This window comes from Aquimarina sp. (assembly GCF_977115655.1).
In genome coordinates this window covers 57,672-115,342 of the sequence record NZ_CDSBKO010000008.1, presented here as the reverse complement: position 1 = coordinate 115,342, position 57,671 = coordinate 57,672, and the positions used below count along the sequence as shown (strand labels likewise).

The 57,671-nt window shown below is 33.8% G+C and carries 48 protein-coding genes (1 of these 48 only partly in view); 26 read left to right on the top strand and 22 right to left on the bottom strand.

The window, feature by feature from the left end:
- Positions 1-30: 30 nt before the first annotated feature.
- The 13 genes from ACZIYX_RS05250 to ACZIYX_RS05190 all read right to left on the bottom strand — a co-directional run bounded on the left by ACZIYX_RS05250 (position 31) and on the right by ACZIYX_RS05190 (position 22,445).
- On the bottom strand, positions 31-1,185 hold the full coding sequence (locus tag ACZIYX_RS05250) for an SCO family protein (protein WP_462681153.1): 1,155 nt from the start codon (positions 1,183-1,185) through the stop codon (positions 31-33).
- A gap of 35 nt (positions 1,186-1,220) precedes the next feature.
- The gene (locus ACZIYX_RS05245; RefSeq protein ID WP_462681152.1) at positions 1,221-3,137 is read right to left on the bottom strand and encodes a YncE family protein; all 1,917 of its coding nucleotides are present in this window, start codon (positions 3,135-3,137) and stop codon (positions 1,221-1,223) included.
- 23 nt (positions 3,138-3,160) lie between these two features.
- Positions 3,161-8,707, bottom strand: coding sequence for a hypothetical protein (locus ACZIYX_RS05240; protein ID WP_462681151.1), 5,547 nt, complete (start codon positions 8,705-8,707; stop codon positions 3,161-3,163).
- 648 nt (positions 8,708-9,355) lie between these two features.
- On the bottom strand, positions 9,356-10,459 hold the full coding sequence (locus ACZIYX_RS05235) for a TFIIB-type zinc ribbon-containing protein (RefSeq protein WP_462681150.1): 1,104 nt from the start codon (positions 10,457-10,459) through the stop codon (positions 9,356-9,358).
- A gap of 274 nt (positions 10,460-10,733) precedes the next feature.
- A complete protein-coding gene (locus tag ACZIYX_RS05230; RefSeq protein ID WP_462681149.1) occupies positions 10,734-11,870 on the bottom strand; it encodes an SPFH domain-containing protein in 1,137 nt (378 codons plus the stop codon).
- Positions 11,871-12,065: 195 nt separating this feature from the next.
- Positions 12,066-13,610 (bottom strand): hypothetical protein, encoded by a 1,545-nt coding sequence (locus ACZIYX_RS05225; RefSeq protein ID WP_462681148.1) that lies wholly within the window; start codon positions 13,608-13,610, stop codon positions 12,066-12,068.
- Positions 13,611-13,797: 187 nt separating this feature from the next.
- Positions 13,798-15,387 carry an alpha/beta fold hydrolase gene (locus ACZIYX_RS05220; RefSeq protein ID WP_462681147.1) on the bottom strand — a complete coding sequence of 530 codons (1,590 nt, stop codon included), beginning with the start codon at positions 15,385-15,387 and terminating at the stop codon, positions 13,798-13,800.
- Between the two features lie 315 nt (positions 15,388-15,702).
- The gene (locus tag ACZIYX_RS05215; protein WP_462681146.1) at positions 15,703-16,539 is read right to left on the bottom strand and encodes a hypothetical protein; all 837 of its coding nucleotides are present in this window, start codon (positions 16,537-16,539) and stop codon (positions 15,703-15,705) included.
- 260 nt (positions 16,540-16,799) lie between these two features.
- Positions 16,800-17,552, bottom strand: a complete 753-nt coding sequence (locus tag ACZIYX_RS05210) for a LytR/AlgR family response regulator transcription factor (protein ID WP_462681145.1) — start codon at positions 17,550-17,552, stop codon at positions 16,800-16,802.
- Positions 17,553-17,564: 12 nt separating this feature from the next.
- Positions 17,565-19,412 (bottom strand): sensor histidine kinase, encoded by a 1,848-nt coding sequence (locus tag ACZIYX_RS05205; RefSeq protein WP_462681144.1) that lies wholly within the window; start codon positions 19,410-19,412, stop codon positions 17,565-17,567.
- 231 nt (positions 19,413-19,643) lie between these two features.
- Positions 19,644-20,372 (bottom strand): metallophosphoesterase, encoded by a 729-nt coding sequence (locus ACZIYX_RS05200; protein WP_462681143.1) that lies wholly within the window; start codon positions 20,370-20,372, stop codon positions 19,644-19,646.
- A 96-nt stretch (positions 20,373-20,468) separates the two neighbouring features.
- Positions 20,469-21,605, bottom strand: coding sequence for a DUF5929 domain-containing protein (locus ACZIYX_RS05195; RefSeq protein WP_462681142.1), 1,137 nt, complete (start codon positions 21,603-21,605; stop codon positions 20,469-20,471).
- Between the two features lie 87 nt (positions 21,606-21,692).
- Entirely contained in the window at positions 21,693-22,445 is a 753-nt protein-coding gene (locus ACZIYX_RS05190; protein WP_462681141.1) for an SDR family NAD(P)-dependent oxidoreductase, read from the bottom strand.
- Between the two features lie 335 nt (positions 22,446-22,780).
- Here ACZIYX_RS05190 and ACZIYX_RS05185 point away from each other — a divergent pair, with 335 nt between their 5' ends.
- From ACZIYX_RS05185 to ACZIYX_RS05135, 11 genes are all read left to right on the top strand, one after another.
- Entirely contained in the window at positions 22,781-23,782 is a 1,002-nt protein-coding gene (locus ACZIYX_RS05185; protein ID WP_462681140.1) for an AAA family ATPase, read from the top strand.
- Positions 23,783-23,890: 108 nt separating this feature from the next.
- On the top strand, positions 23,891-24,757 hold the full coding sequence (locus ACZIYX_RS05180; protein ID WP_462681139.1) for a DUF58 domain-containing protein: 867 nt from the start codon (positions 23,891-23,893) through the stop codon (positions 24,755-24,757).
- A gap of 71 nt (positions 24,758-24,828) precedes the next feature.
- The gene (locus ACZIYX_RS05175) at positions 24,829-26,418 is read left to right on the top strand and encodes a DUF4381 domain-containing protein (protein ID WP_462681138.1); all 1,590 of its coding nucleotides are present in this window, start codon (positions 24,829-24,831) and stop codon (positions 26,416-26,418) included.
- A gap of 2 nt (positions 26,419-26,420) precedes the next feature.
- Positions 26,421-27,425: a vWA domain-containing protein gene (locus ACZIYX_RS05170; RefSeq protein WP_462681137.1), complete on the top strand. Its 1,005-nt coding sequence runs from the start codon at positions 26,421-26,423 to the stop codon at positions 27,423-27,425.
- A gap of 44 nt (positions 27,426-27,469) precedes the next feature.
- Positions 27,470-28,504 carry a vWA domain-containing protein gene (locus ACZIYX_RS05165; RefSeq protein WP_462681136.1) on the top strand — a complete coding sequence of 345 codons (1,035 nt, stop codon included), beginning with the start codon at positions 27,470-27,472 and terminating at the stop codon, positions 28,502-28,504.
- Positions 28,505-28,565: 61 nt separating this feature from the next.
- The gene (locus tag ACZIYX_RS05160) at positions 28,566-29,453 is read left to right on the top strand and encodes a tetratricopeptide repeat protein (protein WP_462681135.1); all 888 of its coding nucleotides are present in this window, start codon (positions 28,566-28,568) and stop codon (positions 29,451-29,453) included.
- A 60-nt stretch (positions 29,454-29,513) separates the two neighbouring features.
- Positions 29,514-31,280 (top strand): BatD family protein, encoded by a 1,767-nt coding sequence (locus ACZIYX_RS05155; RefSeq protein WP_462681134.1) that lies wholly within the window; start codon positions 29,514-29,516, stop codon positions 31,278-31,280.
- A 6-nt stretch (positions 31,281-31,286) separates the two neighbouring features.
- Positions 31,287-32,036 carry a tetratricopeptide repeat protein gene (locus tag ACZIYX_RS05150; protein ID WP_462681133.1) on the top strand — a complete coding sequence of 250 codons (750 nt, stop codon included), beginning with the start codon at positions 31,287-31,289 and terminating at the stop codon, positions 32,034-32,036.
- Between the two features lie 19 nt (positions 32,037-32,055).
- Entirely contained in the window at positions 32,056-32,427 is a 372-nt protein-coding gene (locus ACZIYX_RS05145; protein WP_462681132.1) for a hypothetical protein, read from the top strand.
- 167 nt (positions 32,428-32,594) lie between these two features.
- Complete coding sequence (locus ACZIYX_RS05140) at positions 32,595-33,221, top strand: carbonic anhydrase (RefSeq protein ID WP_462681131.1); 627 nt, start codon at positions 32,595-32,597, stop codon at positions 33,219-33,221.
- Positions 33,222-33,340: 119 nt separating this feature from the next.
- Positions 33,341-35,218 carry a SulP family inorganic anion transporter gene (locus tag ACZIYX_RS05135; protein ID WP_462681130.1) on the top strand — a complete coding sequence of 626 codons (1,878 nt, stop codon included), beginning with the start codon at positions 33,341-33,343 and terminating at the stop codon, positions 35,216-35,218.
- Positions 35,219-35,279: 61 nt separating this feature from the next.
- Here the strand turns inward: ACZIYX_RS05135 and ACZIYX_RS05130 are convergent, their stop codons facing one another.
- Positions 35,280-35,801: a CvpA family protein gene (locus tag ACZIYX_RS05130; protein ID WP_462681129.1), complete on the bottom strand. Its 522-nt coding sequence runs from the start codon at positions 35,799-35,801 to the stop codon at positions 35,280-35,282.
- A gap of 156 nt (positions 35,802-35,957) precedes the next feature.
- Here ACZIYX_RS05130 and ACZIYX_RS05125 point away from each other — a divergent pair, with 156 nt between their 5' ends.
- From ACZIYX_RS05125 to ACZIYX_RS05095, 7 genes are all read left to right on the top strand, one after another.
- Complete coding sequence (locus tag ACZIYX_RS05125; RefSeq protein ID WP_462681128.1) at positions 35,958-36,833, top strand: hypothetical protein; 876 nt, start codon at positions 35,958-35,960, stop codon at positions 36,831-36,833.
- 1 nt (position 36,834) lies between these two features.
- Positions 36,835-37,167: a hypothetical protein gene (locus ACZIYX_RS05120; RefSeq protein ID WP_462681127.1), complete on the top strand. Its 333-nt coding sequence runs from the start codon at positions 36,835-36,837 to the stop codon at positions 37,165-37,167.
- Positions 37,164-37,418, top strand: a complete 255-nt coding sequence (locus tag ACZIYX_RS05115) for a hypothetical protein (protein WP_462681126.1) — start codon at positions 37,164-37,166, stop codon at positions 37,416-37,418. The genes ACZIYX_RS05120 and ACZIYX_RS05115 overlap by 4 nt, the downstream gene beginning before the upstream one ends.
- A 113-nt stretch (positions 37,419-37,531) precedes the next feature.
- A complete protein-coding gene (locus tag ACZIYX_RS05110) occupies positions 37,532-37,888 on the top strand; it encodes a hypothetical protein (protein WP_462681125.1) in 357 nt (118 codons plus the stop codon).
- A gap of 103 nt (positions 37,889-37,991) precedes the next feature.
- Complete coding sequence (gene pheS, locus ACZIYX_RS05105) at positions 37,992-39,011, top strand: phenylalanine--tRNA ligase subunit alpha (protein ID WP_462681124.1); 1,020 nt, start codon at positions 37,992-37,994, stop codon at positions 39,009-39,011.
- A 125-nt stretch (positions 39,012-39,136) separates the two neighbouring features.
- The gene (locus ACZIYX_RS05100; RefSeq protein ID WP_462681123.1) at positions 39,137-39,532 is read left to right on the top strand and encodes a hypothetical protein; all 396 of its coding nucleotides are present in this window, start codon (positions 39,137-39,139) and stop codon (positions 39,530-39,532) included.
- Between the two features lie 257 nt (positions 39,533-39,789).
- Positions 39,790-40,419 (top strand): hypothetical protein, encoded by a 630-nt coding sequence (locus ACZIYX_RS05095; protein WP_462681122.1) that lies wholly within the window; start codon positions 39,790-39,792, stop codon positions 40,417-40,419.
- A gap of 3 nt (positions 40,420-40,422) precedes the next feature.
- On the opposite strand, the gene nadD is transcribed toward ACZIYX_RS05095, so the two are convergent.
- The 7 genes from nadD to ACZIYX_RS05060 all read right to left on the bottom strand — a co-directional run bounded on the left by nadD (position 40,423) and on the right by ACZIYX_RS05060 (position 45,100).
- Complete coding sequence (gene nadD, locus ACZIYX_RS05090; protein WP_462681121.1) at positions 40,423-41,004, bottom strand: nicotinate (nicotinamide) nucleotide adenylyltransferase; 582 nt, start codon at positions 41,002-41,004, stop codon at positions 40,423-40,425.
- Positions 41,005-41,178: 174 nt separating this feature from the next.
- The gene (gene gmk / locus ACZIYX_RS05085; RefSeq protein ID WP_462681120.1) at positions 41,179-41,751 is read right to left on the bottom strand and encodes a guanylate kinase; all 573 of its coding nucleotides are present in this window, start codon (positions 41,749-41,751) and stop codon (positions 41,179-41,181) included.
- The gene (locus tag ACZIYX_RS05080) at positions 41,752-42,609 is read right to left on the bottom strand and encodes a YicC/YloC family endoribonuclease (protein WP_462681119.1); all 858 of its coding nucleotides are present in this window, start codon (positions 42,607-42,609) and stop codon (positions 41,752-41,754) included.
- Positions 42,610-42,956: 347 nt separating this feature from the next.
- Positions 42,957-43,505: an N-acetyltransferase family protein gene (locus ACZIYX_RS05075; RefSeq protein ID WP_462681118.1), complete on the bottom strand. Its 549-nt coding sequence runs from the start codon at positions 43,503-43,505 to the stop codon at positions 42,957-42,959.
- 6 nt (positions 43,506-43,511) lie between these two features.
- Positions 43,512-44,063 (bottom strand): CopD family protein, encoded by a 552-nt coding sequence (locus ACZIYX_RS05070; RefSeq protein ID WP_462681117.1) that lies wholly within the window; start codon positions 44,061-44,063, stop codon positions 43,512-43,514.
- A 212-nt stretch (positions 44,064-44,275) separates the two neighbouring features.
- Positions 44,276-44,872 (bottom strand): hypothetical protein, encoded by a 597-nt coding sequence (locus ACZIYX_RS05065; RefSeq protein ID WP_462681116.1) that lies wholly within the window; start codon positions 44,870-44,872, stop codon positions 44,276-44,278.
- A gap of 3 nt (positions 44,873-44,875) precedes the next feature.
- Entirely contained in the window at positions 44,876-45,100 is a 225-nt protein-coding gene (locus tag ACZIYX_RS05060) for a hypothetical protein (protein WP_462681115.1), read from the bottom strand.
- Positions 45,101-45,772: 672 nt separating this feature from the next.
- Here ACZIYX_RS05060 and ACZIYX_RS05055 point away from each other — a divergent pair.
- Genes ACZIYX_RS05055 through ACZIYX_RS05045 form a run of 3 tightly spaced genes read left to right on the top strand, consistent with a single transcriptional unit; the run spans position 45,773 to position 46,927 of the window.
- Complete coding sequence (locus tag ACZIYX_RS05055; protein WP_462681114.1) at positions 45,773-45,928, top strand: hypothetical protein; 156 nt, start codon at positions 45,773-45,775, stop codon at positions 45,926-45,928.
- The gene (locus ACZIYX_RS05050; RefSeq protein ID WP_462681113.1) at positions 45,894-46,691 is read left to right on the top strand and encodes a hypothetical protein; all 798 of its coding nucleotides are present in this window, start codon (positions 45,894-45,896) and stop codon (positions 46,689-46,691) included. Before ACZIYX_RS05055 ends, ACZIYX_RS05050 begins: the two co-directional genes overlap by 35 nt.
- Positions 46,688-46,927 (top strand): hypothetical protein, encoded by a 240-nt coding sequence (locus tag ACZIYX_RS05045; RefSeq protein WP_462681112.1) that lies wholly within the window; start codon positions 46,688-46,690, stop codon positions 46,925-46,927. The genes ACZIYX_RS05050 and ACZIYX_RS05045 overlap by 4 nt, the downstream gene beginning before the upstream one ends.
- Here ACZIYX_RS05045 and ACZIYX_RS05040 read toward each other — a convergent pair.
- On the bottom strand, positions 46,924-47,328 hold the full coding sequence (locus ACZIYX_RS05040; protein ID WP_462681111.1) for a helix-turn-helix transcriptional regulator: 405 nt from the start codon (positions 47,326-47,328) through the stop codon (positions 46,924-46,926). The genes ACZIYX_RS05045 and ACZIYX_RS05040 overlap by 4 nt on opposite strands.
- Before the next feature lie 408 nt (positions 47,329-47,736).
- Here ACZIYX_RS05040 and ACZIYX_RS05035 point away from each other — a divergent pair, with 408 nt between their 5' ends.
- The 5 genes from ACZIYX_RS05035 to ACZIYX_RS05015 all read left to right on the top strand — a co-directional run.
- On the top strand, positions 47,737-48,054 hold the full coding sequence (locus tag ACZIYX_RS05035) for a hypothetical protein (RefSeq protein WP_462681110.1): 318 nt from the start codon (positions 47,737-47,739) through the stop codon (positions 48,052-48,054).
- A gap of 721 nt (positions 48,055-48,775) precedes the next feature.
- Complete coding sequence (locus ACZIYX_RS05030) at positions 48,776-49,249, top strand: hypothetical protein (RefSeq protein ID WP_462681109.1); 474 nt, start codon at positions 48,776-48,778, stop codon at positions 49,247-49,249.
- 590 nt (positions 49,250-49,839) lie between these two features.
- Positions 49,840-54,642 (top strand): hypothetical protein, encoded by a 4,803-nt coding sequence (locus tag ACZIYX_RS05025; RefSeq protein ID WP_462681108.1) that lies wholly within the window; start codon positions 49,840-49,842, stop codon positions 54,640-54,642.
- Positions 54,642-56,723 carry a hypothetical protein gene (locus ACZIYX_RS05020; RefSeq protein ID WP_462681107.1) on the top strand — a complete coding sequence of 694 codons (2,082 nt, stop codon included), beginning with the start codon at positions 54,642-54,644 and terminating at the stop codon, positions 56,721-56,723. The genes ACZIYX_RS05025 and ACZIYX_RS05020 overlap by 1 nt, the downstream gene beginning before the upstream one ends.
- A 2-nt stretch (positions 56,724-56,725) precedes the next feature.
- Positions 56,726-57,671 carry the beginning of a T9SS type A sorting domain-containing protein gene (locus tag ACZIYX_RS05015; protein WP_462681106.1) on the top strand. 2,291 nt of this gene lie beyond the right edge of the window, so 946 of the gene's 3,237 nt are visible here — the first part of the coding sequence; its start codon is at positions 56,726-56,728; its stop codon lies beyond the right edge, outside the window.

The following is a 57,671-nucleotide window of genomic DNA, read 5'->3' as shown; positions in this document are numbered from 1 at the left end:
TTTTCTAACGTTGGTTTAGCCTCTACAAAATCAATCAAGTTGATCGTTAAGCACACTATCCACTTGGGCTATAATATCACCTACTGCAGCTAATCCATTTACTTTTTTCCAAAGTTTGGTAGTAAGGTTACCAATTAAGAAAATAGCATCATGACCTTCTCTATTTGTAACACTTTTTCCAAGTTTTTTTAGTGCTAGTTCGATGTTTTGTTTTTCTCCCGTTACAAAATACCAACCATCGCGAGCATTGTAGGCTTCTGCATAGGTTTTCAGAATTTCTCCCTGATCTGTTTCATAATCTACAGTCATCGATATGATATGTACATCATTTCCTAATCGATCTCCAAGATGTTCTTGTATTTTCTCGAGATTACTACTCATCACAGGGCAAACACCTTTGCATTCAGAAAAGAAAGGATTAATAATTACTACCTTATCTTTTAATAGATCTGCATATAGCCTCATGGTATCTCCATGTTGGTTAATCAGTTTTACATTGGTAAAATAATTTTCGTCTTTATTTTGAGTTTCTTCGTTACTTTTTTTTGTAGTTGTATGCCCTAATGTCGGGGAGTCAAAAAAAGAGTTTAAGGTTTTTGCCAATTCTTTAGGTTCTGCTAAACCATTTGCCCGAACCCAATTATTTTTACCTTCTTTTCCTAATAGTATAATTGGAGCGTGTTCTTCTTTTAGGGCAGTGTATACTTCCAGTTCTTTTAATATTGTATTGATATCTTTCTTTTCTCCTGTGAGTAAGGTCCATCCGGGTCCTGCCCCGAATTTCTCACTCCACTCCAACAATCTTTCCGGAGTATCTGTAACCGGATCAATACTTATGGTAAGCATTACCAATTCTGAGCTTTCTACTCGTTTATTCATCATTTTTTTGAGATGCGCAAAATTAGCTCCCATGGGAGGACAAATAGTTTTACAGCTCGTAAAAATAAAATTAAGGGCAACTACTTTTCCTTTAATTAAATCATGAAAATTTACTGATTTTCCATATTGATTCAATAAAGGTACATTAGGTATGGCAGATACCATTTCATCGCAATGTGTACTCATTTTTCCCTTATCGGACATGGTGCAACATGTGGCTTTTTTAGCTCCCTTGCTTGCTTGTGAAATTATTGTTTGCGACAGCAGAGTCATCAAAACGATTATACTTATTTTTAAATTTTTCATAATGGATGATGATTTGTTTTAGTGATCGTATGATATTATTTGTAAGCGTATAGCGACAAGAATTGAGGGTTGTTATAGGTTAATCCTCGTGATAAACACTCAACATATAAGTAATGTAGTCCTTCTTCTTCAAGTTTTAGGTTTGCCTTATAGACACCTTTTGTTTCTGACTCTTCTACTATTAGCGCATGATGACCTCTGCCGGCACTATTCATAGTCATTATCCTAACGTCTTTTAAACTGGATACCGGAGTATGGGTGTTAAGGTCAAGTAACTCAAACGTTACGGATATTTCCTGATCTACTTTTGCATAATTACCAGTTGGGAAGTAACTAATAGATAGTGGACCTAAAACGTTTTTTAAGCGTTCTTTTTCTTTTGTTTCATCTGGCAATACGGTTACCGGAAAACATTCCATAAAGGAAGGAACATCCATAAAAAGACTAACTTCATAATCCCCCGGGGTTCGTAATTGCACTGTTGTTTCATAGGTTCCGGGAGCAACTTCTTCGATACTTTTATCAATAGCCAATACGGCCTTTGGTCTTTTTCCGTAGGTACTAAAATGCCCACTGGGAGCTGCCATTCCTTCAGAATAATAATAGATAGACTTATCCAAATAATTAGATATTAGTACTGCATTAGCTCCTGGTGCTTGTACAATACCCGGAGCACCATTTGGAGCGGCTCCCAATGCTGGTGGATTTTGCCCCCCACTAAAATCGATGAGGGGAACTTCGGTTCCTTCTGTCCCTATAACATCCAATGGTATCATCCAAACTGTTTCACTTCCTAAATGCCTTACATAGGCAAGCTCATCAGAAAAACTTACTTCATCGGGTTGCTCATCAACATCGGCAGACTGTACAATTCTATTGGTAGCGGCATCAATAATATCTATCGTATGCTTTTTGGGATTTAATACAAAACCCAGTCTGCCATCTGGGGTAAAAACTATATTGTTAATTCCGGGTGAAGCCTGTATTTCTTCAATAACCTGATGTGTTTTACCATCAATGACACTAATGACTGCATTTGTTTTATGAACGGCGTACAGTGCATTTGCTTTTTTAGAATAAGCCAGCGATATGGGAACATCGGATATAGAAATATCTTTTATCTTTTTGAGGGATTGGATATCAATTATAGAAATGGTTCCATTACTTTGATTAGATACATATAGATACTCATTAGTACCTCCTATTACAATATCATGTTTTCCAGTACCCGTTTCAATAGTTTTTACAAGCACTTTTTTATCTGTGTCAATTACCGCAACACCAGATGTTGTTTCAAACCTTCCGGGGATGTCATAAGTTACCCATAGATGCTGTTCATCATCCTGTAAAACAATATCTTTTGGTTGTCCCGGGATTTCGACATTGTATGTATTCTTCATGTCTGATGTATTGATAAATGCGACCTGATTAGCATCTGGCATGGATACATAGACCATTGTTTGATCCTCTTTAGCGACCCAATCGTATCCTGTACCCGGAATTTGTATTTGCGTTAGTAATTGTGATCCCCCAAAACTGAATAGGGGATCTACCACATTGATGGTGTTATCATCATTAAGTGTTAATACATAATAGACATTAAGATCCAGTTCTGGTCTGGATAGCAACCCTCCTTCTATATAGGAAACGATTTTTCTACCACAATCTACAGGTCTGCTCTTATTGGTTTTATCCATCCAGGCAGCGGGAAAAGATCCTGAAAGTGGTTTTCCAGAGATAGTATCAGAAATTTTAAACCGGAACAATACGTGGTCACCTTCCCGAAACTCTCCAACCGCCTTATCTTCGGAAAGATGCGATAGTGAAAAATCTACTTTAATGCCTTCTTTTACAACCGATTTATGATAGGACTCTTGCGCTATAGAAAACTGTATGCATAGAAGGCAACATAAAACGATTTTCCAGCAAGCTTGATTTATTTTGAAACTCATAATACGTATTTTATTTATTTCAATTAATTCATTTTTACTTTCTTACTTTCAATACGATCAGGTTTAACTCCTGCCTCTTGGAGCAACGGATGAATTTTTTTATTTGTAACTTTTGAAATTGCTTTTTTGTACGCCTTTATGTGTTCTAGTAAACTTTTATTGCCTTTTAGAACTGCTCCTTCAGAAGAACTAACTTCAAAGCCTTTATTTAATTCATTTTTATTAAGACCTTTAAACTCCCAGGTTCCATCTGATTTAACAGGTTCTTTGGTAATTTGATTTCCATTCAATTTAAGAGAAACATGTTCAGGTAATTTTCCGGTTTCCGGATCTACAGTAGCAACTCCGTGGAGTGTGGTTTTCTTGTCGTTTGTGTCTGTATTATCTACATAGATATGATCAGAACCATCTGTAACCGTCATAATACCCCAAATACCACCATTAAAACTTTGATTAAGCATACTGTTGTATAAATAATCCCCGGGTACTCTATTGTCACCTCCGGCACTATTGATTAATAAGTCGAAACTGTTTAAGGGACCTACCTGATCTCTAAAACCAAACCATTGTGATTTGTCATTATGTCCTAGCCGGGTAGAATTATCGGTATAAGGTTCTTCTTGCCATACATGCCCGTGTAAATTAAAGGTTTCCGTTTTTCCGTTACCTCCGGGATGCAACAAACGAATACGTAGTGGATCTCCTTGTTTAGCTACAAAATGTGGAGTCGCAGGATAATAGCCATTACCAGAATAATCATTAGAGGTAATACCAGCCAAATCATTTTGATTCAAATTATTACTTTTCGGATCAGGTAATCTACTCGCCATAGGTTCTGATCTGTAATTGATGGCATAATTTACTGTTGCAAAACCAGCAGAAGAGGAATCTGTAGCTACAGTAATATTATCTTGAAATTGCATTACAAATTCTCGAAATAGTAAATTATTATTGCTATCATAAATATTAGCTGAGTGTGATGAAGTAACATCCTCAACCCATCTAGAACCAGCGGGTTCTATAATGAGTGCCCCAAAAAGACCTTTTACATATTGTTCTAAAGGATCAGGAGCAGAAAGTACTACAGATCCAAATTCGACAGGAACCGGTGTATTTCCTTGCCATTTTCCTGCATACCACTGGTATGTTCTGTTCTTTCCAATCGCTACGGTTTGAGGAGCATTAAGACCGATATTGGCACCATCATCCGTACCTACATCATAAGATAATAGTTCGGCGTGTAAACCAACATCAGAAGAAGCTACCAAACTTGTGGTGATACCTTTTCCACTTTTACTTTGATAGCTATAAGTTCCAGGATTAGTAGCGAATCCTTTAGTTATTTTATTAGTAAGATTTACTACAACACATTCTCCCGCATTAGCTCTTAATACCAGAGGTTCTTGTTTCCAGGTTCCAGAAGCAAGCTCCTCATTTTTCACAAACACAATAGCATCATCTTCTTTGTTTCCAAAACGTTCATTATATATCAGGTTCCCTCCTAATTGATCTATAGAAACAGCAGTTACATTATACGTTCTCTTAGCTGCCCCGGTAGGACAACCGCAGTTTTTGGGTAATGATTTTATAGGGTCCTTTTTAACATTATTGTTTGGTAATGGAACAATGTTTTCTTGTGCAGTATCATAGGCCCGCATTAAACCCCAAAGCCCCCCTTGTCTACCAGATGCATCTGCACTAGCTTCGTATAGGTAGTCTGTAAATTCATTAGCGTTATCAGATGTCTTATTTGTTACAGGAAATTGAAAATTCATTTCAAAATGTTCAGATAAACCCATATTCTGTGTAGAACGTAGGCCAGAATTTTTATTAGATGGTTCAAACAGCCAGTTAACTCCATGAACATTAAAGAAGTGAGAGGTTACGTGTGCTCCTACTAATGTTCTAATTTGGATTTTGTCATTTTCATAGGCTCTAAATAAAGGAGTGTATGGGTCACCATCCTGCATATCAGGTCCTATAGGGTTTACAGGATACCTAAATGTGTTGCTGCCAGGAATAAGAGAACCTCCTACAGGTTGTGTATTAAAGGCAGGATCTGCCCTGTTGGTTGTAGAACGATATACATCTGCCAGATTACCAGCAGGATTAGAAGCCTGGGTATAATTACCACTTACATCAGGTTTAGATGCGCGTAGTGGTAGTGGTTCATTTCTGTAATTCATAGAATAGGTGCCTCTAAAACCAAAGGATACTAATTCTGGATAACCTTGATTTTTTATTGCTTTATCGGGATCCATCCATCCTGTATATGCATTTACCGAATCGATGAATTGTACTTTCGCTTCTCCAGAATAGTCTTTGGGGAAAACGGGATATACATCTGCAGTTTCTCTACTATCAGGCAGATATGCTTGTTGATTATCCTGAAACTCTAACATAAACTCACGATAACTATCGTTTATATTCTCAGTTACAATATTGGCTTGCCAACTAGTTGGTCCTCCATCGCTTACTTCTCTTTGTACTTCATTGACTGTAACGGGACGCTTCACTCCATTATTGGCGATTCCTAAAGGTTTTCCTGTAACTGGATTTATCCATTTTGATTTATAAGGTTCTATCAATAATCCTGCATATAATCCTATTTGCTGATGCGTGGATGGGCCAAAATGGTCATGAGTAAATACAGTTCTGAGTGTTCGGTCTTCGCCTCTGTTATTTAGTAAAGGATCAGAGTACCATCTTTGTATCGTAGTTTGCGCTCCTCTCCAATCTTGTCCTTCAGGGGCATTCCCCCATATTGGATTAGGTTCATGAGGGGTTAATACATTTTTATTGACCGAGTAGGAGGCTACATCTGTGATTGGTTTTCCTGGTTGATATGCGTATGTATATCTTTTTCCTCCATTATTGATTGCATCAATACGATGTGTAACCATATCGGGAGCAAGTGTTCCATCTTCATAATTCCATCCGTTTGCTGCGCCGTCAGAAGAGGTTACATCAAATTTTACCAGGTGAATATGCTGTCCTATAATGTCTGTTGGGGTACGTACTTGATAATCATCCAGTTCATAATATTCAGGAATTAAATTAGTATGCCAGAACTCTATATATTCTCTAGAGTTCGCTCTGAAATAGAATGGTTCTGGTGGTTTCTGCCCCTGGATATTAGAAGATACATCTCCCCATAATGAAATAATTCGTTGCTGTGGATAATGCCAGCCTTTTTTATTAAGTACTACATCCAGTTGAATGTTTGCTGCTTTGTAAGTTCTTTTTGTTCCTACTTTATTACCATTAAGATCTACTGCCGGATCAGCAAATGGCGCTCCTGAAACAGGGGGCAAGCCATTTAAAATAAAGACTCCTTTGTCACCTTCAGGAGTCATTGTAGGGTGATTACGTATTGCATGGGTAGCCATAGCTACTTTTTCTACTTCTGTACCGTCCTCGGGTAATTCAATAATCTCGATATCTTCTATAATTTTGGTCCAATCATAAGGAGTATGATTTTCAAAAGGAACGGAGGCTTGATAAATTACATTTCTGGGAAGCCCTCCGTTAAGTGGTCCATACCCAATAGAGTCTCCAACAGCGTTATATATTGCACCTTTTGCAAAATCCATTGGTGGATGTGGAGGTCTGCTTCCGGAAACTCCTGGAATAAAAAATGGAAATCCCGGGTTTCTTGAAAGATCATCTATAACAATTTCTCCGTCAACAATATGAATTTTAGAAGGCACTGGTGCCATCGCTCTTTTTGGAATCGGAACAAGCCCCGGAATGGGTGTTCCGGTAGTTATTTCTCCATCAGGCAATGCTCTGGAATTTGATGCAGCAATTCCATTAGCATCTAATTTAGTTCCTAGTTCCAGTACATCATGTACTCTCCACATAGCCCACATACCTTGTGCAAAATGTGGATAGAAGTGACAATGAAAAATTTGATCCCCTACGGTTTTATTTAGATTTCCACTTCCGTTATATACCATTTCTAGGGTATAAGATGATCCGGGATTTATCGTTTGACTATCTAAATAATGACCCTCATCGCTATTAGGAGAATGTAGCCATTGATGTGCATGTTGATGGTGTACATGAGTAAGACCTGCTCCTGCATGGGTAATTCTAAATTTGACATGGTCGTTCATATAACTGTGATACACATTTGATGGATCATCTGGATACAACACTTTTTTGGCTTTTGGTATTTTAAGAGGCGCTAATTGAATAGAATCTGCGGGATTAGAATTCATTAAAAACTGATTCTGTTGTGTAACATTCTGAGCAGTTATAGATGCAGAATTAGCTGGGGTGTCAACAATTGTAGAAGGATCTCCTACAGACCAGGAACTTAAAAAGAACTCTTCATAAGCACAATCATCACAATCTGCCATGGGACCTACACCAATTCTATTAGCGTAAATTTCTGCCGCGATACCTCCGGATCCATAATTAATCGAGAAATTATCTTTTCCGGTTGCCAAGGTATTTTTAAGAGAAAGACTGTCTCCTCCAAACTTGTTGGCAATATTGTTATTTTGATAAAATATAGGAAATGCTTGCACGGTCCAGGGAGATTCATGGTAATGAATACCAAATTCCCGATACGGTCTTCTTCTGTCTGGAGAGGCAGGAACTTTAAAAAATGAAGGACTGTCTCCTGTAAAATTACCTGCATTGGGACCTGTAATTATAGCAGTTAGATCTGTATGTACTAAAGTTCTGGTTACGCTTCCGTTAGCATGTTTTTTTTCTGTATACATTTTTAAGATGGGCTTCCCATTCGAGTCCTTCTTATTATAATCTATAATTGGAAATGTTCTTTCCATATCGTAAATATCCGATACATCGCTTTTATTTACACGGATATTTGGCGTATTGGCATATTCTGGAAGTTGTTCATAATGTGTAATAGTTTTGTCTAAATCTGCTTCGGTGACCTGACTTCTATACCATTCTGCTCCTTCAGGTTGCACATTTAGAGTTCCAAAAAGACCATTGGTTAGTTGTCCTCCTGCTTGTCCTCCGGGAGCAACGGTTGCTCCGGTACTGTAAAGCATAAACGTACCTTCTTCAGGTACTCTCAATATATACTCTTTGGTTTCCCCGGGATTTGCCAGACTGGATGGGTTTGCTCCTGACCAACTACCATCAGAACTTATATTGTTTACCATTTCTGTTCCCAGAATGTGAACTCCCGCTGCTCTGGTCATAGGATAAATTCCTGATGCCTGACTTTGATCTACAGTACCAGGTTGCGAAGTTCCATAAGCATCCACGACTTCAGTCCCATTATAAGGAGCCAATAAATTGGTGAACTTTATCTTCAGGATATTTCCTTTATTAGCCCTTAATACAATTGGACGTGGACGCTTATCCGATTTAAGACGTACTTTACCAAGAATGTTGTCAGGAACGGGATAGGCGATGTTTGTGTCAAGATCACTTATTAGTGCAAAGATCATTCCCGTTGGTTGAGCTGCTCCCAGTCTATTGTACATAAACGGTTGGTTGATTGCTGCCATTTCTACATACACTGTATCTTGTACTGGTAACTGTATTTGTGCACTTGTTAAGTTGGTGATACTTATTAAGAGCATTACCATTAGAAATTTTATAAAACAGGAGGGTTTTAGAATAGAAACTACCATAACTTTTGATTTGTGTATTTGATTAGTTATATTACCATCAATAGAAGAAATAGAAAGACTTTATTAATGGTTGAATTATAATTTTAATTCCTTTTTTAGGATCTAATTTCCAGAGGTTTGCCTCGAAAAAAAATATACTTTCGGAAGCATGCCCCGAGGTTAATGATTATCTCTTAATGATATTCTTTATTATAAATACGACACCTTCAAACAGCATTGAACTTTTGTTATTATTAATGATCGAGCTATAATCAATTCAGTACTTAAATAGTTTTATGAAACAAGTATGATATTGAATACAAAAAAATTAATATGATAAAAGGGGTAAATCTTTATGGTTTTTTTCTTAAAATGAAATTAATAGTCAGTATATAACGATTTGTCTTTTTTTAATAGGATGAAATTACAAAGAAGGGACAGGAAATAATATTTCACTCTATTGCACTGTTAAAACCATAAAAAAATAAAGGTATAATTGTAATAATGAATATGAATAAGGAATGGAATTACCTGTTGAAATCATTTCTTTTAAAGAATCCATAAAAAAACAGGCAGTTTATTAAAAATAAACTGCCTGTTTTTTTATAAATAGAATTGCTATTTTTTTGAAAATAAATAGAATACAGATAAAACAACAAGTATAAACACTACAAAGAAAAATATTTTCCAAAAAGAGTATGGTCTGTTACCAGAGATGGCTCCTGTTTGCCCATTAATAAAGAAGTTATATTTTTTGCCACTATATCGATAGGCACTAATATATACAGGTAGTAAAATATGCTTAAAAGTTTCGTTGCTTAAACTCATATCTACATGGTGTACTCTTTGGGTGTCTCCTCCAATATCTCGTTTTGCCCAGGACACAGCTATTTTTTCTGCTTCTTTGGTAGAGGATAGATGCCCATCTTTTAGCGGTATTGTATATTTTTCGGTTACAAAACCAGCTAAAAAACTAGTATTAAATGGCTCCAGCGCATTCAGGTTCCAGTTTGCTATTTTTTGCGGAATGGGGTTTTTATTTTGGTGGGAGGCTTTAATCAATGTATCATCTACAAAACCAGATACATTTCCTCTGGCGGGCAACCACCTTGTTCTTCGTTCTTGTCGTGTTCTGGATACTGTTTTGCCATTTACGGTTTCGGTATAAGGAACATTTACATAATAATAGTCTCCACGCTCCCCGGTATAGTTTGCGTATAATTGCGCATCAAAAGTCCAATAGGGCAAGTATAGTCCTTTGGTATTTTCTGGATCTAAGGTTGCTTTTTTAAGGTTATTTGGTGCAAACCATAATCCTTTTACCCATTTAGAAAATATTTGATGTGATTTTTTTTGGTCAAATTGAAAAGGAAGAACAGCTCCCGGCAGTATCCAGTCTTCTTTATATGCATCTTCTATAATTAAAGGCATGGTACAATATACACAATGTAAGGATTTATAGTTTTCCTCAATATGTTGATTTGCACCACAGTTTTTGCAATGTAACATCAGGATTTCTTCAGAATGTGACAGAGAACCCATTTCTTGCAGATAGGGTTTAAGTTCTAATTCCTGAAATCCATTTTGATTTGGTGCAATCGTTTCGTTATGACCACAATATTCACAAGTTATGGTTGAGGTGCCAGGTTTATATTTTAATTCTGCACCACAATTAGAACAGGATTTTTTATGTTCCGAAACTGCTTTTTTTTCTTCTTCCATATATAAATATCATGAGGATATCTAAAAAGCTAAAAATAGTATAAATTGTCGGCTTAAGCTTATCGAATATCAGTAAAAATTATGTTTTCGATTACATTTCGACAAGCTCAATAGGATACCCGAATACCATTTTGTTTTAACGTAATGGCATTGGTCTGAACTTGTCAAAAATCAATTTATAATCTATTGGATAAAAACTTTGACAGCCTTATTATTTTTAGTTCTCCTCTTTCTTTAAACATTCATAAATCTCACGAATGTAAACGAAATAAAATTATACTCCTGGTAATGGTGGTGGAGTGTTTCCGCCCAAAAATGACTTTAACTCTTCAATATCTTTAAGAGCTGTCCAATTACTCATTCCTTGTTTCCAGATTAAAGAATCTTTATTTATGGTTCTGTTGGCAAATAATACTTTTAATTGATCAAATGATGCCGGACCTGCTTGTTGGCTATTTTGCGCATAAAAGTATTGTACTTGTACTGGCATTGGAGGTGGAGCAACGGGTGTAGTTTGTTGCGGTTGTATTGTTTGTTGTCCTGTCATAGGATTCATCATGCCACCCATTTGCTGTGCAAGAACAAATCCCATTCCCATTCCCATTCCTGCACCTGCAGTTCCTCCTTCGTTTGCAGCAGCAGCTTCGATAGCTTTTGCAGTTTTAAATTTGGTTAGCTTATCCAGATCTAATTTATCAATCCTGCTATATTCAAATATTTCTTTTTTCAGCTCCTCTGGCATAGAAACATTCTCGATAAAGAATTTTTCGAGAGAAATACCTACAGAGTTAAATTCGTGTTGCATTACTTCCAGACAAGTATCAGATAGTTCTGAGGTGTTGGCAGCGTATAACTCAATAGGTAAATTAGCTTCGCCTATAGTATCTGTAAATCGTGTAGAAATTAAGCTTTTAAGATGCTCATTAATTTCAAAATTGGTAAAATTAGCATCTGTTCCTACAATATCTACTACAAATTTACCAGCATCGTTAATCTTAAAAGCATACGTACCAAAAGCACGAATTTCTACTAGTCCAAAACGATCATCATTTAAAGTAATAGGGTTTTTGGTTCCCCATTTTTCATTGGTAAATAAGCGGGTGTTCACAAAATACACTTCTGCTTTAAAAGGACTGTTAAAACCATATTTCCAACCTTTTAGAGTGGTAAGAACAGGTAGGTTTTGTGTGTTTAAAGTATAGGTTCCTGGAGTAAACACATCTGCCAATTGTCCTTCGTTTATAAAAACGGCTGTTTGTCCTTCTCTTACGATAAGCTTTGCCTCGTTTTTAATCTCATTTTGATATCTTTCAAATCTATGAACAATGGTGTCGTTTGTATAGTCTAACCATTCTATAATATCTATAAACTCGTGGCTAAGTTTTTTCTTTATTTCGTCAAAAATTCCCATGAATGAATTGGTTTTTAATTTGTGTTTTAAAACTACGAAAATAGAATGATCGAAGAAAAATTTTTTTCATCCAATCTGAAGTAGACAGAACATAAACAGGAACCTGAATTTTTAATTCTTAAAACAATGTTTTTGTAGTACGGTTGTTACCCAGATATTGTTTGAAAAATTCACTAGATTAAACGTTAGGAAATATCATTTAAGGAAGCTATCCATCAATATTGTAAAGTTGCTTCTGGAAGGAATGTTAGTAATTGCATCAATAGTTGTATTAAGTGTTGCTGTTCCTTCAATATCATCCAATTGAAAAACTCTTGCATCATTTCCGATACCTATTTGAAGCTCTTCAATATCAGTAATATAAAAGTATGCAGTATTAATATGACCGTTAATGGATATGTACTGCAACGTCATCGTTTTTTGCCCATCTGGACCAGGAGGTGCAGTGATGTAATATCTTGCAGTTTCATCATGAACTGTTGGTTCGTCAATTACAGTTTCATAATTATGGCCTATCATTACAAGTAGCGTACCTTGTTCTACATCTCCTGGTGAAGTAACGATTTTGGTATTAGAAGGGATTCCCAGTACTAAACGATCAACACCAGTATCAGACCATAGTGCATTTCCCCATGCTCCTCCTCCAAAAAAATTAGGACCAAGCCAAGTATTTGGCTGTTGATTTACTTCATCTATATGCCAGACAAAAAGATCCCCGCCATTTCCGCCAAAGATTCTGAAATCACGTGCATTTCCTCCTATAACAACAATATCTGTCCCATCATAAATGTCCAGTGTATCTGTTCTTCCATCATTTCCATTTCCGGCATCTATTGCTGCTCTTTCCCAGTTGTTTACAAAAATTAGATCGTTTCCCGGACCTGTATGAATACTAGTGGTTATAATATCATAAACCCCTGGATTTAGTACTTCTGCGCTTCCAATAATTACTAAATCATTATCATGTTGGTGACCTGTTACACTAGAACCTGTTCTTACTGCTGCAGAATGGCTGCGACGAAACCTTAGCATATCTGGACCGTCGCCAAAATTTACAGGATCTCCATAAATAGGATTACCAGCTGAACTAAAAGAACCTTGCAATCCTAAATCAATAATATCAGTACCTGGTGAACCGTGAAACAGTTCTAGGTGCGAAGTCACATCAACTCCAGTAATTATGTTGCGATTGAGTCTCCAACCAAATTCTTGATCAGAAACATCAACCAGCAGGTCAAAGTTTCCTACAGAGTTTGAAAACCCTCGCCAATTTGCCAATAATGAGGTTGTGTTCCAATCCCATTTTCCAGGAGGCAAAATAGGAGAAGTTTCCCCTTCCACATTATGTCCATCAAAATAAATCTTGTCGTAAAGGCCATCGATAGGGAAATCATCAGAGGTAGGATCCCAGGAACCATCCCAAGAATATGCATTGTGTTTCAATGGCCAATTTGTACTGAAATTATCAATAATACCCGAATCAGGAATCTCGTCTATTAAAAAAGACTCATCTGTACAACTTCCTGTAAATATGAGCATAAGAAGATAGAAATATTTAATACTATTTTGCATTGCATAAAACTTCTTTAAAGCAGGTTTTGCGTAGTTAAATTTAATCTTCAAATTGTCTAATTTTACCCTGTTCTGAATTGTATAAAGAAAGTTTTTTGGTAAAAGAAGTTTTAAACCTTTAGGGTGGCGATAATCAATTCGGGAAAAAGTGCCTGTAAAGTATTTCATTGTTTTAATCATATTGATTTATATAATTTTATTAAAACATTATAAGTAACACTCTCTAATTTTTGATTGAATTAGAGAGTGCGGGGATATTCAGTAACCCAGATGGGAGTTTAAAAAACTTGGAAAACATTTAAAATGGCATAGTAATATTAAATTCAAAAAATAGACTACACAAACTACTCCTGAGTTACTTATAAAATTCTAAATTATCAATCATAATAGCACCTTTTTCATGCCCCGGAACATTAAATAACAGGATTACTTCTTTTATATTTGAAAGGTTAATATGATTCCCAAATGCTTTTAATGGGATTAGTGTACTGACCATAGCGCTTTTTGTAAGATTAGAAATAGGTGTTTGTAAAGGTAATATGGTATTGCCACTGTGTTTTATTGGATAGGGGATCATACCAAAATCACTAAGCTTTACTTTTTTTGAGTATGTGCCTTGTTTATCCTTAAGACTAATGTAAAAATCCTGGGCTTTATTTGTTGTGTTATTGATGTTATTATAAATTTGAGATGCCCTGATGCTTAGAAACGAGTAGGATGACAAATTATAAGAAGAAGGGTAGTTAAATTTCACAAAAGAGCTTCCTACATTTCTTTTGGTCCATGTTATTCTCATAGCTTTAGTATGATGAGGTGAGTAAGAGTGCAGTTTCCAACTGTCTCCTACTTTCAAGGTAGTAATCCCAGTAGAAGATTTAACAATAGCTCCGCCTTGATAATTTTGGGTAGCCGAATTGTTTTCGAAGTTGGCAAGTACACTTTTTTTGGCATCGGTATGTTGTTGATAAAACTCAGATACATCATTTACTGGCATATTTATTGGTTTTCTTTGGTATTTAAAAAACTGGTCGTATTGTAGATGATTTTCAAGGTGCAATTTCAGGTGCGCCAAAATATAGGCATTGATAACTTTATTTTGATTAATACCACTGTATTGATAATTAATAGGTTCCTGAGACCTGTCGGTATACATAATATGACGTCCATCTTTAAAAAAGATCATATCTTTTGCAGGAAATGTGTTACTAAAAGTTTGTGCTTCTGTAGAACACTCATCATAAAATTTAAAACCGCTTTGTTCTCTTCCGTCAAAACTTTTTACCCCATATCTATCTTCATCATTTCCAGAGTATATGACCAGTAATCCTTTTATAGTATTAATCAGGTTATGTTTAACATTCATATCATGTTGAAGTGCGGGAGCCAGTGATATTACAGATTTTATATCCTTACCAGTAGTTGTTTCAAGATCATCGGCAAATCTTACTACGGCTCCACCACCCATGCTATGTCCTATGAGTGCTATGGAATTGATTAGTTGTGGATATTGATTAAATAACCAGTTTATATGCTTTGTCATTTCTGTATTTACACTTAGATCATGTTTAGCAGAATTCCATTGTATACTAGCACTGGCAATACCATGTTTGGCCAAATGTCTTTGCAAAACGCTATATTCGTTGTAATTAAATCCGTGTCCGTGCATGATCAATGCAAAAGGATAATTAGAAGGACCACCGACAGGCATATAATATTTACCTTTATGCTCTTCTTGGTTTTGCATAAAGGAATATTTTTTAACTTTATAGTTATAGGGTCCATCAGATATAATTGGAGGAAGTGGAACTTCAAAAACCAATTCTTTATTTTCGACTAAGTTCTCATTTTCTAATACTATATCCTCTTCGTAGTTACACGAATAGAATAAAAAGAAATGGAGTATTGTTACAACTCCTGCTAAATTGAGTTTGATTTTGTTTTTCATGATTTGTGTTTTTAAGAGAATGTGATCAAACATAAGATCAATAAGAAACAATATTGATATAGAATTGATGGTTGTGTGTTTTCAATACATGATTATAGCTTTTCAGTTGATTATTGAACATATTGGCTGGTATTATCAGCAATCACAATTATAAGACGTTAGTTATAAAATAAAAATTCCCCGTAATCATTAATTAATGATTACGGGGAATTTTTATTTTACTTAACTACACAAACTGGGTATTAAAAAGCTTTATCGATATTAAATGAGTATCGGGGGATACTATTTTATGCTACCAAATAGATACATAATTATTTATTTCTTACTTAATACCCATGATAAATTGTCTTTGTATCTTGAAAAACGTACTACTCCCCCGAATCGATGTCCGTTCACACTAACAATTTGTATTATTCTCTTGGCTTTTGTAAAGAATGATTTTGAGTAATATCTATGTTTACGTGGAGGAATATCGATAATGGTATATGTTTTTGAGGGGCCCCCATTATTAGGCGTATAATTATGATAAACCCTTAATTCTTTATTATAATCGCAATTGGATAAACCAAACTCTACTCTGCGACATTTTTTTAGTGTAGAATGAAGCTCACTTCCGGTAAAAACATATCCATTATAATTTTTGTAGGTTTCTTCATATGAATCAGAAGACTGATTTTCGAAATCTTCTTTCGGTCCACTACAGTAATAATGGACTTTTGGGGATTTGATATGATTTGAAAATGATTTTGAAATAGGAATATTTGTACTGTGTTTTTCTATAGTGCCTCTTTGCAATGCTTTTTCTTTGATTTTTTGATCTTCTTCTAATTCGATAAGATCTGCAGGTACGGCAATACTTTCGTCGGTTAAGGTTAAAAAACGATCTAACAGGCTTAAATCATTTAACCCATCTAACTCGCCAAAATTATCAGAATCTCCTATAGCTTCAAAGACAATACCGTCGGTTTCTGTTTTAAAAGTAATTGTAGTGTTACTTGGTAAACTTATTGTTGCCAAAGTTTTAGTTGTTACTGCTTCTGTAATTTCTGGTATTGTATCTTCTTCAGAAGTACAAGAATAAAACAAGAATAGGGAAAATACAGCACATAGGATTAAAATTCTGTTAAAGTTAATTTTGATTTTGTTTTTCATAATGATTTTGATTTCTAAATTTAAAATGATGTGATTAATAATTATACTATTGTATATCAGAGGTATGTATATTATACTTTAACCCTGTATATCAGTATTTCGGTAAATTTAGAGTATGCGGTCAGGAGTGCTAAGGAGAAATTTACAAAAGATGTATTTTAGCTAATGGATTTATGGTTTTAATTGATAAGACAATAAATTAATCAAAATATGAATTTATTTTTTGATGTATAAAAGCAAGAATACTTTTTGTTGTACTATTACAACAGATGGTTCATGGCATTAAGAAACTTTTCTTTTTTACTTTTTGAAATGTTAATGATATCATCATTATTCATTATGATATAACCCCCGTCTGACTTCACAAATTTTTTCACTTCTTTCAGATTGATCAAAAAACTGTTATGTATTCTCATAAATTGCTGTTTGATCAGTAATTTTTCATATTCTTTAAGGTGTTTGCTTACTAAAAGAGATATATTATTTTTGAGAATAAATGAAGTATAAGCTCCATTGGCTTTACAGTATAGAATATCCTTTATATTAATAAACTCTACACTATCTGCTGTAGATAGACATATTTTGTTAAACTTTGGCTGTTGTTGCAGATTATCTATCAGGGTTTCTAATTGTTTCTTGTATACCTCCTGATCTTTCTTTTTCCTTGCTTTTTCTATAGCAGTTTTGAGCTCTTCAATACCCAAAGGTTTAAGTAAATAATCTAAAGATGAAAATTTTATGGCCTGTATAGCATATTGCTCGTAAGCAGTAGTGAAAATCACTTCAAAATTTATGGTGTCGATTTGGGTTAATATATCAAAACCTGTTCCTGATTGTAGTTCTATATCCAAAAAAACAACGTCAGGTTTATTACTTTTAATTTTTTCAATGGCTTCTGCTGTAGAATTTGCGGTTGTTAGAACAGTGGTTTCTTGGCAAAACTCTTCTATTAATTTTGCTAAGGTCTCTCTACTATGTTTTTCGTCATCTACAATTATTGCTGTTAAGCTCATAATTTGAATATTTTATTCGGTTTGAATTTTGATAATTACCCTGGTTCCTATAGGTATCCCATAGGTATCCATTTTGTCTATAATTTCTATATTTTTTTCTTCAGAACGATGAAGTTTTTGCAATCTTTTTTCGGTTAGTTCTAAACCTCTGGATTTTGTAAGTTTTTTATAGGGTGATTTTATGCTTTTAGCAGCACTTCTTCCAATACCATTATCATCTACTTCACAAATAATATGATTTTTTTCTTTTCTGAAACAAATATTTAATTTTTTATCCGCTTCTTTTTTATTTAATAAACCATACAAGATTGCATTTTCGATAAATGGCTGAATGATCAACATGGGTACCTCTTCGGCATCTGCGTTTATCGTATCATCTATATGAATGGCATATTCAAAACTGGCATCAAAACGTAAAGCTTCTAATTCCAGATATTGATGTAATAAATTAATTTCATCAGATAATACAATATTTGTTTCTATAGAATTTTCGAGTAGGGTTCGCATTAAATGACTAAACTTAGAAAGATACTTTAAAGCAGCTTCTTTTTTTTCAAATACAATTAGGTGTTGAATTGACCCTAATGAATTAAAAATAAAATGCGGATTTAGTTGCGCTCTTAGTGCTTTACAATTGTTAATAAATGATTCTCTTTCGAAGAGCAGTTTTTCTTTATGCTCCTGTTGTATTTTATATGCCAAGCCTAATGCAAAAATTATGATTTCGAGAGTTGCTCCTGCCATCATATAATCGTATGCTTTGGTAAAAAATAAACCCAGAGTGCCTATCAGGAATAAGAATGATCCGGCGACTATAAAATAGGCTAAATGGTTTTTGGCAGTAAGTAGTAAATAAACCATCCCGCCAATACCAAAAATGGTCATTATTAAACGCTGAATATTCATAATATAAATAGCTGCTTCAAAATATTTGAAATACAAAAAGGAACTGTCTATGATTATGATAATGACAAGTGTGTAAATAATATATTTTATGATACGATTGAGCGCAGGATAGTCTTTTTTTGTAGCTAGATAAAATGAAACAAAATAAACATAACATAAATTAATTAATACTTGTGCGATCTGAAAAAACCAATGAGTGATGATGTTATAGCCATCAAAAATGATATTGTTTGATATAAGTAAAGGACCATTTAGGTAGATAAATAACCATAAAATATATAAAGAGTAAAATAAGAACTCAAAATTTCTTGAAGTTATAAAGAATGAAAAGGTGAGAACAAACATAACCAGGCATATCCCTGTAAAAATATGCCTGCGTATCGGGGGGCTGATATCTTTTTGAAAGTGATAATTTTGTAATGAATGATTTAAATTTTGCGAGGTATAATAAAATTTCCAATCTATAACACGATCTGAAAATCGTAAACGTCTTATTTTTAGATATAGAAATCGGTTTTTAATGAGTGAGTTGTGTATAAAAGGTATTTTATTAATATAGGATGTAGAATTAATTTTTTCTGAACCATCAAATAAACCAAATTTCTTTTCTACCAGTATACTGTTCTCGGTATAAAATATAGATGCATGTGCATAATTACTGGGTTTTAGAAACCAGATACTATCTGTTTTTAATGTTTCTAATTCTTTATCGAAGTCGATTTTTATCCAATAAATATCTTTTGGTCTGGTTTTCTCAGTAAAATATTTAGATGATCGAAAGAGGGAGTCAGATTTTATAATATTGTGTATCGATAGCGTATCATCTATAGTTTTATATACTTTAAAGGGGATTTGGGTTATATTTTCATTTAAAGTATTTTGGGCATTGAGGTTATAGTAATATATATTTGATGCAATAAGAACATAGATTATGTGTAGTAATTTTTTTGACATATATCCTAATAGCTATTTATCGTTGAGAGTGTGTTATTAATATAACGTTTATAGGAAGCAAGCCCCCAGTCCTTCATATAAATTGTGTTAGAAGTATTTTCTGTTTCTATATTAGGCTATGTAATTTGCAGTAGCTACAAGATGTAATAGATTTTTTACTGCATAAATCAGGTTAAAAACTATTAAGAATTTAAACATTCATTTATACTCTTAGATCGGTAGTTTAATTTTTTAATTTCTTCCTTTTTCATTGGGGTACAAGGTATAAACAGGATCGCTTTGCCAATATTCTTTAGAGTTTATATCCATTATGGTGAGAGGACCTTTAAAAGCAGCCCCGGTATCCAGGTTCCAAACACAGGCGGCTTGTACTGGTATAGTTTTGTTGACTCTGGTAACTGGCGTGTGCCCTATATAGATTTCATGAAATAATAATAATCGTTTAGGATAGGTGAGGTCGGTTTTTTTAAGACTGGGATCCAGGGACAATGCCGTTTCCCATAAGGTTCTGTCCCAATACAATAATTTACTGAAATACTCTTGATCGGGACCATGAAGATTGGTAAACCCTGCATGTATAAATAAACGATTGTCTGTGTCTATATAATAATTAAGTAAATTTTTGTAGAACTGTAGATGGATATGTATTTCTTCTTTCGGTAATTTTGCATAAGATTCTATAGTAGCCTGTCCTCCATGTTTTATCCAATCCGGATTATGTGTTTTTTCGGTTAACCATGTATACGTTAGTTGGTCGTGATTACCTCTGATAAAAATACATTTGTGCGTTTTTTTTAATTCACTTAAAAAAGAAACCAAAGTGGCACTATCACTCCATCCATCTACATAATCTCCTAAAAATATAAGGGTGTCCTGTGTTGTTGCTTTTGCTTTTTTAAGTACTTGTTTTAATGCTTGTAATGCACCATGAATATCTCCAATTACTAAAACTCTGCTCATCTGTTATTTAATTGTGGTTAGTGGATATTTATTTGTTGGTTTGATTTTTAGAGCACATGATGTTATTGTATATATTTTATGAGTACTGAAGTGTTTTTAGTTGTATTTCACTTTCCTTAAAACCCTAATACTTTCTTTGTATAAAGAATACAGTTTTTCATTATACATTTTTATATAAGGTTTTGCTTCTTCTAGTTTTTCTTTTGCTTCATTAAAATCATTAAAATAGCAAATCAAATAGGTAGCAGGAAGATTGATAATGTCTTTTTCTTCATTTTTTGATAAAGGAATTTTTTGTTTTAGTTTTTCGAGTATAGCATTATTGCTATTATACAAACGAAGCAATATTTTACGATCAAATTTTGGAGGCTCAAAAAGAAGCTTACTTTCTATATCATAACTGGCATTATCTTTAAAAATAATTACAACTTCTTCTAAAGGATAATATCTAAAAGTATCTTGAAACCCCAATTGCACATACTCTATGATTTTAAATTGATCCTCGGTTAAGGATATACTTACTTCGTCCAACTCTGAGTAGAACAGTTTTACATGCTCATTAATTAGTTCGATATCTACGCGAGAGTAATATATTTCTCCATTTTGTCGTTTTTCTTTTGCAGCCCAGCAAACCACAAAATATTCTTTAAATACTTTGTATGTGGGATTATAATCTGTTCTGGAGTTCATAAAATGAAAAACCCCGTCTAGTGTAAGCTCTATATTGTTTTGCGCATGGCTTTCGATAGCATTTACAATTTCAGAATTAACATCTTTGATCTCGATATCAAAAACTTTGGGCATACTTATACTACCATCTCTAAAAAACACACTGCCACCATAATATTTCCAGATATTTTTACGAAGCGAACAAAGTTTTCCATCTTTTGGGCGAATAGTAACTAATCCAACTACTTTATCTGATGGGAGATGGGGAAAAGGAATGTTTTCATAAGAAACAATAGGAGGATTGGATAAATACGCATTAACCAAATTCTGGATTTTACTATCATCAAAAAAATCCACTCCCACGATCTGGTTGTCCTCATCTTCAACACCTATAACAATATATGAGTTGTTTTTTGGGTTAGAGTTTGCCAGAGCGCAGATATGCTTTAATAGTTTAGCCTTCCCTTCTTTTTCGCCAATATTAAGTTTAAGCTTTTTATCATAAAAACTATTTTCGTCATTATGTGCCAGTAAATTTTTAATAAGCAGGCGTTTGTTGATCATTCCTCGTTACAAATAGCAATTAATACTTTTCCCAATATAAACTTAACTATTTTTATTGGGTAGACAATGTAATAGAGAATAAAGAAATTATAAACTTTTATTAACCATAGTGCTACTGGCTTGCGCAGTAGGAAACACTACCAGATCTGCTATATTAACATGATATGGGCGGGTAATTACAAAAGTAATAATATCGGCAATATCTTCTGGGGTTAAAGGGTCATAGCCTTTATATACATTATCTGCTTTTTGATGATCTCCTTTAAACCGTACATTGCTAAACTCTGTTTTTACTAATCCCGGATGGATACCGCCAACACGTATTCCATATTGGTTAAGATCCATTCGCATTCCTTTATTGATTGCATCTACGGCATGTTTACTAGCACAATATACATTTCCGTTTGGATACACTTCTTTTGCAGCAGTAGAACCAATATTGATAATATGTCCGGATTTTTGTGCTATCATTTTGGGAATAATCGCTTTGGATACATATAATAGCCCTTTTACATTAATATCTATCATAGCATCCCAATCTTCGGTATTTCCGGTTTGTATAGGATCAAGACCATGAGCATTCCCTGCATTATTTATAAGGATATCAATTGTTTTAAACGCTTCAGGAAGATTTTCTATAGCAGAATAAACTGTTTTTTTATCTCTGACATCAAAGCATAACGTATGTACCCCTACCTTTTTACTTAGCTCCTCTTTTAATAGGTCCAATCTATCTTGCCTTCTGCCACAAAGGATAAGGTTTATATTGTGTTTCGAAAATTCTATAGCAGTGGATTTTCCTATCCCGCTAGTTGCTCCTGTTATTAATGCTGTTTTCATTTTAAAATTTTAATATTGCTTTCTTTTACTTAGAACACAGTAAAAAAACTGTAATTACATAAAGAAAAAGAAATAGTATTTTAAGTTTACTAGTTAAAAAAAATGCAACGCAGGTATAAAACCGTCGTCTTTTGATAAACTCATCATGAAAATGATGAAAATCTGTGTGTTTAATTTTTTGTAAAAGAAGGTTAAATATACTTTAAAAATTGCGCTTATTACAGGTTTTTCAAGGTACTTTTAACCAAGAATTAACAAGAAAAAGAAAATTATTTCGACAATTTGCAATGTTGGATTAGTAATATTAAATTCACGACTTTAAAAAAATAAAATAAATGGAAGAGAACAGTTCTATTGATATTGCTTCAATTAACCAAAAGATAGAGAGAGAATCTGCCTTTGTAGATTTACTCACCTTAGAAATGAATAAGGTGATTGTTGGTCAAAAGCACATGGTTGAGCGTTTACTTATTGGGTTATTAGGGCAAGGTCATATTTTGTTGGAGGGAGTTCCTGGATTAGCAAAGACATTGGCGATAAACACCTTGTCAAAAGCCGTTCATGGTAGTTTTAGCCGTATTCAGTTTACCCCGGATTTACTACCCGCAGATGTAGTAGGGACCCTTATTTTTAATATGAAAGAGAATGATTTTTCTATTAAAAAAGGACCTATTTTTGCTAATTTTGTTTTAGCTGATGAGATAAATCGTGCTCCGGCAAAAGTACAAAGTGCACTGCTCGAAGCTATGCAGGAAAAACAAGTAACCATAGGAGATGAAACCTTTATATTAGATAAGCCATTTTTGGTAATGGCAACTCAAAACCCTGTAGAACAAGAAGGAACCTATCCTTTACCAGAAGCCCAAGTCGATCGTTTTATGTTAAAAACGGTTATTGATTACCCAAAATTAGACGAAGAGCAGCTAATCATTAGAGCAAACCTTAGAGGTTCTTTCGATAAAGTAAACCCTGTAGTTTCGATAGAGCAAATTCTAAGTGCACAGAAAGCAGTTAGAGAGGTGTATATGGACGAGAAAATCGAAAAATATATTCTGGATATTGTTTTTGCAACTCGTTATCCAGAAAAATATGGATTAGAAGAATTAAAACCATTAATCAATTTTGGAGCATCACCCCGTGGTAGTATTAATTTAGCAACTGCTGCAAAATGCTATGCTTTTATTAAGAGAAGAGGATATGTAATTCCAGAAGATGTTCGGGCAATAATTCATGATGTACTGCGTCATCGTATTGGGATCACGTATGAAGCAGAAGCAGAAAATATAACCTCTGAAGATATTATCAACAAGATAGTTAACGAAATCGAAGTGCCTTAGCAGAGATGTTTTACATCAGTACAAATTCCTAACTAATAAGTACAAAGCACTAAAATATCTTGGGCTTTGTACTCTTTACTTATTATTAACGAGCCAAAAGGCGAGTACATGGATACAAAAGAGTTATTAAAAAAAGTTCGAAAAATAGAAATTAAAACACGTCGTTTAAGCGACCATATCTTTGGAGGAGAATATCATTCTACATTCAAAGGGCGTGGTATGACTTTTAGTGAAGTGAGACAATATCAATTTGGAGATGATGTTCGTAATATCGATTGGAATGTAACTGCCAGATATAATGAGCCTTATATAAAAGTTTTTGAAGAAGAAAGAGAACTCACAATGATGTTAATGGTGGATGTCTCCGGATCACAGCTTTTTGGTACGCAAGAGCAGTTTAAAAAAGGAATTATAACTGAAATTGCAGCAACATTAGCTTTTTCTGCTACACAAAATAACGATAAAATAGGATTGATCTTGTTTACAGATCAAATAGAGCTTTTTATTCCTCCTAAAAAAGGGAGATCTCATGTGCTTCGAATTATAAGAGAATTACTGGAGTTTGAACCAAAAAGTAAAAAAACAGATATAACAGGCGCATTAAAATTTTTGTCTAATGTTATGAAAAAGAAAGCAATCGTATTTATGCTTTCTGATTTTATTGCAGACGATTACCAACAAACTCTAAAAATAGTAGGAAGAAAACATGATGTTACCGGGATTAGAGTCTATGACAGAAGAGAAGAAGAAATACCAAATCTGGGGATGGTACAGATGGAAGATGAAGAGACAGGGGAACTTATGTTGGTAAATACTGGTTCAAAGAAAACACGTATAAACTATAGTAAATATTATCAGGAAAGAGTAGATTATTTTAAAGATAGTTTTACTCGCAGTGGCGCAGGTTCTTTGAGTAGTAGGATAGATGAAAGTTATGTAAAAAAATTATTAGGTTATTTTAAAAGAAGAGGATAGTAGAATTACGAATGAAGAATTACGAATCACGAAATAATAGTATAAATTCAGGAGCAAAAATTATAAGATTTTTGGCTTGGATTATATTTCCGCTTTGGGGACTAGGAGGCTTTTCCCAAGTTACCGCAACTATAGACTCGACAACAGTCGAAATCGGACAAGAAATTCGTTATAAAATGCAGGTTGAAGCCGATTCTACGCAAATAGTTGTATTTCCTGAAGGAAAAACGTTTACACCTCTCGAAGTAATTGAGTCCCTAGAAATAGATACTTCCAGAAATGGAAAACGTTTTAGTTTAATCAAAGAATATGCATTAACTCAGTTTGATTCTGGTCATTATACCATTCCAAGACAAAAAGTAATGGTGGGGGATCAGGTATTTTTTACAGATTCACTTAAGGTAGAAATCAGAGATGTCTTAGTAGATACTACCAAACAAAAGATGTATGAAATCAAACCTTTGGTAGAGGTAGAAGCTAAATTTGCAATAGACTGGAAAAGATGGCTTTTATGGATAGGAGGCATATTACTTGTACTAGGGATAATTATATTTTTTGTACTTAGAAAAAAGAAAAGAGCAGCCAATAAAGAAAACGAATTGCCGCCTTATGAAAGAGCAATACTGGCACTTCGTAAAATCGATGAATCTCATTTGCTGGAACAAGACTCTCATAAAGAGTACTACTCACAGTTAAGTGACACTGCCCGTAAATATATAGACGAAGAGGTATACGACCACGCCATGGAAAGTACCACAGATGAATTAATTGCAAGATTAGACGAAGAAATAAAATCCGGACACCTTAATCTGGACAAAAAAACCATTGAAGATCTTAAAAAGGTTTTAAAAACAGCCGATATGGCAAAATTTGCAAAGTCTAAACCAGATGTTATAACAGCAAAAGCAGATCGTAATGTAATAGAACAAGTAATTCATAAAACAAAAAGTGCTATTCCAGAGCCAACAGAAGAAGAATTATTGGCAGACGAAGAGTACCGAAAAACAGTAGCAGAAAAAAAACGTAAAAAGAAAATTTTCATCGGTAGTGCCGCTATTGTTGTTTTAGTCTTAGGAACTTGGATAGGTTTTGGTTGGGCATACGGATTTGATGTAGTAAAAGATACGGTATTTGGGCATCCTACCAAAGAAATGGCAGAATCTGAGTGGATTACCAGTGCTTATGGATCCCCACCGGTTACCATTTCGACACCCAAAGTACTTATTCGTAATGCATACCAGATGACAGATGAGCAAAAGCAAATCCTTAAAGGAAACGAGACTTTTGTATACGGAAACCTGTTAGGAAATTTTTATATAGCAGCAAGTACTGTGGTATATAGCCAAAATACCGAAATTGATCTCGAAAAAGCCGTTGAAGGAGCAATAGGAGGAATGGAGGCAGAAGGCGCTAAAAATATTACTTTTAAAACCGATGAATATGAAACCTTGCATGGTGCCAAAGGATTAAAAGTTTTTGGGGATTTTACAGCAAAAAACCCGGTTACACAACAATCACAAAAAGCAGAATATTTTATGCTTAATTTTAAAGAAGGAGGCGGTTTTCAACAAATTATTGTAGCTTATAATAAAGAAGACCGATATGCAAAAGATGTGGCAGAACGAATAATTAATTCTGTAGAACTTAAAAACGACAAATAACAATGTTTGAAAATTTTACATTCGAGAACCCACAGTTTTTTTGGTTGTTTTTAATGCTTCCATTAGCAATAACATGGTATATATGGAAACGAAACAAGCAACAGGCAGCACTCAGGATCTCTAGTATAAAAGGGTTTAAAGTTTCTGCCAGTTGGATAACCAAACTTAAACCATTGTTATTTGTAATCCGGTTAATTGCTTTATCACTAATCATTACCGCTTTAGCCAGGCCAAGAACCGTAGATATATCTACCAAAACCAAAACAACCAAGGGTATTGATATTGTAATGGCAATTGATATATCTGCCAGTATGTTGGCAAAAGACCTTCGTCCTAATAGGTTAGAGGCTTTAAAAGAAGTAGCAGCAGAGTTTATCAAAGACAGACCTAACGATCGTATCGGGTTGGTTGTATATGCAGGAGAAAGTTTTACCAAAACACCAATTACAAGCGATAAATCTATAGTTTTAAGCAGCTTAAAAGATATTAAATACGATAATGTATTAGAAAATGGTACCGCAATAGGAATGGGATTGGCAACCTCGGTAAACAGGCTTAAAGACAGCAAAGCCAAGAGTAAAGTAATTATTTTACTTACCGATGGTTCTAATAATGCCGGATTTATTGACCCTAAGATCGCTTCAGAATTAGCAGTAGAATATGGTATTAAAACCTATACTATTGGTTTAGGTACTAATGGTATGGCATTGGCTCCCGTAGCTATACTGCCCGATGGATCTTTTCAATATGGCAGAGTACAGGTAGAAATTGATGAAGAACTACTAAAAGAAATAGCCAAAGTAACCAGTGGTAAATACTTCAGGGCTACCAACAATAAAAAATTGCAACAAATTTATCAGGAAATTGACAAATTAGAAAGAACAGATATCGAAGAATTTAAGTTTTATAATTACGAAGAAAAATTTAGATCACTGGCATTACTTGCATTACTGTTGATTTTTGTGGAGTTTTTATTGCGATATACAGTATTTAAAAGTTTTATATAAATAGAGCATGAACCTTTTAAGGTTTAGCGAATAGAGTAGAGAATATGTATTTATTAGAAGAAAAAATATATTTCTGGTTATTATTGGGTGTTCCAGTACTTATTTTGTTGTTTCTGGGAGTTTTAGTTTGGCAAAAAACCACACAGAAAAAATTTGCAGACTCAGGACTTCTTAAAAAACTAAGCCCGGATCGCTCATTTTTTAAATCCATCCTGAAAATTATAGTTATTAGTTTGGCTATAGCCTGTATCGTAATTGCTTTGGTCAACCCAAAAATAGGAACAAAACTAGAAACAGTAAAAAGAGAAGGAGTAGATATTGTTTTTGCTATGGATGTTTCAAAAAGTATGCTGGCAGAAGATATAGCCCCAAATAGATTAGAAAAATCTAAGCAGTTGGTAACTCAGATTATCAATAATCTGGCCAGTGATCGTATAGGTATTATTGCTTATGCCGCAAGTGCATATCCTCAATTACCCATCACTACCGATTATGCCGCCGGAAAAATGTTTTTACAATCTTTAAATACCGATATGCTTTCCTCACAAGGTACAGCAATCAATGAAGCTATTGAATTGGCAAAAACATATTATAACGATGAAGAGCAAACAAATAGAGTCTTGTTTATTGTAAGTGACGGAGAGGATCATGAAGGCAATGCAGCAGCTATTGCCGAAGAAGCTGCAAAAGAAGGAATTAAGATTTTTACAATCGGAGTAGGATCCGAAAAAGGAGCCCCAATACCATTAAAACAAAATGGAATTATACAAAACTATAAGAAAAACAGCCAGGGTGGCACAGTTATTACCAAACTAAATACGACAACTTTGCAGGAAATTGCCAAAGAAGCAAATGGCATATACATTGATGGTAAAAATACAAAAGAGGTTGTAGAAGAAGTTTCGACAATACTTCAAAATATGGACAAGAAAGAATTTGAAGCCAAGCAATTTGCAGATTTTAAAGATCAATTTCAATGGTTTCTTATAGCAGGATTGCTGTTGCTGTTTTTAGATATTTTTTTATTGGAAAGAAAAACATCCTGGGTTAAAAAATTAAATCTATTTAACGAGCAATAAATAGTTTAAAAGGGCGAATATGGTTTTAAAGATAAACGAGCGTTAGAAAATATACTATAAAATGAAAAAGTTATTTATTATCATAATCTTTTTTCCGTTTGGATTTTTGTTTGCACAAGAAGAAGATAAAGAACAAATAATTAATCAGGCAAATCAGTTTATAGCTACAGCTAATGATGTTTTGGTTAAAAAAGGTAATTTTCCAGAAGCCGAAGGAGAATATAGAAAAGCAATAGCTAAAGATCCGGTTAACCCTGTAGCAAAATATAATTTAGCAAATGCATATTATAATTCTGAAAAATATGACGAAGCCACTTTGCGTTATACTGAAGCGGCAAAAGTAGCTACATCAAAACTAGAAAAGCATAAAGCGTTTCATAATCAAGGTAATACTTATATGGAACAAAAAAAATATAAAGAAGCTGTAGAAGCATATAAAAATGCCCTTAGAAATAACTCTAAAGACAATCAAACCAGATATAATCTAGCTCTGGCCAAAAAAATGTTGGAAAAACAAGAACAAGAAAACGATAAAAATAAGGATAAAGACCAAAACAAAGATCAGAACCAGGACGATAAAGATAAAAAAGAAGGAGACGATAAAGAGGATAAAAAAGGAGACGAAGGAGATAAGGATAAGGAAAAAGATAAGGGAGACGACCAAAAAGATAAAGGAGATGAGGGAGAGGATAAAAAGGACAAAGGAGATAAAGAAAAAGACGATAAAGGAGATCCCAAGGACGAAGAAAAAAATAAAGAAGGAGATCCAAAAGATAAAGAAGAAGGGCAACCAAAAGAGCAACAGCCACAACAAGTACAAGGTCAATTATCTCCAGAACAGGTAAAAAGCTTATTAGAAGCCATGAATAATCAAGAAAAGAAGGTTCAGGATAAAATAAATGCTAAAAAAGCACAAGGTTCAAAAACAAAAACAGATAAAGACTGGTAAATTAAGGATTTCAAGACCTTTAAAATCTTGAAGATCTTACATAACCAAAATGAGATAAAAATGAAACTAAAATTAATTTTTCTAACACTATTATTGACAACAATGCAGCTTGCATTAGCTCAAGTAAAATTTGAAGCCAAAGTGAGCAAAAAGAAATTGGGTGTAAATGAAAGATTACGAGTAGATTTTGAAATGAATAAGGATGGCGATAATTTTACCCCACCTTCTTTTTCTGGATTTACAGTGGTGGGAGGCCCAAATCAATCTATTAGCAACTCATGGATTAACGGAAAAAGATCCTATGCCAAAACGTTTAGTTATTTTTTAGAACCTACTCGCAGAGGTAAATTTACCATAAGACAAGCAGTTATTGAGATTGATGGACAGACATATAAGACGTTACCAATAGATGTTGAGGTTACTGGTGCTGTGGATAAACCAAAAGATGGAGATGATACCGATTTATTAGCAAGTGAAAACTTGCACCTTATAGCTGAGGTTTCTAAATCTGATCCTTATTTAAATGAGGCAATAACCGTAGTTTATAAATTATATGTAAGTCCCAGAATTAGTGTAAGCAACTGGCGAGAGTTGGATAGCCCAAAATACAGTGATTTCTGGAGCCAGGCTATAGATATGAAACAACTTAAAATCGAAAACGGAGAATATGAGGGAGAGCCATATCGGTATGTAGTACTTCGTAAAACCGTGTTATATCCACAAAAAACAGGTAAATTGGATATAGAGCCCCTAACGTTATCTGTTTCTGTAGATGTACCTACAAAAAGAAGAGATATTTTTGGAGGCAGATTATATTCAACAGTAAACAAAACCGTAGCAGCAGGTAATAGAGTTATAAATGTAAAACCATTGCCTTTGGAAGGAAAACCAGAAGATTTTTCTGGAGCAGTAGGAGAGTTCGAATTTGAAGTAACTACCAATAAAAAAGAGTTGGATGCTACAGAATCTTTGGATGCAAAAGTATTGGTGTCCGGAAATGGTAATCTAAAACTCTTTGACCTTCCTAAACTTAATGTTCCTAATGGTTTAGAGCAATACGAGCCACAACATAATGAAAGAGTAAGAACCAACCTTACAGGTATGGGGGGTAATATATCAGATACATATACTTTGGTTCCCCAGTACAAAGGCAAATATCCAATACCATCAATTTCATTTTCATATTTCGATTTAAAGACAGAAACATATAAAAAAATTACTTCTGAAGAGATTGTAATTAATGTAAAAAACGGACCAGATGGATCAAGTATAGCTGGTACATCTAAAACTGAAGGAACTAATAAAAAAGCAGTAACACAAGTTGGAAACCAGTTTAGGTTTTTAAAACTCAATGCCAACCTTCAGCCAATACAAAAACAACACTTTTTTAACTCTACAGGATATTGGTTGTCTTTGACCGCTCCTTTATTAGCAATTCCTTTATTTCTTTTCTTCGGAAAAAAGAGACAGGACAGATTAAGCGATGTTAGTGGTAATAGAGTTCGTAAAGCAGATAAATTGGCCCGTAAATACCTGTCAGAAGCCAAAAAGAATTTAGGAAGCCAAAAGGAGTTCTATATTGCTATGGAACGAGCGTTACATAACTACCTGAAAGCAAAATTACATATCCAAACCAGTGATATGAGCAAAGAACGAATACAACGATTATTAAAAGAGCAGGATGTAGAAAATTCTGTATCTATAGAATTTATGGCATTATTAGAAAGCTGTGAGTTTGCCAGATATACACCCTCATCAACTTCTGCAATGCAGCAAGATTATGACAAAGCTTCCAGAATAATTGCAACGATAGATAAACAACTATAAAAAGAGATGAAAAGAATAGTTGAAATACTTGTTTTTTTAGTTATTACTACAGGTTTTTCTCAAGAAGAAGAAACATTTCAGAGAGGTAACTCTTTATATAACCAGGAAAACTATCAAGAGGCCATTGATAAATACACTTCTATTTTGAGTACAGGCAAAGAATCTGCCTCATTATATTATAATTTGGGAAATGCACACTATAAATTAAGTAATATAGGTGCCAGCATTTTTTATTTTGAAAAAGCTTTACAATTAGCTCCTAATGATGAGGATATAAAAAATAATTTGGCGTTTGCTCAAAAAGCTACTATTGATGCAATAGATGTAATACCAGAAGGATTTATTTCAAGAACAATAAAAAAAATTACCAATACACTTAGCTTTGACGGGTGGGCATGGTCCTCAGTAGTTTGTATTATACTTTTTGTAATCCTGTTTATTTTGTATTATACTACAAATAACTCATCAAAAAAGAGAGGATTCTTTGCTGTCTCTTTGGGATTATTGATTTTAGGTATTTTAGGCATTTCCTTTGCCTATAAACAGTATAATTTTATTGAAAACAATCGATTTGCTATTATTTTTTCTCAGGAAACTATAGTAAAAAGCGAACCAAATCTTAGAAGTGAAGAAATTTTTGAACTTCATGAAGGAACAAAAGTGCGGGTAACAGAAACCGTAAATGACTGGAAAAAAATCAAGCTTACAGATGGTAAGATAGGGTGGATTCCTGCAAGTGATTTAAAAGAGTTATAATTTGTTGTCTAAATTTACAATGGATTTAACTAAATTTGAAAGTAATACTTTTATTTTAGCCAAAAACTTATTAGTGATAAACAAACTCAAAATAGCAAAATTTTTAATTGTATTAGGATTCATATTTTGTATTACTAATTATGGTGTAAGAGTAATCCATTTTTACAACTGTGATAATGAAACCTCAATAGCTATTGAAGAGTCTGAGAGTTCTGAAGAAAAAGAAAGTTCAGAAAAAGAAGATTTTAAAGAAAAAGACAAGATTTCTTTTCATTATTTGGATGAGGTAGCAACTGTGTCGAATCTTATCATTAAATGGTTTCCAGAATTTCATATTCAAAACTCGTCAGTGTTTTTAGAACACAAAACACCTCCCCCTAAGTTTATCTAATTTCCTTTTTACAACCATAGATACTACCGTCTTTACATAAAGAAAAAATGTAGTATTTGATTTTTTATGGTAATTGATTTCAGAATTTAAAACCAGTATTGCTGCTATAATTTTTGGCCTTAATACTATATTTTGATACAATTACTTCCACTTTAATTAGGCAAAAAATGAATTTAGATAGGGTGTTTGATAATAATGAAAAATGGATTGAAGAAAAATTAAAGTTTGATCCTGATTTTTTTGATGAACTTGGTAAGGGACAGAATCCAGAATTATTATATATAGGATGTTCAGACAGTAGGGTAACAGCAGAAGATCTAATGGGTTTAGGACCAGGCGAAGTATTCGTACATCGCAATATTGCCAATATGGTAATAAGTATAGATCTTAACGTGATGTCTGTAATAGACTATGCTGTAGAGCATTTAAAAGTAAATCATGTAGTAGTATGTGGGCATTATGCGTGTGGTGGAGTTAAAGCGGCAATGCAATCTGCCGATCTGGGGATTTTAAATCCTTGGTTAAGAAGTATAAGAGATGTATACAGAATTCACAAAAATGAATTAAATAGTATAGAAGATGAAGACAAAAAATACGATCGCTTGGTAGAGTTAAATGTTCAGGAACAATGTGTTAACCTTATTAAAACAGCATCAGTACAAAAAGCATATAGAGAAAGAGGTTTAAAAGTACACGGATGGGTATTTGATGTGCATACTGGAAGATTGATAGATTTAAAAATTCGATTTGAAGATATTCTTAAAAATATTATGGAAATCTATCATTTGGATTAAGTAAAATAATGCCCGAAAAATCAATTTAGAATATTCTAAGTTTATATAGAAATAGTTAAATAATTATAGCTGGCGTAATAACAAAAGCTTTTCAAATAAATTAAAAGATAATATAGTACATGAAGCAGTTTTTTAGCAATTTTAAAGGAGATGCGTTTGGAGGGTTAACAGCAGGTATCGTTGCATTACCATTAGCGTTAGCGTTTGGGGTATCCTCTGGATTAGGTCCTAGTGCAGGATTGTACGGAGCAATTTTCATTAGTTTTTTTGCAGCATTATTTGGTGGTACAAACACACAAATTTCTGGACCTACAGCACCCATGACAGCAGTTAGTATGTTGGTGATTGCCGGATTGATCGGTGCTAATGATGGAAATGTCGAAAAAGCATTGCCAGCTATTTTAACCGTGTTTCTTTTGGCAGGTTTAATGCAAATAGGATTAGGAGCAATAGGATTAGGAAAATACATTAAATACATCCCATATCCCGTAGTATCTGGCTTTATGACAGCTATTGGAGTAATGATACTTGTTACTCAATTTTTGCCTGCATTAGGATATTATCCAAAAGAAGATCAAAGCTTTGTAGATAAATTTAAACCACAAGCTGAAGAAGTTATTTTGGATAAAATACTTAAAGAAGAAGCAGGAGAAGGAATCTTGGTACTCGAAGATTTTAAAGAAACCATAAAAAGAGCTGAAAACATTTCTGAAGAAGAAATCACTCTAGAAGCCGGTACCCTGGCAGGGAGCGAAGCATCTGGCGTACTTGGAGCCATTAAAAGCTTACCCAGGGCATTATCTAAAATCAATTATTTAGAACTTATATTGTGTTTGATAACCATAATAATCATTTATGGTTTTAAACGAATTACAACCGCAATACCAAGCACACTGGTTGCACTAATCCTTGTATCTGGCGTTGCCTATGGCTTTAATTTTAATTACAGGCCAATTGAAGAAATACCAAGTGGTTTTCCTATACCAAATTTATCCATATTTTCAAATTTTAGCATGGGATCTGTAGCTCCATATATTTTTACAGCACTTTCTCTGGCATTTTTAGGAGCTATCGATTCTTTATTAACTTCGGTTGTGGCAGATAATATGACCAAAACAAAACATAATCCTAATAAAGAGTTGGTTGGTCAAGGAATAGGGAACACTGTTGCAGCTATTTTTGGGGGAATCCCGGGAGCAGGTGCTACAATTAGAACTGTTGTAAACATAAACGCTGGAGGAAAAACCAGATTATCAGGAATGATAGCAGGGATTATGCTGTTAATAATATTATTAGCATTAGGACCTGTTGCTTCAAAGATTCCTGCAGCAGTTTTGGCAGGTATTTTAATTACAGTAGGTATTGGAGTAATGGATTATAAAGGATTAAAAGCAATACCATATATACCAAAAGTAGAAGTTGCAATAATGATTATTGTTTTGGTGCTATCCGTGTTTTGGAACCTGGTATATGCAGTAGGGATAGGGTTGATTATTGCATCTCTTATTTTTATGAAAAAAATGGGAGACGTTACAGCCAGAGAATCAAAAGTAGAATCATTAGGAGGCTTGGAAAATAACAATAAAACAGAGAAGCTATGGAATGATGAAATAAACATACCAAAAAAACTTAAAGAAGAAATATTTATCAAACACCTTAACGGACCAGTGTTTTTTGGATCTACAAGCGAGTTACAACAAATGGCAAACCAAATACCCCAATCAGCTACACATGTAGTCCTTAGAATGGATAAAGTGCCATATATGGATCAATCCGGTGTTTATACTCTTGAAGAAATTATATTAAGCCTGGAACAAAAAGGAATTAAGACCCATATTGTTGGTATCCAAAAACAACCTTTGTATTTGGCAAAAAATATCGATATCATACCAGACTTAATACCAGAAAACTGTGTTTTTAAAGATTTTGACTCATGTATAAGATATTTAAGCAAAGTAGTAAAAGATGTAGTTAATCCAGAACAAGATTTGCTGTAACGATAAATACCCACGATTTTTGGGTGATTTTATACCATTTTAAAACAAAGACAATCAGGTACTAAACCTGATTGTCTTTATTGCTTTTTGGATCTTCTTTTTCTTGCTTCCATATATTTGGTAAAACCATTGGTGCAAGTTTGCGAACAGGATTGTATAATATTGAAGAATCTAAAGTTTCCTTTTTAAGTATCGTAATATTGTTGTTTATTGCATCTATAAAAATAATAATAACACTAGCAATAAAAGCCATTTTTAATACACCAAAAGCAGCCCCCAAAATTTTATTTAAAACCCCAAGAGCAGCATAATCTGCAATTTTAGTTAAAATTTTACCAGCAAGAGAAACCAGAATTACAACAATAATAAAAGTTATAGCAAAAGCAACTAATTTCATAGCCCCTTCTTCCCAATCCACATATTTTTGAAGGTATTCTCCCGCAATATGAGAAAAATGTACCGCAATATAAATACCAACAACAAGTGCAATAAGAGATGCTAAAGATGAAAACAGCCCTTTGCTAAACCCTTTTATCAATCCCCAAAGTAAAAGTATTCCTAAAATAATATCGATGTAGTTCATTAATAGTTTGAATTAGATTCAAATATAATGCATAATTCTTACTTAATTATATATGCCACTCAAGGTAATATTGCGACTATAATAATTATAAAGATAATTTTTAAAATACGTAACTTTGGGATTTAAGTACTTAATATCAGGTATAAAAAATCCGTTTTGTTTGTAAAAGACACAGATCAAGATATGTTGGAAATTGAAATATTATTGTTTAGATTATTAAAAGCGTTTCCTGTTAAGGTTTTGAAACAGTATTTTGAGATAAGCGAATTAAGACAAGATAACCTGATAAAAAAGATTATTAACAACTTCTCAAAAAATCAGATTATAGATTTTTCCTTCGCCAATTTTGGATATTTAAAACAACATATCTACATAGTTTCCCCAAATAAGGAAATAAAATCGAATTGGATCCCACTTCCCCCAAATTATATTAATGATACTTTGACAGAGGATAAAAAAGCACATAACCTATTATTTACCACAGTATATGATGTTTTTAATTCCACCAAAAACATAAAAGAAAACGTTCATTTTTATGTTCCGGTCCAAATTAGAAAATTTGAGAAATATTTGATATTAAGTGTTAATATTTTAGAACGATCATTATCTAATCTCGAAGGAGATAATTTGGTATTGTTAAATAAAAGATTAGATGAACAAACCTATATTGAAGCAATTAAAGAATCATTGCCAAAAGGGATAACATTTGTAGAGTCTGATTTGAATAAAGGAATCAAAAGCTTATGGAAAGATGACTATGTTGATGCAGCGTATGTTAAATTTAAGAAATCAAAATCTACTTCTACAGAGGCAATGGACGAGACTAATACTTTAAAAGTAATTTATCCTGAAATCTATAAAAAGATTATGGAGTCTCCAATTGATAAAGAGGTGTTAAGTGTATTACATGAAAAAGTAGCTATAAAAAGGTTTTCAATAGAACCCTGCAGAGGAAAAATATCGATTAACAGATTTCCTGAAACCAGTACAGCTATTGTAGAATTAGTAGATTTAATTTTGTTAAAAAACTAAAATGGTACAGCAATTTTTGAAAAGAAGAGCAGAAATATTAGAAAAAACAGATCCGGATAGGATTTATGTCGAAAATATTCGTAGTTTTTTTCGGATACCTTATACTGTGGCTAGATTTTTTTGCGAAATGGCAGTAAAAGAGAAGTTTTTTAAAAAAAAGGTCGGTGTATTTTGTTCTAACGAGGATTGCAGAAGATTAATAAAATCCTATGATAGCAGATCAGAAATAAAGGATGAAATTATTTGTGATATTTGTGAGGATCTCGAAAAAGAAAAGTTTGTTTTTGTAAAAGAAGACATAGAAATAGTTGAATTTTATCAGTTAGTAAAATGAAAAACTTAAAAAACCTGACCAACAGACAAGTAGAGGTTTATAAATCTATTACAAACCTGATTATCAAAACAGTGTTATCTGTTACTATTGTAGGGATTATGGTTGCTATTTTGATTTTTTTGCTAAACTGTAATCAATCTTGGGAAAAAACTACCGCACTGGCAACCTTAGAAGCAGTTTTTGGGGTGGTTATTCATCAAGCATTTCGGCATTATTTTCCTTCAGTAAAAGAAGAAGGAGAAAAAAAATAAAAAAGATTTCTGTTTATAATTAATAAGATTTATTTAATTAGTACTATCCATCTTTTGGTTTAACAGTATTTTTGCGGTACTTAAATAAAGAGATAAGTAAAACAGGACAGAGTATGGCTAGAGACGAAAAATTAAAAGAACGATGGGAGATTTTGGTAGAAAAACTCTCTGATCAGTTTGCAAATGGTGAAGATTTGGATTTGGATGGTATTATATATTTAATAGGGGTACAAGAATTAGGACAATTACATAGAGAATTTAAAAAAGACGAAAAATTAGATTTAATGCACATAGCAATATGTAGATTGTTAGAACCTTATGGGTATTATGAATTTGAGTTTTATGATGATGATGGTTGGCCTCATTATAAAGTGCAAGAGCAATTACCCAACCTTAAAGCAGGAGAACAATCTGTATTGATGAAAGAAGCTATTGTAAACTATTTCTTAGTAAGTGAATATATAGAGTAATGAATGCTTTATTTAAAATGTTTAGGGTTTTAAAGTTAAATAGGTGGTATAACTTTAGTTTGCCTAAATTGTTTAAATTTGCCGTTCTATTAAGAAAATAGTAATGATTGATAAGATTAAAGAGTATATAGTAGAAGTTAATGCCTTTAAAGCCAAAACAAAAGAAGATGTAGAAGCTTTCAGAATAAAGTTTTCTGGCAAAAAAGGATTGATAAACGAGTTCTTTTCAGAGTTTAGAAATGTAGCTAATGATCAGAAAAAAGAATTTGGACAGGCAATTAATGCCCTTAAAATAGCTGCAGAAGGAAAAGTTAAAGATTTAAAAGACCAATTAGAATCCAGAGATGAAGAAAATGGAATCTACGGGGATCTTACCAGACCTTCAGAACCTATTGCTTTGGGATCTAGACATCCAATATCTTTGGTCAAAAATCAAATAATCGATATTTTTTCCCGTATTGGATTTAATGTAAGCGAAGGTCCGGAAATTGAAGATGACTGGCATAATTTTACAGCACTAAACTTACCAGAATATCATCCTGCCAGAGATATGCAGGATACTTTTTTTATCCAAACCAATCCAGATGTTTTATTGCGTACACACACATCATCTGTACAAGTTAGGTATATGGAAAACAATATACCTCCAATTAGAACTATATCTCCCGGGAGAGTGTATCGAAACGAAGCTATTTCAGGAAGATCCCATTGCTTTTTTCATCAAGTTGAAGGACTATATATAGACAAAGACGTTTCATTTGCCGATCTAAAGCAAACGTTGCAGTATTTTACTACCGAAATGTTTGGTAAATCTAAAATTAGATTAAGACCATCCTATTTTCCATTTACCGAACCAAGCGCAGAAGTAGACGTATATTGGGGTTTAGAAACAGAAACCGATTATAAAATGACCAAAGGTACAGGTTGGTTAGAAATTATGGGTTGTGGAATGGTAGATCCCAATGTGCTTAGAAACTGTAATATAGATCCACAAGAATATAGTGGTTTTGCTTTTGGAATGGGTATTGACCGTATAGCGCTTTTACTTTATGGGATCTCAGATATTAGAATGCTTAGTGAAAATGATGTGCGTTTTTTACAACAGTTTAAGTCTGCATTATAATTATTTTGTCATAAAAATATCAGGCTACATGCCCCTCAGGTCTATTTTAAAAACCAAAATAAAGACTTGGTAATTTAAAGTGTTGCCAAAACAGATAAGGTGTAAAAATAACAAGAAAAAACAAAATGAAAAAAGACATCGAGATACCTGTTGTAGAAGGTGTCTACATTGCAGTTGTTAAAGAGTGGGATGATGAGTTTTTGGCCCAGGATTGGAATGCATATATAATCAATGATCGGGATACTGTAATAGAAATGGTTCTTGTAGTAACAAAAGGATATGATGAAGACCGAAAAACTTCTCTTTTAAGACACGGTATAGGAACAATAGAACCAAAATCCTTTTCCAAAATTGAAATGATACAAGAAGAACTGTTAAGCATGAATAACGAGTTTTCTGTAACTTTTTTTGCAGATAGTAAGTTATACGATAAAAAATATTTATTTGAACAAAATACTATAAATGAAAATGCTTTTCAAGATTTACCGGTAATGGAGCAGCGTGGAGTTTTGATAAAATAAATTTTGTACACCATCCTTTCTTATACCATTTATACTTTGGCTTTACTGAAAAAGAAAATCGACTATTTTTTGGTTACGTAAGAGTTTTATCATTTCAGGCAGGAAAAAAGAAACCTTACATTTTTAGCATGCTTTTAGAACCTATTAGGTACTATACCAATTTTATTTAAGGATTGTTATAAAATGTAGTGGTTCTTAACTTATGAGCAACAGGGTCTTATATATTTTTGTATTTTTATACACCATACTCTTAAACCATGAAAGCGCTTTATAAAAATCCAATAGCAATTATCTTCGCTGTTCTTGCAATAGCAGGTTTTATATATTTTGAAAAGCAATTGCCAGCTATTGATTTATCCCATTTAACTCCTGGAAATGTAGTAGCAATGCTTGGTTATTTATCTATAATTATGTTGGTAGTAGAACAATTTATAGAGATTTTTGTGACAGATCCCGAGGAAAAAATTAAAATACAAAGTAAAGATCGAATAGCCGATATTGATAAATTTTTAGAAAGTACAAATACCCCTGTAGATTTTGCCATAATAGCGAACCCAGCCCCTTCTGTTAATGAACCCCGGCAGGATCAAATTGCAAAAAGAATGAAAGAAAAAAAAGAATTAGAAGAATTGTTGATAACTATGGGGTTAAAAAGGCAAAAAAAAATGACTATAATCGCTTTTGTGATAGGGTTGATTCTTTCTTTTTCAGGACTACGATTTATGTCAGGTATATTGTTTAGTGGATTAGAGGCAGAACCCATGCCAATACAGACTACAATAATCCAAACCATAGATATTGTTCTTACTGCGGGTATTATAGCCGGAGGTAGTGGTAGAGTACACAGGCTTATTAAAAGAATAAAGCAAACCTTGCAACCAGAATAATTATTATTTATAAAAGCCCATTTCATCTATATATTGCCATACAGTATCCGTAAGCAAGGGTCTTACGTTTTTTCTATTGGCAATACATTCACGAATAAAAGTAGAAGAAATCTCCATAACAGGAGCCTCAATTCGTTGTATTTTTGGATGGCAGGTAAATTGGTTTTCTACTATTCCTTCTGCAATTCGGGGATATACATAGATATTGTGGTTTTCCAGGATAACCTCATAATTTTTCCATTTATGGAAACTTTTTAAGTTGTCCTCGCCCATAATAAGATGAAATTCATAATCCGGATATTTTTCTTGAAGATGGGCAAGTGTATAGATTGTATAATTAGGCTGGGGGAGTTTAAATTCTATATCAGATGGTTTTATTTTGGGATAGGGTTGTGTAGCCCTGTAGACCATTTCAAAACGATGATGATTATCTAATAATGTTTTTTTCTTTTTGTGCGGGCTGTGTGGAGTAACAACCATCCATATTTCATTTAGATCAGAAAATTCAGCTATATGGTTAGCAATTGCCAAATGACCAATATGAATAGGGTTAAAGGTTCCAAAATATAAACCGATTTTTTTCATAGAAAAAGAAGGCTTTAACCTAATTAAAAGGTTGGGTTTTGACTAATGGGTATTTTGTTTATCATTTTGAATTTATGGTAATAAAATGGTTTTTATCTCCCCGTTTCAGAATAAAAAATACTAGCTCTGTTCCGCTTAATTTTCTTTCCCAACAAATTCAAACAATAATGTCTATTATTTTAAAATAAATTTACGAACTAATTGATATACTTCATCTTTAGCTTTTTCTAAATCATCATTGGTAATAATGGCATCAAACTGAGGAGCTGTAGCCATTTCTGTAGAGGCTTTGGCAACCCGCATATTGATTTTATCTTCCGATTCGGTTTTGCGTTTTTTTAATCTGATTTTTAATTCTTCAATACTTGGTGGTTTTATAAAAATAGCCAGGGTTCGGTCCGGGTATATTCTTTTAATATCCAAACCTCCCACTACATCAATATCAAAAATAACATGTTTGCCTTTGTCCCAAAGCCGTTGTACTTCGGTTTTTAAAGTCCCATAAAAATTATCCCTGTACACTTCTTCCCACTCCAAAAATTTATCACCTTTAATTTTGTCTTTAAATTCTCTTAAGGACAAAAAATAATAATCTTTTCCATGAATTTCTCCTCCTCTTGGTTCTCTGGATGCCGCAGAAATAGAAAACCCAAGATTAAGCTCTTCTTTATGAAGTAAATATTTGACTAAAGTAGTTTTTCCACTTCCAGAAGGTGCCGAAAGTACAATAAGTTTACCTTGGTTCATTTACAATACGTTTAGCAATTGTTCTTTAATTTTTTCGAGCTCATCTTTCATCTGTACTACCAATTGTTGCATAGGCGCATGGTTAGATTTACTTCCTATGGTATTGATTTCTCTACCTATTTCTTGTGTAATAAAACCAAGTTTTTTTCCGTTAGAATCAGCAGAATTCAGCGTAGTGTCAAAATATTCTAAATGATTGGATAGTCTTACTTTTTCTTCGGTAATATCAAATTTTTCAAGATAGTAGATTAATTCCTGCTCAAACCGATTTTGATCTACTTCTTCCTTTAAATCAGAAACCGCTTTATGCAATCGCTCTCTTACACTATCCATACGCTCAGGATCCATTTGTATTACTTGTTCTAGTAGTTCGCTTATATTTTTAATACGTATAGCAAAATCTTTTTCTAAAGCTTTTCCTTCGTCAATTCTATATTGTTCAATTTTTACTAATGCATCTGCAAGAGCTGTTTCGATTGCCTTAAATTCTTCTTCATCTATTTCTTCACGCTCTGTTTTTAGGGCGTCAGGCATACGTACTGCCATTTTCATTAACTCTAAAGCATCTCCGTTATGTATTGCAGATAATTGTTGGATATATTCTTTTACAATTGCTTCATTAACTTTGGTAGAAGTGTCTTCTCCCGTTGCTTCTACATATAATCCAAAATCAACCTTGCCTCTTTCTAAAGCTTTTGCAATAGTGTTTCGCATTTGTAACTCTTTTTCACGATATTGAGAGGGTGTTCTTGCGTTAAGGTCTAAATTTTTGCTATTAAGGGATTTAACCTCTATAGTTATTTTTTTTGTAGGTAGCTGAAGGATAGATTTCCCAAAGCCAGTCATAGATTTAATCATATAATAATACTAAAAGTTGCACGAAGATAAGGAAAACTGTCGAGGTAGCATACGTAACTACTATCTACAAGGTATAAACCACCATTTTAGATTAGCAGTTTATAAATTAATTTGGCTAAGTTCTAAAAAAGATATGTTTTACGCTTTGTTCTTTTCTTTTACAATTTAACCCTATTTAACAAATTGGATTAAACCCTCAAGGTTTCAAAAAACCTTGAGGGTTTGTGTCGAAAGCATAACATAACATTTTTAGTTTTTGATTAAACAATCAACTTCAGGTACGAAAACGGATGATAATCGATTAAATAATTAGTGGTTCAGTTGTTTTGTAGAATAAAGCTAAAATGTTAAACAATCTTAGTGGTCATTATAATTTTGTCTATATAATTATCTCTTTCGAGGAAAAAATCCTGAACACATCCAGAGTGTACAAATCCAACTTTTTTGTATAAAGCAATACCTGCGGTATTAGTTGCGTACACTTCTAACCATAATATTTTTAATACTGTATTTTCTTTGGACCATTCTAATACATTTTGAATCAAAAGAGTACCTATACCGTGATTTTGCCATTGGGTATGAATTCCCATGCCAATCATGGCAGTGTGTTGCATCTTTTTACGCCAACTTCCTGTAACATCGATATTTCCTATAAGATTTCCATTACTTTCTGCTACTAATAATAGACAATTAGGCTGTTTTTGTAATTTTTCAATTAATTCTGCTTCTTGCTCTATAGTATTGTTGTATTCATAATCAAATAAAGGAATGGTATCGGTTTCTTTAAGGTATTCTAGTTTTAATGCTAATAATTGCTTAGCGTCTGCCGGGGTTGCTTCTCTAATTAAAAGAGGGTTCCCTGATCTGGTACGGTATGTTTTTGGGATAAAGTTCAATATATACTATGCGTTGGGGTTCTTGTCCCTAATTTTTTTATAAAGTTTAATGCCCATCATAAGGGATATCGCTAAAAACAGAATGCCAATTACCCCATACACCCAGTTTACGGCATCTCGTACAATTACCAAAAATATAACAGAAAAAAGGATAATGGTAGACCCTTCGTTCCACATTCGCATTTTACCAGAGGACCATTTAATAACATCCTTTTGCAGCTGTTTGTAGATATGGTGGCATTTTAAGTGATATGCTATAAGCAATACCACAAACCCTAGTTTTACATGCATCCAGGGTTGTTCTAGCCAACCGGGCATTAAAATAAGCAGCCAAACAGCAAATAAAGTTGCCAAAATCGCAGAAGGCCAGGTAATAATAAACCAAAGACGTTTTGCCATTAACTTAAATTGATTACTCAAGATTTCTTTGTCTGGTGAAGGTTTTTGAAAAGCTTCAATCTGGTAGATAAACAATCTTGGGATATAAAATAGCCCCGCAAACCAAGTAATCACAAAGATTAGGTGCAAAGCTTTTATGTAATTATAATATTCCAGCATTTTTTTGTTTTGGTCACCTAAAATTTCTCTCGTCTTGTCTAAACCTTCAAGGTTTGCAAAAACCTTGAAGGTGTGAATCTAAACCCCTATATATAGGGGTTTTTCTTTTTAAGGGGTGTACAAAAGTACACATTTAGTAGCAAAACCCTGCTTAAAAACCCTGCTTTTAAAATATAATTTTTCATACTCTTTTAGGGTATATAATAGCTTCTTCAATTCTTCCTATTCTCTAACCATTTTAAAGTTCTATAATAGGTTGATTTAGACAAGCCGAATTTATTGCAAACAATATCTCTATTTTCATTAGGGTTAACTTTTAGGTAATTTCTAATTACAATAGTCTTTTGTATCGATTCATTCTTTGGGCGATCATGTCTGCCTTTTTTAGTCTGTTTTTTATGGTATGGGTGCTCTTTAAGAGATTTTAGGTTAAAAATAACATCCTCCGATTCTAGTTTCTCCATTCCTCTTTTGGTTTGTAGCACCCTAAAAGTCATAGATAAAATACTATTTTTATCGTGCTCCTCTATATAATTAAACACAAAAATGGAAACATTAAATTTCTTATACTCTTGCACTACCACTATAGATCCTATCAACTCAAGAATAATAGCTTTTTCTTTTATAATAAAATGCTCTTGTTCCTTGGTAGATGTTTCTAACCCTAAAGAGTTTTTGCTTTGTTTATAATCCTCCCATTTACTATTTGCCAGATATCCAGAAAGAATGTCTATTTCATTTTCAGTAGCCAAACGCGCTTCAAAGCCATAGTCCTCTTTAAAATCATCTTTCATTACAAAATTCTTCATTTATTACGCTTTATTTAATTCTACATTTTCTATAATCCAATTCTCTTCATTTAGGCTATCCTTCATTGCAGCTCTTAATTGACTTCTAACATCTTCTTTTGCCCACTCCCTTAAATCTTCTGTCGATATATCAAAATCCAAATCTGTATACTCTACTGTAAAGATTTTTGGATACCACTCAGAACCAGAGCCTTTTCTTATAGAAACATACACATTAAACAGGCGCATAAAACAGGGTAATTAAATTGGTTATAATATCAAAAGTACAAAATAGTCCGCCATTTTTTATAAGTACCTGTCTGGAGAAAAAAAAGATATTACCCAATAGGCAAAATAACCCCCTTATGACAAAACAACCGAAAATCTGAAGAGAAAATTATTCAGGAAATGATCTAAAAAATGTCAGGTAAACGAGATATAGGATTTAATAAATTATAATTCACCAAACACCAATAATTAAATATCATGTTTTTTAAATTATGATATTATTTTAACAGCTAAAAAGCACTTTAAAATAATCCTGTTTTTTTTCTATAAGTGAATAGATGGCAGAAATTATTTGTCTTTTTCTAAACGAGAAAAAACATAAAATAATCTTCCTTATTTTATACAAATGTGCTTTTTTACACACTTTTATTTTTTATCACACTCTATTAGGTAAGTCATATTAAGAGCTACCAAAGAAATTACGGGAAGCCGTAAGCTATTGTTTTATAAGCAAAATATTTCTTGTAAAATTGTGGTTTAACCGTAATTGTTTTTTCTTTTTATGTATTAATTTTACTTCACAAATAATGTTTAATAAGCTATACTTTTATTTGAAGCAAATTGTAGTAAAATTATAATAAGAGGTTAGGACTAAATTCTATCTTTAGAAGATATAACTTTAAAAATTTAGTCATGAAAACTATTTATTATTTATTATTTATCGTTTGTGTTTCTAGTGGATTTGTAAGTTGTGAAGCTGAACCTGTAGAGAATGAAATTTCAAATATAGAGATAGTACAAATTGATAAAGACGATGCAGGAGCTATCGGAGACAGAGACGGAGAGTAAAAAACAAAAAGTAAGATCATTTTTGTTTGCTATTGTGGTTATAATTTTCATTATAACCACATTTACAATTCCCTTTTTGCAAGTTTTTTTTCCTGTAAAAAGCATATCAGTAATTAATGCAACGAATGCTTATAACAAGATAGATAATGCTAAGCTTATTGCTGAAAAGCAACTTAGATCAATTATTTACGATTATCACAAAAAAGTAATAAATGACCAAGAATTTAATACTGAAATTAGTACATATGTACCACTAATTCAAAAACTAGAAAAAGAATCAGAGGCTTTATCTATTAATTTACAAAACATCAAAAAACAAGATAAAGTTTTCGGCTTTAGGACTTTAAAAGTTTTCTTTGCTAATTTAGGAATGCCAGTAGTTGCTGTTTTTTTAGGTTTCTTTCTATTATTCCTTTTTAATAAGGAACAAGATCTTTTTTTTAGAAAAGTCATTTTAGCATTTGGTTTTGTAGGCACAATAACTGGTTTATTTTATGTTGTTTGGGTGTTTTATCCTAAAGGAGATTTACCTGAAACTACTTATATCGTTATGCAATTATCTTTTGCTATTTCTGGAGCATTAGTTGCATTTATTGTTGGAAAATATTTCTTCGCTTTATCCCAATTAAATCTTAAGATAAAAATCCAAGATTTATTAAGCTTTATCACAAGTGATGTGAAAAGGAAATATATTAGTAAACATGATCGTCGAGAGTTTATTAGTGATTATTTAGGAGAAATCGAAAAACTATCCAAAAAATGAGAAATTATAGGGAAGGGAAAAATATTATTAAAAAAGATACGCTTGGTTTATCTTTTGTTCAAAAAGATCTCAAAAAGGAAATTGATAGAGATATCGAAGAGTGTTTAAAACGACAGCAAAAGGAAATTGATAGTATAGTTGATGATTTATATAATATTGCAAAATCTAGGTTCCAATCTATTTCAGAATTTCAAATCTTCGTTTTAAAAAATATTAAAATAGAATCAGCTTTTTAATTAAGTCCTTTAAAATTTTTCACAAGCTTTAATACTTCTGCGGTAGCATTTTTTTCAATAATATTAGAAAATACCTTTATTTTCATGAGTTCATCTTCATGGTTTGCGCAAAATAAAGCAAGTTCTTCTAGGTTGTTAAAATGAAGAGATTTACCGATTTTCTTCTTTTTGATTTGATCCATTTTTTCATTATCCAAAAACATTTCTCCAATATCTCTTATTAACCATAATGGATTAATTTCATCAAAGGTTTCTAAAATCCCATGAGTAATTTTATCTCCTGCATTCCTTTTATCTTTTATGATATCACTAATTGTTTGAGGAGATACATTAATCTTAAGGGCAAATTCTTTCTGATTAAGACCGTAATAATCCATTATCTCTTTGATTTTTTCCTTCATTTATAATGTTTTAGCTTAAAAAAAATTAAACTTTTGCTTATTAATAAGCTATAATTTTATTATATTTGTCTAACTCTAACAAAGATATAAAGTATATCGACACTTATTTACTTTATAAAAAAAATAAAATGTGGAAATTTCCACATTTAAGTTAAAAATAGATTAAATATTTTGAGACCTAAAGGCAGAAAAAAGATTGAGAACTGGATTATCACTTATTCTCACGTGTTGAACATAACTGCACTAGAGCGAGAAATCAACACCCAAAGAGGTAAATTACAAAAGTTCATAAAGTATAATAGAAAACTTGATGATTCAGTAATTAAAGCTATAGAGGATTTTATCAAAAGGATGTTTTAAATAACAACTACCAAAATAAAAGAATTGATAACCCAAATAAATTGAAATATGAAAACAATTGTAAAATCAAGTCCAGAAAAAGAGGGCAGAATCTTTGAAGGCGAGGTACTAAAACTATTGCATATAGAGCAATGGCACTTTAACCATTCTATAGACCAGTATAAAAGCTATGCAGTTTTATTGCGCAAATGGATTAAAGATTGCCGTAAACAAGGGCAAACCGCCTTTGATATAGCAAATACCATACGCAAATCCCCATTAGCATTAGATAGTATAACACAAGGAGAAGCACTATGTTTTCATACCCTTGCAATTATACCAACCCATACATTACCCTTGACCAGTTTACATATATTGTCAGAGTAAGTGGGTAAAAGGAATCGCGGGGGTGATCTAGCACTTTAGTTAAGTTGAGTTTGTGTTAAAGCCCTATGTTTATTGATTGCCCCCGCACCCTTTTACTAATATTAAGTGTGTTAAAATAGTACCTAAAAAAATGGAATCCAAATATACACTACTACTATGGCTTTTTACAGGATTTGTTATTGCTTAATACGTGAAAAATTAAAAAAATAGAAGTATTGGAATACGAAAAACAAGCAGTAAAACAGGGAACTATATTAGAATAGAGCTTATGTATTTCCTGGCAAGGATACTGGGTATGGAGGTAACTTGTAGGTAAGTTGCTGATATAAAAAAGCTTTGCGCTTGGGGAAGTGCCTTGTTTTTTTCAGCGAGCTTGCTTAATTCCATCGGTTGCCAAAGTACCCGGATGTCTTTGTGCTATGTCGGAAGTCCAATGCAGGAAGTCGGGAGCCGGAAGTATACAAATGTAAAATACAAAACCGCGAAATGTAAAATTTTAAAGTAAGAAGCTTAAAAAAAGCCCGCTAGCCATGAGTTTTGAGATACTGTAAAAGCCCTCTTCCCTTTGGGAAGGGTTGGGGATGGGAAAAATGTAAAAGCTACAAGTCCGAGGTTATCCTTTGTCTCTGATTCTCTGCTTCTTTGAAACTTTGATTCTTTGAGACTTTGAACCTTTGAACCTTTGAACCTTTAAATAAAATAATAACTATTGACCACCAAAATGATAACACACGAAGATACCATCATCCAGAACGTTTTTAAACAATTAAACGGGTTAGAAAAGATAGACATATATGATATCCTTTTAAAAATAGAGACCATGCTACGGGATTTTAAAAGCCCTATACAATATGAAGATATTAAAAAGCATATAGAAAACACTTCTATAAATAATGTCAGCGCAGTGGACAGCTTTGGGTATTGCTACCTGCACGATCATTGCCAACATATCAAAATATATAAGATCAAAACCTTATTGCCCGATTTTTTTTGCGGGGAGCACATGTATTTTATCACACCCTGGCAATTAAAGCTAATGAACTATACCAAGGAAAACCTGAGAATGACCTTTGCAGAATCCCATCTGGAAGCTATAGTCTTTGATTTTTTGAAAAAACACCCCCCAAAAAGTAAGAACCCCGTAACGGGTCGTTTACGGTTCTTAGAGTTGTTAGATCAAATCGACCCATATTAATTTTTGTGTACCAACCCCCAACCCCCAAATCAAATACGCTCATGAACCCCTACTTATGCTTTTTTAACCAAAATGATTTTCATTATGAAGTACACAGAAGCAATCGATTACGGATTCCCATAAATATATGTTACGGACAAACCGTAGTTTAGCTTTTTGTAAAACATTTTTCATAAAAAAACAAGAATGTCAAAAAATGAAACTTTTACCCTTTAATTTTGCAACATTATAGTATACAGCAGTATACTGAAAAACAGCAATTTTAACAAAATGACAAAAAGATGAAAAAATATTTTTTTATTTCAAAAACAGATAATAAGGCATGTTTTTAACAGACTTAAAAATAAGCAAAATACTGATAGTTAGTCTTTTAGAATTTGATAAAAACCATATAAAAAAGGAATATTTCCCCTTTTATGTACCACTCCTTTATATAAAAAAGGGGATTTTACCCCTGCTCTGGGTATTGTCACATCCAATTGCTCCATGTACATTTGTCGTCGCAAGGGCACGATGTTAAAATTCAGGGACACCAATTATTTTAAATATTTGTACTCATGTTAGCCAAAACGCCTCAAAATAAAACCTATATGCCTATAAAACTACAATGTAGCCTTATATGGTCGTTTCTATTGGTCGCCTCTACGTATGCCTTTTCTGGCACAGAAAAAGACACCCTTTCTGGTATTGACCATAGATATTCCTCTTCCATAGCGTCCAAAACCTCTATTGTTTCTTTAGAAAAACTGGAAAAAGAATTTCCACTATCGGTACCCAATACCAATACTATTTCCAGACCAGAATTCACGTACAGCCTTTTAGATAAAGAATACCAGCAAGACAGAAAAATCCAAGCCAGTCGGGAAAAGGTTGCTGCCATGTTCAAAGAGATTGAGGCAGAAGGCAAATGGGTGGATTCCTTTCGTAACGAAGATATACAAACCCTCCCACTAGGGATCACCTATACCCCAAAAGATGAGGATGGTAATGAAGAAGATGGAACAAAAGTGGAATTAGGATTAGTAAACGCTACAGTAAACACCCAATATATAGAATTTACAGCATTTGCGAGAATAACCCTTCCGCAGACGGATAAAGATGGAAAACGGATCGAGTTATTTTTTGGGGCAAACAACCTAAAGATGACCCATAAAGGAGGTATTATAGGAGATGCAAACCTGGTATTATTGGGTGATGTACATATCCCATGGAACGGGGGAAAATGGCTTCTTACCTTAAAAGGAGGAATGGATTTAGACACTGGGAATGTACAAAATCTCACTTACTTTAATATGGATTGTGATGGGCTAAAGGAATTGGGCATACAAGCCGAGGTTCAGTTTTCCAGGGATATGATCCTTCCCGTAGGAACTAATGGAGAACCTTTACCAGAAACACGTCCATACACGGGAGCAGACGGAAAAACAAGAACAATTCCTAACCGGGTTACTGGTAATTTTGGGCTTATTGCTTCTGGGTGGAACGATATTGTTGCCGAAGTAAGTTTGTCGCCATTTGTACTTACCAGTATGCCGAAAGCATTTATGTTCTCTGTAAATAAAGCCATTTTTGATTTTAGCGATAGACGAACTTTACATGATAATTTTCCACAATTTTATCACGATAACGGGCTTTTGTTCCCTAGCGTGGAAAGCTGGAGGGGTTTTTATGTGGAATCCTTAAAGATAGGAATGCCAGAACCTTTCCAAACCGACGAAAGTATCTCTAAAAAACAACGAGTATCCTTTGAAGCCTATCACATGATCATTGATGATTACGGATTGTCTGGGTATTTCACCGTAGATAATATCATCCCTTTGTCCAAAGGTAGGACAAACAAAAATAATGCCTGGGCAATGTCTGTGGATCAGTTAGGTTTAGAATTGGCTGCCAACAAGTTTGTGGGGGCATCCTTTGATGGAAAAATCCTACTACCTGTCTCCGATAAATTACAAGAACAAGCACAAGGCACAACACAAAACAAAACCAAAGGATTAGCCTATTCGGGGTTAATTTCTGAAGAGGAGTTTATGTTGCGGTTATCTTCTTTAAACGAAATCAAATTTAATATTTGGAAAGCCAAAGCAAGGCTCGCTCCCAACTCTTCTGTAGAATTAAGGGTACAGGATGGTAATTTTCGTCCTAAAGCAATTTTACATGGGGATATGGCCATTTCTGCGGATATCAACGAAAATGAAAACAATACTTCAGAAAAAGAAATGGAAGATGGAAAAGAAAAAGCCATTGCATTTAAAGGAATAGAATTTCAAGATCTTGTATTACAAACAGAATCCCCCATATTACAAGTAGGGTATTTTGGATATAAAGGAGAAGTAAAAGTTGGCAATTTCCCCGTTTCCATAGGTAATATAGCATTGACTTCCAATGAGCAAGGAGCAGCTATTTATTTTGATTTTATGATCAACCTGATGGGCAAAGAAAGTAAAGGGTTTGCTGCGGATGCAAGATTAGGGATTCTTTGCAAGTTCCAGCAAGAAAACTATAAACAGAAATGGAAATTTGACCGTATAGACTTATCCAGAATCCATATCAAAGCCAATATGGGCGCTGTACAACTGGAAGGTGGGTTGACCCTTATGAACAACGACGCCGAATATGGCAATGGTTTTGAAGCCAATATAACAGGAACGTTTGGGAAATTTGGTCCTATAAACTGTAAAGCCATTTTTGGGAAGAAAGATTTTCGATATTGGTATGTAGATGCTGCGGTACATGGACTAATGATACAAGCAGGACCCATTACCATTACAGGCTTTGCAGGAGGGGCATTTTATAAAATGACCAAAAGGCCTGATGGTAATATTACCGAATTTTCCCCTTCAGGGCTTTCTTATATCCCAAACAAATCTACTAGTCTGGGGGTAAAAGCAATGGTGTTTGGCTCCATAGGAAGTGAAACCGCCGTTGCAGTGGGAGCAGGTTTTGAAATAGAATTTAATACCAAAGGTGGTGTAAACCGATTGGGCTTCTTTGGGGAAGCCTCTGTGATGAAAGCTTTTGATATCCCTAATCCTGTAGGCAAGCTTACGGAAAAACTTGGGGATATGGCGAGTAATGAATTGGTCAATAAAGTAATGGACAGTAAATCTGGAAAAACGTTTTTGGATAAAGCCGATATGGAGTATGAAGCCGAGTTAAGTCTGGCAGCATCCATTAGCGCAAAGTTAGGGATGGAGTTTGATTTTGTAAACAAATCTTTTCATGCCCAACTAGACATATATGTAAATGTGGGGGGCGGGATAGTTCAAGGCCGTGCATCGGGGGGGCGTGCAGGATGGGGTGTTGTTCATATTTCCCCAAAGGAATGGTATATGCACATGGGAACCCCTACAGACCGTCTGGGATTAAAAATGGGGATAGGTAGTTTTTCGATAGAAACCGGGGGCTACTTTATGGTCGGGGACCGTATCCCGGGTAGTCCGCCACCACCGCCAGAAGTTGCAGAAATATTAGGCGTAGAAGCAGATCAATTAGATTATATGCGTGATTTAAACGCATTGGGGGATGGACGTGGTTTTGCTTTTGGAGCAGATTTTAAAATTGATACGGGGGATATGAATTTTTTAATCCTATATGCCCGTTTTATGGCTGGGGTTGGATTTGATATTATGCTAAAGGATTATGGTGAGGCACGTTGTGTTGGTTCAGGAGATCCTATAGGTATCGATGGATGGTATGCCAATGGACAATCCTATGCCTATTTGCAAGGAGAACTAGGGATCAGGATCAAATTATTTTTTGTCAAAAAGAAAATCCCGATCATCAAAGGTGGTGCAGCTATTTTGATGCAAGGAAAAGGACCCAATCCATTTTGGTTTAGAGGCTATGCAGGAGGATATTACAATCTTTTGGGGGGATTGGTAAAAGGACGTTTCCGTTTTAAAGTTACCATTGGTAAAGAATGTGAACTGGATAATATTTCTCCACTGGGAGGGGTGAAAATGATTGCTGACCTTACCCCTAAAGAAGGAAGTACCGATGTAGATGTATTTGCAGCACCGCAAGCTACCTTTAGTATGAAAGTGGGAGAACCTATTGTTATTCCTGAAGATGAATCGGATAAAACCTATAAAGTTATTTTAGAAAAATTCAGGGTGCTGGATGCCAGTGGTAAAGAAGTACCAGGAAAACTGGAATGGAATTATATGAAAGATAGGGCCACCTTCTTTTCAGAAGATATACTTACTCCCAGCACATCACATAAAGTAGAAGTAGAAGTGAGTTTTCAGGAAAAAATAGATGGTATTTTTAAAACCATTATGGTAGATGGCAAAAAAGCAATAGAAACCGAAACCAGAAGTTTTGTAACTGGCGAAGCTCCTACCTATATTCCCCTTCATAATATCCAATATGCATACCCAATAGTAGATCAAAAGCAGTATTATCGTGATGAATATAAAAATGGATACATCCAATTAAGACGGGGACAAGATTACCTTTTTGATGATCAACAATGGAAAAGTGAAATATGGATTACCGATGAAACAGGGAAAGTACAAACCCCAAAATTTGCATATAATACTGGAATAAATGAAGTGCAATATTCCTTACCACGTTTAGACAAAGACACGAAGTACCAGTATCAGATTGTTAGTCTGCCTAAACAGGGTGGATCTAGTGCTTCCAATCAATCTACAACACGAACCAATGAGCTAAATGCAGACAACACCGTCGAGATAACTACACAAACAGCAGATAATGTCTCTCAGGATGGATCTATAGAAAGGTTGAACTATGAATTTGCTTCTAGCAAGCACAATACTTTTGTGGATAAAGTCAAGAGTATTTCGGTAACGGATCATCTTTGGAGCACTACCCTAAGTTCGGATATTGTATATCTGGTATCTCGAATTAAGCCCCATGAAGGTTTTGAGATTCTGGAAATTGCAGGGAATGAATATACAGAGCATATTCCTTTGGTAAAAATAGAAGCAGATCTAAAGGATACCTATTTCACACAGGATATTGATCCAGTACTATATCAGGTATATCCTCAAAATGGGAATTATACCTTATCCAGAGATATAGAAGAGTATGGTTTTAGACCTAAAAAAGCAATACCTGTATTAAGCTTTTATCGTACAGGACTGGAAAACCAATCCCACACCGCCTTGTTAGCTACTACATTCCCATACCGTTATAACCTTCCATTACTATACTATATGGATTTTAGGGATATCGAAAATCAAGTATTGAATGATTATGTAGACGGAAAACTGGTACGCCCTAATACCTTGATCTCTATTTTAGATAATCGATACTGGTATATGCGCTCAGGGAAATATAATGTTACCTTATATTATACCTTACCAGGCAATAAAAAAACAACAAAGACCACCTATATGTTCAAACACACTAATACCATGCGATAATGTATAAAAAAACAACTATTCTATTGATTTTGGTTTTTGGATGGGTTTTTGGGCAACAAGACCAAGAAAAAGCTTCCTTACCCTCTGTACAGGTTATGGCAACTGCACAAGGTAGTACTGTTTTATTGCGATGGGCGGTAGACCAACCTATTGCCTGGAAAAGAGCAAATGATTATGGTTTTCAAATAGAACGATTTACTGTTGCCAGAAGTGGCAAGGTTTTGGCACAACCAGAAAAAGAAATATTGACTTCATCTCCTGTAAAAGCACAACCGTTAGAACAATGGCAATCCTTGGTTGAACAAAATGACTACGCAGCCATTCTTGCTCAGGCGATATATGGAGAAAGCTTTGCAGTAGAAGGAAATCAAGAAGGCGGGTTGATGCAAATCCTAAATAAAGCAAATGAGCTGGAACAACGATTTTCTTTTGCTTTATTTGCTGCGGACATGAATTTTGAGGCAGCGAAACTGGCGGGGTATGGTTATGTAGACTCTACTGCAAAAACCGATGAAAAATATTTGTACCGTATTACCGCAATGGTTCCGCAAACCATTGTTCTTATACAAACAGGAACGGTAGTTATAGAACCTGCAAAAGTAGAACCTTTACCTGCTCCTATTGATCTTATTGCGGTAGGACAAGATAAAACCATTATGCTTACCTGGGAATATGAAATGTTTAAACCTATTTACACTTCCTATTTTATAGAACGTTCTGAAGATGGAGTACAATTTAACCAGTTAGGAGACACTCCTTTGGTAAATATGAATGACAAACCAGAAAAGCCTGCCAAGCGAATGATCTATATGGATACCATTCCTCAAAATGGAAAAACCTATCATTATAGGGTAAAAGGGGTTTCTACTTTTGGTAAAACGGGTCCACCTTCTACCGTTGTTAAAGCAGAAGGTATAAAACCATTAGAAAAAGTACCTCATATTACCCGAGGGGAATTACGTACAGATGGATCTGCAAAAATACAGTGGGAATTTCCAAAAGAAGCAGAACAAGATATTTCAGGTTTTGATCTTAACCGTGCTTCTAAAGCAGATGGTATATATACCACTGTAGTAAGTGCTATCGGAAAAACACTACGGGAATACACTTATTCCGATCTGGAGCCTTCTAATTATTTTACCATTACCGCCAAAGGGAACAATGGTTCTCAAAAAACATCGTTGGCAGTATTTGTCCAGACGATAGATTCCATTCCACCACAAGCTCCATTAGGTCTTAAAGGAGTCATTGATACTACAGGGGTGGTAATTCTTTCGTGGAATGCCAATACCGAAAAAGATATGCTAGGGTATCGCGTTTTTAGAGGAAATCTTAAAGGAGAAGAACTCTCGCAGATTACTGTCGATCCTATAGTACAAAACCAATTTATAGACACCGTTACCATTGCTTCCTTAAACAACAAAGTCTATTACAGTGTAGTTGCTGTAGACCAACGCTTTAATATGTCAGAATATTCAGAGGAACTTATCTTGACCAAACCCGATAAAGTCCCTCCCAACAGTCCAGTATTTTCTAAATATAAAATTCAACAGGATGGTATCTTTCTATCCTGGGCGAATAGTAGTAGTACAGATGTAGCAAAACATATATTGTATAGACAAGATATAGGGCAACAGGAAAAAAAGTGGCAAATCATTTTTCAAACCGATACCATTTCCTCTTATATCGATGCTTCTACCATAAGTGGTAAGAAATACCGATATGCAATATTTGCAGAGGATCATAGTGGGCTTACCTCTGCGCCCTCTACCCCAATTACGCTTAGTGCAGTACATTTTAATCCTGAAGAAATGATCAAGGGGCTACGGTCAGAAATCCATGCTGAAAAAGGAAGTATTGTTTTGTTTTGGCGGGTTGCAAATACGGATAAAGTAAAAGAAATAGCGATTTATAAATCCAAAAATCAAGGAAAACCAAAATTGTTTGTACAATTACCAGTATCCAAAAATACGATAGAAGATAGTCAGGTGTATCCTAATACAAAGTACACCTATTATTTAAAACCTATTGTTGATACGGGTAGTTTTGCAACTTTTAAAACCATTGATGTAAATTATTAATGATGAAAAAAATAATTTGTTTTTTACTATTAAGCAGTTTCTTCCAGCTTTGCTGGTCGCAAGTAAATGATGCTTATTACGAAATCAAGGTAAAAGCTAATGCATTTATTCCTGCTGTTTGTAATGTACCTAGAGGATTGGAAAAAATCTCTTTAGAGTATGATGATGGAAGTCCAGAAGAAATACTATTCGAAGGGCTTCTGCACGATCAAGATGTAGAGCGTACCTTTGGAACTAACAAGAAAATTACTTCGGTAAAAATTAAAGTACTTTCCAATCAAGGTTTCCCTAATTGTTTTGAAAAACGAATAACTGCAATTGTTGATGTGAATTCCAGTACTTGTTTTTATCTTATGGAAAGAATGGATTCTTCTGTTTTTTCTGCTACGGGATTTTACGAAGTTTCTGTAAGACCTGTGATAACCTTACAACCCCCTGTACCCAATAATATTGGAGGAGAAGATTATATAGATATAACACTTCCCAATGGAGTAGACGATACCTACTATAATTGGGAGTATGCTTTAGATAATGGAAGTTTTCAATCTTTTCCTACAACATACCAAAATCAACCTTTTTTACGTATTAAAGGGAATGATATTTCAGGAGTATCTGATGCTTTCCATGGAAAAGACATCAGTATAAGAGTTAATACGGGATGTTCCAGTACACCATACTCTAATCCTATTCAATACGAATATCGTATTTCTGCACCAAAAATTGAAAACATACAAGTTCAGTCCCCTATTTGCTATGATACTGAAGATGCAAAAGCAACCATACGATTTGACAGAGATTTACGCCCTGGCGAAGCGCTTAGTGTGGAAATTTTAAATCTGGACATTATAAGTAATGGAGATTATTTTCCAGTAAAAAACATCGATGATATCAAAGTTTTAAATAATAGAACATTAGTTATTGAAGATCTACCCTCTGGAAACTTTCGTT

Excerpts from the sequence above, each read along its gene's own strand:
- ACZIYX_RS05050 (WP_462681113.1), top strand. The coding sequence starts at position 45,894 with ATGCAGGAGCTATCGGAGACAGAGACGGAGAGTAAAAAACAAAAAGTA.
- ACZIYX_RS05020 (WP_462681107.1), top strand. The coding sequence starts at position 54,642 with ATGTATAAAAAAACAACTATTCTATTGATTTTGGTTTTTGGATGGGTT.
- ACZIYX_RS05210 (WP_462681145.1), bottom strand. The coding sequence starts at position 17,552 with ATGAGCTTAACAGCAATAATTGTAGATGACGAAAAACATAGTAGAGAG.
- ACZIYX_RS05035 (WP_462681110.1), top strand. The coding sequence starts at position 47,737 with ATGAAAACAATTGTAAAATCAAGTCCAGAAAAAGAGGGCAGAATCTTT.
- ACZIYX_RS05025 (WP_462681108.1), top strand. The coding sequence starts at position 49,840 with ATGCCTATAAAACTACAATGTAGCCTTATATGGTCGTTTCTATTGGTC.
- ACZIYX_RS05220 (WP_462681147.1), bottom strand. The coding sequence starts at position 15,387 with ATGAAAAACAAAATCAAACTCAATTTAGCAGGAGTTGTAACAATACTC.
- ACZIYX_RS05145 (WP_462681132.1), top strand. The coding sequence starts at position 32,056 with ATGGATTTAACTAAATTTGAAAGTAATACTTTTATTTTAGCCAAAAAC.
- ACZIYX_RS05225 (WP_462681148.1), bottom strand. The coding sequence starts at position 13,610 with ATGAAATACTTTACAGGCACTTTTTCCCGAATTGATTATCGCCACCCT.
- ACZIYX_RS05230 (WP_462681149.1), bottom strand. The coding sequence starts at position 11,870 with ATGGGAATTTTTGACGAAATAAAGAAAAAACTTAGCCACGAGTTTATA.
- ACZIYX_RS05120 (WP_462681127.1), top strand. The coding sequence starts at position 36,835 with ATGGTACAGCAATTTTTGAAAAGAAGAGCAGAAATATTAGAAAAAACA.
- ACZIYX_RS05055 (WP_462681114.1), top strand. The coding sequence starts at position 45,773 with ATGAAAACTATTTATTATTTATTATTTATCGTTTGTGTTTCTAGTGGA.
- ACZIYX_RS05140 (WP_462681131.1), top strand. The coding sequence starts at position 32,595 with ATGAATTTAGATAGGGTGTTTGATAATAATGAAAAATGGATTGAAGAA.
- ACZIYX_RS05165 (WP_462681136.1), top strand. The coding sequence starts at position 27,470 with ATGTATTTATTAGAAGAAAAAATATATTTCTGGTTATTATTGGGTGTT.
- ACZIYX_RS05195 (WP_462681142.1), bottom strand. The coding sequence starts at position 21,605 with ATGATCAACAAACGCCTGCTTATTAAAAATTTACTGGCACATAATGAC.
- ACZIYX_RS05205 (WP_462681144.1), bottom strand. The coding sequence starts at position 19,412 with ATGTCAAAAAAATTACTACACATAATCTATGTTCTTATTGCATCAAAT.
- ACZIYX_RS05060 (WP_462681115.1), bottom strand. The coding sequence starts at position 45,100 with ATGCGCCTGTTTAATGTGTATGTTTCTATAAGAAAAGGCTCTGGTTCT.
- gmk (WP_462681120.1), bottom strand. The coding sequence starts at position 41,751 with ATGAACCAAGGTAAACTTATTGTACTTTCGGCACCTTCTGGAAGTGGA.
- ACZIYX_RS05040 (WP_462681111.1), bottom strand. The coding sequence starts at position 47,328 with ATGAAGGAAAAAATCAAAGAGATAATGGATTATTACGGTCTTAATCAG.
- ACZIYX_RS05030 (WP_462681109.1), top strand. The coding sequence starts at position 48,776 with ATGATAACACACGAAGATACCATCATCCAGAACGTTTTTAAACAATTA.
- ACZIYX_RS05150 (WP_462681133.1), top strand. The coding sequence starts at position 31,287 with ATGAAAAGAATAGTTGAAATACTTGTTTTTTTAGTTATTACTACAGGT.
- ACZIYX_RS05135 (WP_462681130.1), top strand. The coding sequence starts at position 33,341 with ATGAAGCAGTTTTTTAGCAATTTTAAAGGAGATGCGTTTGGAGGGTTA.
- ACZIYX_RS05080 (WP_462681119.1), bottom strand. The coding sequence starts at position 42,609 with ATGATTAAATCTATGACTGGCTTTGGGAAATCTATCCTTCAGCTACCT.
- ACZIYX_RS05070 (WP_462681117.1), bottom strand. The coding sequence starts at position 44,063 with ATGCTGGAATATTATAATTACATAAAAGCTTTGCACCTAATCTTTGTG.
- ACZIYX_RS05245 (WP_462681152.1), bottom strand. The coding sequence starts at position 3,137 with ATGAGTTTCAAAATAAATCAAGCTTGCTGGAAAATCGTTTTATGTTGC.
- nadD (WP_462681121.1), bottom strand. The coding sequence starts at position 41,004 with ATGAAAAAAATCGGTTTATATTTTGGAACCTTTAACCCTATTCATATT.
- ACZIYX_RS05190 (WP_462681141.1), bottom strand. The coding sequence starts at position 22,445 with ATGAAAACAGCATTAATAACAGGAGCAACTAGCGGGATAGGAAAATCC.
- ACZIYX_RS05065 (WP_462681116.1), bottom strand. The coding sequence starts at position 44,872 with ATGAAGAATTTTGTAATGAAAGATGATTTTAAAGAGGACTATGGCTTT.
- ACZIYX_RS05155 (WP_462681134.1), top strand. The coding sequence starts at position 29,514 with ATGAAACTAAAATTAATTTTTCTAACACTATTATTGACAACAATGCAG.
- ACZIYX_RS05250 (WP_462681153.1), bottom strand. The coding sequence starts at position 1,185 with ATGAAAAATTTAAAAATAAGTATAATCGTTTTGATGACTCTGCTGTCG.
- ACZIYX_RS05115 (WP_462681126.1), top strand. The coding sequence starts at position 37,164 with ATGAAAAACTTAAAAAACCTGACCAACAGACAAGTAGAGGTTTATAAA.
- ACZIYX_RS05110 (WP_462681125.1), top strand. The coding sequence starts at position 37,532 with ATGGCTAGAGACGAAAAATTAAAAGAACGATGGGAGATTTTGGTAGAA.
- ACZIYX_RS05185 (WP_462681140.1), top strand. The coding sequence starts at position 22,781 with ATGGAAGAGAACAGTTCTATTGATATTGCTTCAATTAACCAAAAGATA.
- ACZIYX_RS05180 (WP_462681139.1), top strand. The coding sequence starts at position 23,891 with ATGGATACAAAAGAGTTATTAAAAAAAGTTCGAAAAATAGAAATTAAA.
- ACZIYX_RS05160 (WP_462681135.1), top strand. The coding sequence starts at position 28,566 with ATGAAAAAGTTATTTATTATCATAATCTTTTTTCCGTTTGGATTTTTG.
- ACZIYX_RS05100 (WP_462681123.1), top strand. The coding sequence starts at position 39,137 with ATGAAAAAAGACATCGAGATACCTGTTGTAGAAGGTGTCTACATTGCA.
- ACZIYX_RS05130 (WP_462681129.1), bottom strand. The coding sequence starts at position 35,801 with ATGAACTACATCGATATTATTTTAGGAATACTTTTACTTTGGGGATTG.
- ACZIYX_RS05045 (WP_462681112.1), top strand. The coding sequence starts at position 46,688 with ATGAGAAATTATAGGGAAGGGAAAAATATTATTAAAAAAGATACGCTT.
- ACZIYX_RS05240 (WP_462681151.1), bottom strand. The coding sequence starts at position 8,707 with ATGCTCTTAATAAGTATCACCAACTTAACAAGTGCACAAATACAGTTA.
- pheS (WP_462681124.1), top strand. The coding sequence starts at position 37,992 with ATGATTGATAAGATTAAAGAGTATATAGTAGAAGTTAATGCCTTTAAA.
- ACZIYX_RS05235 (WP_462681150.1), bottom strand. The coding sequence starts at position 10,459 with ATGGAAGAAGAAAAAAAAGCAGTTTCGGAACATAAAAAATCCTGTTCT.
- ACZIYX_RS05215 (WP_462681146.1), bottom strand. The coding sequence starts at position 16,539 with ATGAAAAACAAAATCAAAATTAACTTTAACAGAATTTTAATCCTATGT.
- ACZIYX_RS05170 (WP_462681137.1), top strand. The coding sequence starts at position 26,421 with ATGTTTGAAAATTTTACATTCGAGAACCCACAGTTTTTTTGGTTGTTT.
- ACZIYX_RS05095 (WP_462681122.1), top strand. The coding sequence starts at position 39,790 with ATGAAAGCGCTTTATAAAAATCCAATAGCAATTATCTTCGCTGTTCTT.
- ACZIYX_RS05200 (WP_462681143.1), bottom strand. The coding sequence starts at position 20,372 with ATGAGCAGAGTTTTAGTAATTGGAGATATTCATGGTGCATTACAAGCA.